Origin of the sequence: Lactobacillus sp. UMNPBX1 (genome assembly GCF_002554085.1) — a bacterium.
In the GTDB taxonomy this organism is placed as follows: Bacteria; Bacillota; Bacilli; order Lactobacillales; family Lactobacillaceae; genus Lactobacillus; species Lactobacillus crispatus.
This window is the reverse complement of the sequence record NZ_PCZI01000015.1, coordinates 1-48029: the sequence shown is the minus strand read 5'-3', so window position 1 is coordinate 48029 and position 48029 is coordinate 1. Positions and strand designations below refer to the sequence as shown.

At 35.1% G+C, this 48029-nt stretch carries 49 protein-coding genes, 1 pseudogene and 1 riboswitch; of the genes and pseudogenes, 8 read left to right on the top strand and 42 right to left on the bottom strand.

Going from position 1 to position 48029, the window contains the following annotated elements; translation table 11 throughout:
* The 13 genes from CP352_RS08290 to CP352_RS08230 all read right to left on the bottom strand — a co-directional run.
* Window positions 1–608, bottom strand: a 608-nt coding sequence (locus CP352_RS08290; RefSeq protein ID WP_098034907.1) for a nucleoside phosphorylase, incomplete at its 3' end; no start/stop codon positions are given.
* Between the two features lie 31 nt (window positions 609–639).
* Window positions 640–1401 carry a nucleoside phosphorylase gene (locus CP352_RS08285; RefSeq protein ID WP_013086307.1) on the bottom strand — a complete coding sequence of 254 codons (762 nt, stop codon included), beginning with the start codon at window positions 1399–1401 and terminating at the stop codon, window positions 640–642.
* 49 nt (window positions 1402–1450) lie between these two features.
* On the bottom strand, window positions 1451–1951 hold the full coding sequence (locus tag CP352_RS08280) for a kinase (protein ID WP_057726938.1): 501 nt from the start codon (window positions 1949–1951) through the stop codon (window positions 1451–1453).
* A gap of 25 nt (window positions 1952–1976) precedes the next feature.
* Window positions 1977–2690 (bottom strand): coenzyme F420-0:L-glutamate ligase, encoded by a 714-nt coding sequence (locus tag CP352_RS08275; RefSeq protein ID WP_089147369.1) that lies wholly within the window; start codon window positions 2688–2690, stop codon window positions 1977–1979.
* Between the two features lie 93 nt (window positions 2691–2783).
* Entirely contained in the window at window positions 2784–3110 is a 327-nt protein-coding gene (locus CP352_RS11370; protein WP_257796885.1) for a hypothetical protein, read from the bottom strand.
* A 178-nt stretch (window positions 3111–3288) separates the two neighbouring features.
* Complete coding sequence (locus CP352_RS11365) at window positions 3289–3873, bottom strand: MFS transporter (RefSeq protein ID WP_233186927.1); 585 nt, start codon at window positions 3871–3873, stop codon at window positions 3289–3291.
* A gap of 25 nt (window positions 3874–3898) precedes the next feature.
* Window positions 3899–4681 carry an alpha/beta fold hydrolase gene (locus tag CP352_RS08260; RefSeq protein ID WP_065990792.1) on the bottom strand — a complete coding sequence of 261 codons (783 nt, stop codon included), beginning with the start codon at window positions 4679–4681 and terminating at the stop codon, window positions 3899–3901.
* Between the two features lie 39 nt (window positions 4682–4720).
* Window positions 4721–5248: a GNAT family N-acetyltransferase gene (locus CP352_RS08255; RefSeq protein WP_089151061.1), complete on the bottom strand. Its 528-nt coding sequence runs from the start codon at window positions 5246–5248 to the stop codon at window positions 4721–4723.
* A 256-nt stretch (window positions 5249–5504) separates the two neighbouring features.
* Window positions 5505–6887, bottom strand: a complete 1383-nt coding sequence (locus tag CP352_RS08250; RefSeq protein ID WP_089145596.1) for a fibronectin type III domain-containing protein — start codon at window positions 6885–6887, stop codon at window positions 5505–5507.
* A 49-nt stretch (window positions 6888–6936) separates the two neighbouring features.
* On the bottom strand, window positions 6937–7761 hold the full coding sequence (locus tag CP352_RS08245; RefSeq protein WP_089143608.1) for a glutaminase: 825 nt from the start codon (window positions 7759–7761) through the stop codon (window positions 6937–6939).
* A gap of 126 nt (window positions 7762–7887) precedes the next feature.
* Window positions 7888–8253 (bottom strand): DUF6176 family protein, encoded by a 366-nt coding sequence (locus CP352_RS08240; protein ID WP_013086298.1) that lies wholly within the window; start codon window positions 8251–8253, stop codon window positions 7888–7890.
* Window positions 8246–8548, bottom strand: a complete 303-nt coding sequence (locus tag CP352_RS08235; RefSeq protein WP_013086297.1) for a MazG-like family protein — start codon at window positions 8546–8548, stop codon at window positions 8246–8248. The genes CP352_RS08240 and CP352_RS08235 overlap by 8 nt, the downstream gene beginning before the upstream one ends.
* A gap of 11 nt (window positions 8549–8559) precedes the next feature.
* The gene (locus CP352_RS08230) at window positions 8560–9369 is read right to left on the bottom strand and encodes a DUF2785 domain-containing protein (RefSeq protein WP_089143607.1); all 810 of its coding nucleotides are present in this window, start codon (window positions 9367–9369) and stop codon (window positions 8560–8562) included.
* Window positions 9370–9526: 157 nt separating this feature from the next.
* Here CP352_RS08230 and CP352_RS08225 point away from each other — a divergent pair, with 157 nt between their 5' ends.
* Together CP352_RS08225 and CP352_RS08220 are read left to right on the top strand one after the other, a co-directional pair.
* Window positions 9527–9985 carry a hypothetical protein gene (locus CP352_RS08225; protein ID WP_013086295.1) on the top strand — a complete coding sequence of 153 codons (459 nt, stop codon included), beginning with the start codon at window positions 9527–9529 and terminating at the stop codon, window positions 9983–9985.
* 3 nt (window positions 9986–9988) lie between these two features.
* Window positions 9989–10528, top strand: coding sequence for a GNAT family N-acetyltransferase (locus tag CP352_RS08220; RefSeq protein ID WP_013086294.1), 540 nt, complete (start codon window positions 9989–9991; stop codon window positions 10526–10528).
* A 52-nt stretch (window positions 10529–10580) separates the two neighbouring features.
* On the opposite strand, the gene CP352_RS08215 is transcribed toward CP352_RS08220, so the two are convergent.
* On the bottom strand, window positions 10581–10916 hold the full coding sequence (locus CP352_RS08215) for a hypothetical protein (protein ID WP_035443707.1): 336 nt from the start codon (window positions 10914–10916) through the stop codon (window positions 10581–10583).
* Between the two features lie 138 nt (window positions 10917–11054).
* Here CP352_RS08215 and CP352_RS08210 point away from each other — a divergent pair, with 138 nt between their 5' ends.
* Both CP352_RS08210 and cls read left to right on the top strand, forming a co-directional pair.
* Window positions 11055–12635 carry an ABC transporter ATP-binding protein gene (locus tag CP352_RS08210; protein ID WP_089143402.1) on the top strand — a complete coding sequence of 527 codons (1581 nt, stop codon included), beginning with the start codon at window positions 11055–11057 and terminating at the stop codon, window positions 12633–12635.
* A gap of 161 nt (window positions 12636–12796) precedes the next feature.
* Entirely contained in the window at window positions 12797–14287 is a 1491-nt protein-coding gene (cls, locus tag CP352_RS08205) for a cardiolipin synthase (RefSeq protein ID WP_013086291.1), read from the top strand.
* Between the two features lie 40 nt (window positions 14288–14327).
* Here the strand turns inward: cls and CP352_RS08200 are convergent, their stop codons facing one another.
* The 16 genes from CP352_RS08200 to CP352_RS08125 all read right to left on the bottom strand — a co-directional run bounded on the left by CP352_RS08200 (window position 14328) and on the right by CP352_RS08125 (window position 31292).
* The gene (locus tag CP352_RS08200; RefSeq protein ID WP_023488845.1) at window positions 14328–15575 is read right to left on the bottom strand and encodes a lipopolysaccharide assembly protein LapB; all 1248 of its coding nucleotides are present in this window, start codon (window positions 15573–15575) and stop codon (window positions 14328–14330) included.
* A gap of 80 nt (window positions 15576–15655) precedes the next feature.
* A complete protein-coding gene (locus CP352_RS08195) occupies window positions 15656–15931 on the bottom strand; it encodes an HU family DNA-binding protein (protein WP_005720183.1) in 276 nt (91 codons plus the stop codon).
* Between the two features lie 158 nt (window positions 15932–16089).
* Window positions 16090–17397 carry a ribosome biogenesis GTPase Der gene (gene der / locus CP352_RS08190; protein WP_005720181.1) on the bottom strand — a complete coding sequence of 436 codons (1308 nt, stop codon included), beginning with the start codon at window positions 17395–17397 and terminating at the stop codon, window positions 16090–16092.
* Between the two features lie 70 nt (window positions 17398–17467).
* Window positions 17468–18676 (bottom strand): 30S ribosomal protein S1, encoded by a 1209-nt coding sequence (gene rpsA / locus CP352_RS08185; protein WP_005720179.1) that lies wholly within the window; start codon window positions 18674–18676, stop codon window positions 17468–17470.
* 72 nt (window positions 18677–18748) lie between these two features.
* A complete protein-coding gene (gene cmk / locus CP352_RS08180; RefSeq protein ID WP_005729574.1) occupies window positions 18749–19420 on the bottom strand; it encodes a (d)CMP kinase in 672 nt (223 codons plus the stop codon).
* A 51-nt stretch (window positions 19421–19471) separates the two neighbouring features.
* Window positions 19472–19933 carry an SAG1386/EF1546 family surface-associated protein gene (locus tag CP352_RS08175; protein WP_005725874.1) on the bottom strand — a complete coding sequence of 154 codons (462 nt, stop codon included), beginning with the start codon at window positions 19931–19933 and terminating at the stop codon, window positions 19472–19474.
* 101 nt (window positions 19934–20034) lie between these two features.
* A complete protein-coding gene (locus tag CP352_RS08170) occupies window positions 20035–20724 on the bottom strand; it encodes an ECF transporter S component (protein WP_005720173.1) in 690 nt (229 codons plus the stop codon).
* Window positions 20725–20800: 76 nt separating this feature from the next.
* Window positions 20801–20913, bottom strand: a riboswitch (FMN riboswitch).
* Window positions 20914–20941: 28 nt separating this feature from the next.
* Window positions 20942–21658: a pseudouridine synthase gene (locus CP352_RS08165; RefSeq protein ID WP_005720172.1), complete on the bottom strand. Its 717-nt coding sequence runs from the start codon at window positions 21656–21658 to the stop codon at window positions 20942–20944.
* 3 nt (window positions 21659–21661) lie between these two features.
* Window positions 21662–22252, bottom strand: a complete 591-nt coding sequence (gene scpB / locus CP352_RS08160; protein WP_005720170.1) for an SMC-Scp complex subunit ScpB — start codon at window positions 22250–22252, stop codon at window positions 21662–21664.
* Window positions 22242–22982: a ScpA family protein gene (locus tag CP352_RS08155; RefSeq protein ID WP_005720168.1), complete on the bottom strand. Its 741-nt coding sequence runs from the start codon at window positions 22980–22982 to the stop codon at window positions 22242–22244. Before CP352_RS08155 ends, scpB begins: the two co-directional genes overlap by 11 nt.
* Entirely contained in the window at window positions 22969–23331 is a 363-nt protein-coding gene (locus tag CP352_RS08150) for a hypothetical protein (protein WP_005720166.1), read from the bottom strand. The genes CP352_RS08155 and CP352_RS08150 overlap by 14 nt, the downstream gene beginning before the upstream one ends.
* Before the next feature lie 8 nt (window positions 23332–23339).
* Window positions 23340–24245 carry a site-specific tyrosine recombinase XerD gene (gene xerD, locus CP352_RS08145; RefSeq protein ID WP_013086287.1) on the bottom strand — a complete coding sequence of 302 codons (906 nt, stop codon included), beginning with the start codon at window positions 24243–24245 and terminating at the stop codon, window positions 23340–23342.
* Window positions 24232–25125, bottom strand: a complete 894-nt coding sequence (locus CP352_RS08140) for a S1 RNA-binding domain-containing protein (protein ID WP_013086286.1) — start codon at window positions 25123–25125, stop codon at window positions 24232–24234. Before CP352_RS08140 ends, xerD begins: the two co-directional genes overlap by 14 nt.
* A 126-nt stretch (window positions 25126–25251) precedes the next feature.
* Window positions 25252–27021 carry a pyruvate kinase gene (gene pyk, locus CP352_RS08135; protein WP_013086285.1) on the bottom strand — a complete coding sequence of 590 codons (1770 nt, stop codon included), beginning with the start codon at window positions 27019–27021 and terminating at the stop codon, window positions 25252–25254.
* Between the two features lie 33 nt (window positions 27022–27054).
* On the bottom strand, window positions 27055–28017 hold the full coding sequence (pfkA, locus tag CP352_RS08130; protein ID WP_005720158.1) for a 6-phosphofructokinase: 963 nt from the start codon (window positions 28015–28017) through the stop codon (window positions 27055–27057).
* Between the two features lie 167 nt (window positions 28018–28184).
* Entirely contained in the window at window positions 28185–31292 is a 3108-nt protein-coding gene (locus tag CP352_RS08125; RefSeq protein WP_089143401.1) for a DNA polymerase III subunit alpha, read from the bottom strand.
* A 115-nt stretch (window positions 31293–31407) separates the two neighbouring features.
* On the opposite strand from CP352_RS08125, the gene CP352_RS08120 reads away from it, so the two are divergent.
* On the top strand, window positions 31408–31626 hold the full coding sequence (locus CP352_RS08120) for a DUF2929 family protein (RefSeq protein WP_005722935.1): 219 nt from the start codon (window positions 31408–31410) through the stop codon (window positions 31624–31626).
* Window positions 31627–31687: 61 nt separating this feature from the next.
* Here CP352_RS08120 and CP352_RS08115 read toward each other — a convergent pair whose 3' ends face one another.
* The 8 genes from CP352_RS08115 to uvrC all read right to left on the bottom strand — a co-directional run bounded on the left by CP352_RS08115 (window position 31688) and on the right by uvrC (window position 40714).
* Complete coding sequence (locus CP352_RS08115) at window positions 31688–33244, bottom strand: bifunctional UDP-sugar hydrolase/5'-nucleotidase (protein ID WP_089143400.1); 1557 nt, start codon at window positions 33242–33244, stop codon at window positions 31688–31690.
* A gap of 59 nt (window positions 33245–33303) precedes the next feature.
* Window positions 33304–33492: a 50S ribosomal protein L32 gene (gene rpmF, locus CP352_RS08110; RefSeq protein WP_005720154.1), complete on the bottom strand. Its 189-nt coding sequence runs from the start codon at window positions 33490–33492 to the stop codon at window positions 33304–33306.
* 102 nt (window positions 33493–33594) lie between these two features.
* Window positions 33595–33843, bottom strand: a complete 249-nt coding sequence (locus CP352_RS08105) for a lipopolysaccharide assembly protein LapA domain-containing protein (RefSeq protein ID WP_005720153.1) — start codon at window positions 33841–33843, stop codon at window positions 33595–33597.
* A gap of 6 nt (window positions 33844–33849) precedes the next feature.
* Window positions 33850–34644 carry an SDR family oxidoreductase gene (locus CP352_RS08100; RefSeq protein WP_013086283.1) on the bottom strand — a complete coding sequence of 265 codons (795 nt, stop codon included), beginning with the start codon at window positions 34642–34644 and terminating at the stop codon, window positions 33850–33852.
* A complete protein-coding gene (rnz, locus tag CP352_RS08095; protein WP_089143399.1) occupies window positions 34641–35579 on the bottom strand; it encodes a ribonuclease Z in 939 nt (312 codons plus the stop codon). The genes CP352_RS08100 and rnz overlap by 4 nt, the downstream gene beginning before the upstream one ends.
* Before the next feature lie 17 nt (window positions 35580–35596).
* On the bottom strand, window positions 35597–37513 hold the full coding sequence (locus CP352_RS08090) for an acyltransferase family protein (RefSeq protein ID WP_089143398.1): 1917 nt from the start codon (window positions 37511–37513) through the stop codon (window positions 35597–35599).
* Window positions 37514–37528: 15 nt separating this feature from the next.
* On the bottom strand, window positions 37529–38833 hold the full coding sequence (gene obgE, locus CP352_RS08085; RefSeq protein WP_005722345.1) for a GTPase ObgE: 1305 nt from the start codon (window positions 38831–38833) through the stop codon (window positions 37529–37531).
* A 78-nt stretch (window positions 38834–38911) separates the two neighbouring features.
* A complete protein-coding gene (uvrC, locus tag CP352_RS08080; RefSeq protein WP_065990905.1) occupies window positions 38912–40714 on the bottom strand; it encodes an excinuclease ABC subunit UvrC in 1803 nt (600 codons plus the stop codon).
* Between the two features lie 139 nt (window positions 40715–40853).
* Between uvrC and CP352_RS08075 the strand changes: the two genes are divergently transcribed.
* Together CP352_RS08075 and CP352_RS08070 are read left to right on the top strand one after the other, a co-directional pair.
* Entirely contained in the window at window positions 40854–41468 is a 615-nt protein-coding gene (locus CP352_RS08075) for a DedA family protein (RefSeq protein ID WP_065990904.1), read from the top strand.
* A 97-nt stretch (window positions 41469–41565) separates the two neighbouring features.
* Entirely contained in the window at window positions 41566–42951 is a 1386-nt protein-coding gene (locus CP352_RS08070) for an APC family permease (protein WP_057726529.1), read from the top strand.
* A 66-nt stretch (window positions 42952–43017) separates the two neighbouring features.
* On the opposite strand, the gene CP352_RS08065 is transcribed toward CP352_RS08070, so the two are convergent.
* From CP352_RS08065 to coaBC, 4 genes and pseudogenes are all read right to left on the bottom strand, one after another.
* Entirely contained in the window at window positions 43018–43983 is a 966-nt protein-coding gene (locus CP352_RS08065) for an NAD(P)-dependent oxidoreductase (protein ID WP_089143397.1), read from the bottom strand.
* A 66-nt stretch (window positions 43984–44049) separates the two neighbouring features.
* Window positions 44050–44862, bottom strand: a complete 813-nt coding sequence (locus CP352_RS08060; RefSeq protein WP_023488616.1) for a Cof-type HAD-IIB family hydrolase — start codon at window positions 44860–44862, stop codon at window positions 44050–44052.
* 48 nt (window positions 44863–44910) lie between these two features.
* Window positions 44911–45746 (bottom strand): annotated as a pseudogene (locus CP352_RS11190) (aldo/keto reductase).
* A 511-nt stretch (window positions 45747–46257) separates the two neighbouring features.
* Entirely contained in the window at window positions 46258–47448 is a 1191-nt protein-coding gene (gene coaBC / locus CP352_RS08045; protein WP_089143590.1) for a bifunctional phosphopantothenoylcysteine decarboxylase/phosphopantothenate--cysteine ligase CoaBC, read from the bottom strand.
* Between the two features lie 102 nt (window positions 47449–47550).
* On the opposite strand from coaBC, the gene CP352_RS08040 reads away from it, so the two are divergent.
* Window positions 47551–47808 carry a hypothetical protein gene (locus CP352_RS08040; RefSeq protein ID WP_089143589.1) on the top strand — a complete coding sequence of 86 codons (258 nt, stop codon included), beginning with the start codon at window positions 47551–47553 and terminating at the stop codon, window positions 47806–47808.
* Window positions 47809–48029: the final 221 nt, after the last annotated feature.

Genomic DNA, 48029 nt, shown 5'->3' with positions numbered 1-48029 from the left:
GGTTTAGGGCACTTTCTCAGAGGACTTGAGTTTGATTGCTCTGGGAAGTTAGCAGCCACTTTTTTAGGCGTTTCTCTAAAGAAACCATCTGTTGTCCAAGTCGTTATCTCGTCATATTCTATATTTAGCTCAACTAAAATCTTTTCTACTTCCTTCAAAAATATAGAATCTAGTTCCACAAGTTGTCCAGGATTCATATAGTGAAAAGATGTCCCTTCATCTCGAATTGCACGTGTTGGAAGTAGCATCGCATTTTCAGGTAAATCTACTAAGGCACCTGCTGTTCCAATGGTTAACACCTTTTCTACTCCATAAGCAATTAGCCATTCAAGCAACTGTACAGCTGCCGGTGCTCCCAAGGGCGCTTGACAAAAAGTGAAAAATTCGTTATTAATTTGAACTTCATAAATTTTAGGATTAAAAGAACATGACTCAAATTCACCTAAAGTACGGTGAAAATGGTGATCTAAAAATGCATTAATTTCTTTTTCCGGCACGAATGCGTAAAGCAATCTTGGATGAAACTGAAATGGCTCTTGATCATGATTTGGTTCAAGAACTGCATGCTTATTTTTGTCAAAGTCTAAAATGAATGGTTGTTTGTTCATATTTTACACTCCATTTTTAGTTGAAATATTATCATAAACTCGCTAATACCTGAGATCCAATATTCAAGCTAACGCTATATGAATCATGGCCCCAGTTACGTTTATCATAGTTATCCATATCAGCTAAACTATCGGCAGTAAACAAAATTTGTGCAAAACTTATATTTCTAAATTCTGCACAAGCAGCTAAAGCTGAGCACTCCATTTCTACAGTTTTTGCACCTAGTTTTTTAGCTTGCAAAACTTGATTAGGTGTTTCTCTAAAAAATCCATCTGTTGTCCAAGTTGTTCCCTTTTCATATTGGAAACCTAAATTTTTTATTTCATTCTCAACTCTTCTTACAAAATTTTTATCTAATGCAATAATCTTACTTGGTTCTTTGTAGTAAAAAGATGTCCCCTCTCCGCGAATCGCTTCTTGAGGGACAAACATCGTGTTTTCAGGTAGATTATCCAAAGCTCCTGCGTTTCCAACAGATAAAACTTGTTTAACTCCGTAGTTAATCAACCAATCCAAAAATTTAGTTGAAGCTGATGCTCCTACTGGAGCTTGACACAAAGTGATTAATTGGTTATTGATTTTCACTTCATATACTTTTGGTCTAAACGAAACAGTTTTAAATTTACCTAAAGTCTTATGAGAGTGTTTATCTAAAAAAGATTTAATCTCATCATCTGGAACAAACGCAAAAAGTAATTTTTCATGAAACTTATACTGTAAATTTTCGACTCCAGGCTCTATTACAGCTTTTTTATTTAAATCAAAGTCTAAAATAAATGGTTCTTCATTCATGTATACCCTCTCCCTTAAATATCCTCATTAAAACAGTCTCGAACCATCGCTAGTCCTCTACTTGAATATCATTCATCACAATTTCAACTTCATCGTCTAAATTCATCTGACTAGTAAAAGCATACTCGGGAATAAAACCAAGATAATCTTTTTCATTCCACCATGAGCGCATTTTTTCTTCACCAAAAGAATGTTCATGACGAGTTTTATGGCGTTTCATTGTTTCTTCAAACGGAATATCAAAATAATAGGCATAAATTTGATCACCAAAAAGCTGCTGAGATTTTTTGAATAAATCAGCATACCATTTCGCATTCAAGATACCTTCTAAAATAGTGTAAGAACAGTGATGATAACCATACTCAAGCAAGTTTTCTAATAATGGCAAAGCAAATGTCTTTTCTCCGTCTTTAACATTCAGCATTTCTCTTCTAACTGTATCTTGTGGAATCAATAGTGTATTGTGTGGCAATCGACGATGAATTTCTTTAGACAGTGTAGTTTTGCCACTGCCAGAGTTTCCTCGAATTATAATTAATTTTGATGTCATCATAGAAATCTTCACTTTCTTAAAACTAGTTCACTGCATCCCTAATTGTTGCAAACTTATCAAATGTATAATCTATACCATGAATTTTAACAATAGGCAGCATTTTCCCTTTTTGCCCCATCAATAATCCTGCAGAGGCGGCTAACATGTCACAGATAGTTTCAACATTAGTTTTATCTTCATGCTGACTTTTTCTTAAACCAGAAATACCATACAATCCAACTGCTACTTGAGTTGCACCTTTTTTATCAATTCTTCCATCGCTATCAGTAATTATAATAGCTACTCTGACTTTTAATTGATCAAAAATATCATCACTAATTCTCTTAGCAATTTCATCACAATTTTTAGGTAAAACTATTGCAGTACCAGCATCAATTTTATCTACACCTGCACTAGTTAAAAACAAACCATTCGGCAGCCACCCGCCAATAAAGTTCTTAGATATCTGCAGCTTCTTACCACTCTTATCACTGGTTTGATCAATGATAATTTGAATTAATCTTGGATCTTTTCGGGGTATTTGCTGATGCAAACGTAAGGCTAATTGACTTGGATTAATAGATTTTAAATCAACAAACAAACCCTCAGATTTAGAAATCAACTTAGAAGCAATACATAAGATATCATTATCGCGTATATTAAATTCTTCATTTTTGATTGTCCTAATTATTTCTGCACTTAAATTGCACTTTTTCTCTATCTTTGGAAAATTATGCAGCGCTTCAATTGTAATCATGACTATAACCTCAAATCAGATGTTAATTTGCCCAAAACAGTAATTTCGTTTCTATCGCAATACTTCAGTGTTTTTATGATCGGTTACCATGATTTATCTGGTATCTTTTTCCTTTATTAATGGTATTGTTAGCAAAACAACACCAAAATACACTGCGGATACAAAGAACATTACTTTCAAGTCTCCAAATACTTTCATAATACTATTGCTTATAAATAATGAAATACTAACCAAGATCTCTGCAATAAATGAAATAGTCGAAAGCATAGTTGACTTATTGCTTTTTCCATAAATAGCCTCATTACTAGTAGCTGAAATTTGTCCCGACATCATTCCCATCAATAGTTCAATTAATAGAAAAAGACAAAACAGTATATATTTATTTTCTAGAGTTCCACTTAATACAAATGCACCAATCATGCACACAGTATTCAATAAAGTAAGATTCTTTGAATTAACAGAAGTAGAAATTTTACTAAATAAAACTGATCCTAGAATTAATGCACACATAAATAACGTGTAAACCAGTGAAAGATTAAAACCTAATTTTTCAACATAAATAATCGACCAATAGATAAGGATAAATTGCGTTCCACAATCATAGCCTACATTTATTAGAAGCTCTATTATCTGAAAAGGATAGGATACTTATCATAAACCAAATAAGAGCTGGATATAACGCAAGTCCAAGCATTGCGAACCATATCGGTGCAGTATCTTTAATTCCAAATAGCCAGTCCCAATATTTCCACCGATTAATGTGGTTAAATTCAAAATAATTACTTGCATCCCCATTAGTTTGCTCCTGTAAGTCAGTTACATAGGCAAGTAAAGTACCTGAATTAAGTGCTAAGCCAATACCATATAAAAGCTCTGCCGTTGAAAAGAAAAAGAAGTTTCTAAATAGAATTAGAATGAAAAAACTCGTGGCAATAACTAAAGATGATAAAGCTAGAACTTTCAGTCTTCCAATTCTATCAGCTAAATATCCTGCTGGAAGAAGACCAAATATAATACCGATATTTTGAAAAGATTTTATTGAACTAATATTTGCATCCGGGATTCCATTTTTAGCATAAAATAATGAAAAAATTCCTGACATTGATGATCGGAAAAGTGTAAAAACTGCTGTAAAAACTAAAAATAAAATTGCAATTTTAAAACTTACACTCTTTAATCTCATGACCATCAACTCCTATTGTTTTTTCTTAAAAATCTATAACCTCTTCAACTATTTCTGCAATTTTCTTTGGATATTCAAAATGAATATAATGTGAATCACCCATAACTACAACTTTAGATTGCGAATTATTTGAAACGTATTCTGACCGCTTATATTCATTTTTACGATACTTCTCTGTAATAACAACACTTGGTGTTCTATCACTTATCCTGGTAGTATTTTTCCAAAACGAATCATTTTCGTAGGCTGCTTGTGCTTTTAAATTATCCTTTTCATCAAATTTCTTCGCATTTTGCTCTGTAGTTGTCCAAAACTTTTTATTTTCTTCTGGAGTAAAAATTTCTCTAAGATCAGCTTCAATTTTTTCTTGAAGTTTTGCCATGTTTTTATTTTTCTCAATATAAGCTGGTTCCTTTGGAGGATTTAACATGATTTCTCTAGTAGTTGGCTCAATTCCTACAAAAGCCTTCAAATTATTGATTTTATCTTTCATTTGCATAGCATACACACCGCCAATGCTATGAGCCAAAATTATAACTTTTTTTGCATTAAAATCGTTAATAATTTTAGCTAATTTAGTAGCTTCGTCTGATACTGTATAGTCCTTTAAAGACTTGCCACTAAAGCCACTATTCAAATAATCTGATGCAAAATAGCCATACTTATTGGGCAAAGCTTCAATTACTTTTGAAAAAGATTGTGCTGTATCAAAACTACCAAAGCCATTCAAAAAAACAACTAATGGATCTCCCTTTCGATAGGCAAAATTAATCTTGCCTAATTCAGTTTCAATATCGCTTCTTTGCATAAATTTCTCCCTTTATTAAAACTTTGAAGTCGTTATATTTTAATTATTTCTTAGCACAAATACCTTATGCCCATTTTCATCATCTTTTAAATACACGAAACTACTTCGCTTAGCTACATTCTGACTAGCGGAATTCTTAGGATGAGTTCTTAAAATCAAATAATCAAGCTTCAACTGTTCAAATGCGTATTTCTTAAGAAATTCGACAGATTCAGTCATAATTCCTAAATGTTGAAAATCATTAGAAAGCCAATATCCTACTTCGCCAGATTCATGATTCAAATTATGTAAGTCAATCATGCCAGCTGGCTGTCCATCAACTAAAATAACTAGGTTGAATGCTGTACCATCAACCATTTTTTGTTGAAACATTTTAATTGAATCGGCTTCTTTTTGAACAGAATCAATTTTGTTGGCCCAAACTAACCACTTAGAAAACTCAGTAAGATTTTTTTGAAGTTGATCAAATAAGTCTTTTGCTTGCCAAGTCTCTGGAAGAACTAATTCGATTTCTTTATTTTTAGTTAGAAATTTATGTAAAACAAAAACAAAAGCAGTATGACACATTTCGAGTATCTCCTTTCCTCCAAAATACGTTGTATTAAATATTACTTAAATAAATTTAATATTTCAAGAGGATATTTATAATATTTTCACACGTAAAAAACCAGGAAGATAGTTTTTCTCCCTGGTTTCTCCAGCATATTCTTAAATTAAATGATTTTCTTTATACCAACTAATAAAATTGGCCAAAAAATAAGCAGAGACCTCTAAAATCTCTGCCTATTAGCCACAAATTTTTCATAGCCAAAAATAATTATACTTAATTACCAGCTGGTGTTACGTTTACCGTTACTGTCTTTATATCAGACCATGGACCAACTATATTACTGTTGAGGCCACGGACACGTATCTCATATGTCTTACCTTTTTCGAAATAGCAAATACTATTTTTATCAGAGCTGGATGTAATTTCATCACCATTACTTGATGATGATAAGAAATTTTGCCATTCACTCTGACCTTTTAAGCGATATTGAACTTCATAACTACTAATATTTTTATTAACCGGCCATTTAATATCGATGTATGGTTCATCACTACCATTATCATCATAATAGCTGACATCAACTGGGATTTTATCTGGCACATTCTTATTATCCGTTACAGCATGATAATCGATCGTCTTTGCATCAGAAAGTTCACCATTAATATCAAATCCGTTCGCACGATTGATAGGTAAAACAGCGACTTGATATGTCTTACCATTAACAAGGCTCTTAGATGGAATTACCGTGCTTAATGATTCACTTGCTTTAATTCTTGGCACAGCAGCAGGAATATAGCCACTGCCACTATTTATATAGATGACATATTCAGTCGCACCTTCAGACTTAGTAAAATCAACTTGCAATCCGTCTTTTACTGGTGTCAACTTTGTAACTTCATTTTTGACTGGTACTTGGTCAGTATTTTCACCTGTTATTTTGAAATTAAATAAACCACGAGTTTGAATGTTTAATTTGTACTCACCTTTTGCGACATACCAAGTTATCTTTTTATTATCTTGTCTACCATTGAACATTGAAGATGGCAGGTAATAACTAAAGCCATTCTTACTTTGCATAGTAATGATTGTTCTATGACCATTGTAATAAACCGGCATCGAGTTCATGCCCATAGTTAATTTTTGTGACTTATCAACTTTTAATGTGTAACTATGATACGTGCTATTTTTATAGCTACTAAACATGTCAGAAAATCCCTTTACCTTTTGTCCTAATGAAATTTCAGGACTATAAGTATAGCTGTTTGTAGTGCGGTAAATTGGATAATCATCTAACTGTTTTCTAAGTTTAGTCAATTTAGTATAACTAATTCTAATTTTTCTTGATCCCGGATTCTTAGCAACTACTTTGTAATTTCCGGATCTAAGATAATACTCTTTAGTATTTTTCTTATCGGTTGAATAAGGAATGGCCTCCCAATCAATACTATTGTAGATTCTGATCTTGGCATTTGTATTAACTGTTACTCTACCAGCTTCTTTTAAATGAAGCTTATAAGTGTTGCCTTTGCGTACATAACTTGTGCCTTGAGTCGGAATTTGGATCGTAGCAGCTTGAACAGTAGAAGAATTTGTATTTAAAAATAGTACAAATGCTCCTGCCAATGAAGTTGCAATCAGATATTTATTAATTTTCATAATTGTTGTCCTTTCATAAGCTATTATAATGCTTTATTGATTTTATACCCTAACTAAAAATATCCCACCTATATTCTTTGCTTACATCCTCGAGCAGACTTAAGCCGGCAATACTATTACCAACTTCATCAAGTGGTGGACTAAAAATGCCAATCCCAGCTTTATTAGGTACTGAAGAAACAAGCCCACCTCCAACACCACTCTTAGTAGGAATACCAATTTTAGCAGAATATATTCCTGACGCATTATATAACCCCGTTGTCATCATCAAGGACTTAGTAAAAGTTGCAGCAGTACTTGAAACAATTCGCTTATTATCCCAAGGTTTAATTCCATCATTGGCTAAAACAGCACCAAAATTAGCTAAGCTACGTGCCGTTACCATCATTGAACATTGTTTGAAGTAAGTAGTTAAACTTTCTTCAACATCGGCTTTCAAAATTTCCTTAGCTTTCATGTAATAAGCTAAAGATCGATTCATATCGCCTGTCTTTTGTTCAGACTTAAAGATCTCTTCATTCAATTTGATTTGGGGATCATTACAAATTTCTCTAGTAAAATTAAGAATTTGTTCAAATGCACTTTTATCTTCAGTATCCTTAATTACTGAAGTCATTAAAATAGCACCAGAGTTAACAAAATCTAAAACCAAAGTTTCAATTGAATAAAGTAATGTAATGACTTTGGAGATGCTTTCAATTGCAAAGTAAGTTTCACTATCACCAGCTACTGAAATTTTTCCATCGTCCAAATTATAAATTGCTATTCCAAGTTGTTCTGGTTCTACTTCCGCCAATGCCGGAATATACGTTGCAACATGACCATTCACTACTTGCGGTAAATTTTTAGTTACTAAGTTTGCTAAATCAGTCATACTCTGCATCCCCTTTCATTCTTATTTTACAAAAAAGACAGATTTCTCCATAAGAATCTGCCTCACGTTCAATATTTAATCTTCAAACTTGTCTAAATTTTAACTCTATATGTTTTTCTTATCACACTAATTTTCTGTATTTTGCCCAATTATTCTTTCAACAGCCGGTGCAATTAAGTTCTCTTCTAGCTTCATGTCAACCGGCTTATATTCGGGATCAATACATTCATCCCAATATTCAATATGTTTCTTATCGATATAACTTTCTGACTCTTCAACGGCATTTCCGCCTTCTCCTTGAACTGAATACCAGTAAAAATATGTATATCCATCTGGATTTTTCTCCTTAAAGACACTTTCCACGTACATCTTTTCACCAGCCATTGTGGCCACAGTATCAGTGTGATGATCATTCAAAAAATCCATCCATTCTTGTGCTTTTTCTTCTTTTCCTTTTTTAATTCTAAAACGCGTTAATTCTACCTTAGTCATCATTGATTATCTTCTTTCCATTAATGTATTTTCGCTTTGCATTAATCACCATTTTCTTAACAATATCTTCTCCCAGATCACTGCCAAGCATTTCAGAGATTCCTAATAGAAAAATGGCTACATCTGCTAATTCTTCATTGATATTTTCTTGGTCTTCTTTTAGCCAAGCTTGAAACAGTTCATTTACTTCACCATACAATAATAGCAGTTCAAACTTCACATCAGTGGTATTAAAATTATGTTTTTTCTTGTTCTCAATAACGGCTTTTTGAAGTTTCTTGGTATCAATAATCATAGTTTCAATCCTCAATATTCACTATTAAACTTTTTCTCTACTATTTCTTTCACATTAAGATCAAGCAATGAAATAGAATTTAATTTTACATATATATCTTGTAATAATGACTTCAAATTATTAAATCGATAGTATTCTAACAATTCATCTGAATAAGGATTAAAAGCAAATGATTTTATCCAATTAACAAAAATATCTGAATTTATCTTATGTGCTTTAAATCCATTTACAAAAACATCGGCTAAACGATATTCTTCCCCGTCAATAAAACGTCTATCAACCTTATTCAACATTTCTTTAGTCGCTAATAAAAAATCGGCTACCATTCTTTGATCAAAATCATCACATAGTATACTATCTGCCAGTGCGTCCGAACAATGCGCAACTGCATGAACCCAACCATATTCCTTGGAAAAGCCAGTAAAATCATGCTCATTGGCTAAATAATGAATTAAGTTTTTAAAAATCTGCTTTTCTTTATTCTTATCTAAGATTTGATAATACTGAGATTTTTTATCATTATTTGTTCGAATAATTAAATCCCACAACAAGCACGTAAAAGACCTTGTTAATGTAGCTTCCCCATTTTCTTGAATTCTATAGAATAAAAGATTTCTTTCTTCAAGTTGATTTATCAAAAATAAAACTTGCTTATTGGTAAATTTTTCTTCGAAAAAGCCAGCACCCAAGCTATTGCATACTAAGTCATCTCGAATTTCACTTTTAGAATTGCCAATATTTTCTAAAAGCCAATTTACTTCTTCATCTAAATATTGAGCGTTAGAATTATTCAATTTTTGTTTTAAGATTTTTAAATCCATTTGCTCACCTTAATTCTTATTGTACCTTGTGCAACACTAAACTATTTATGATTAAAACAAAGTTTTCATATATTCCTATTTACATTAATAAAAATCTTATTTATTATTAATGTACCATAATTTTATAGCTTTTCAATAAACAAATGGAGATGAGCAAATGAAAAAGAAAATCAAATACACTCTTGCACTTATCGCATCCATCAGCTGTGTTGCTTTACTAAGTTTTGCGTCATATTTACAAATTCATGAACATATCTATAAAGGTCTTTTTTGGAATGTTTTATTGATCCTTTTCTTACTTTTTAGTTCATCAATATATCTAAAACAATTAATAAAGGGTCCTAATGATAACCAAGATGATGGTAATGATGCAGAAACAGTTCGTCTTGAGCAAAATGCCAAAGTAAAAACGATGACTATAATAGAAAATATTACTTTTTGGTGTGGCATGATTTTAATGGTTTATGCTTCCAGTCAACTAAAAGAAAATCCACAATTTTCATATGTTCTATTTGCAATTGCTGGCACTTTAACTTTAATTTGGCTATTAAGCTTTGTGATTGAGATTTTTTATATTTGCAAATCTGGAAAGCAACCAGACAAAAGAGAGGATTAAATAATGCTAAATCTGGAAAATTTTAACTCTTCATACTTAAAAGATATTTGGAAAGATGGATTCAAAGCAAACAATCCAGAATGGACTAAATGGAATGCGCCATATTTTAACGATTACATTCCCTATCAGTCTTTTTCTGACTTTAAAGAAAGTCCCATTTCTACCTATCTACTGAGTAAATCATGCAAAGCCATTATTAGTAATGGGCAAGCAATAGGTATGGTGTCGAAAAATTGGATTGATAAAACAACACTTTGGCTTGAAATTGGAATAGTTATTTATAATCCCAATTATTGGCATGGTGGCCTTGGAACAAGAGCTTTAGAAAAATGGATTACTGATATATTTTCTGAATATCCTGATTTAGAACACATTGGTTTAACAACCTGGAGCGGCAATCCAAGAATGATGCATTTAGCTGAAAAAATTGGGCTAAAAAAAGAAGCTCAAATTCGCAGAGTTCGCTATTTTCAAGGCTTTTATTATGACAGCGTAAAATATGGCGTTTTAAGATCTGAGTGGGAAAAATGCAAAAACAAATAAGGATGATATCTTGACAATTTACTGCCAGTTATCATCCTTATTTCAATTTGTATCAAATATTAAAAGTCATTCCTAGCAAAATAAGCAGTACAATTGCCCAAACAAATCCTGCAATCAATCCCAAAATCCAGGCTAACCACCGCTTCATCTTCTTACTCAATATTATTGCAGTCAGAACAAACATCGCGCTTTCAGAGATAATTACTGGATAAGTAACCCAAGATCTTAGATTAAAAATTGGTAAAAGAAAACTAATAATTGTGGCAGTAGCAACTATAATAGCCGGTACCCTTATAGAAATATTTTCATTAAATGAAACTGCAAAGCCAATAACAATTGCAATAAATAATGGTGAGGTATTAATAAACGGCATCATACTTTCTTGCATAAGCATCCCCTCTAAATCTTTTTATTAAAATAATATCTAATACTATTTTAATTTTCAACAAAATATGCTATATTATTTTCATCAAAGAAGAAACGACTTAAATAAAGTCACTTTGATGGGGTCTAGAAAGGTATATTTATGTCACTGAAGTTTGCTAACAAAAAGAAGCTAGCACTTTATGCCCTTTTAGCCTGCATAAGTGCTTGTGGTAATGTCGTTATCGCTTATGTCACGAAGATCATGCTTAATAGCGCCCAATATCATCGTGGCTCATTAAAGCAATTAATTTTTATCGCTGCATTAGGAGCAGCATCACTAATCATTATCATGTTTCTCAACTTTGCTTATAGATACTTGCGCTCCGATATTACGCGTGATATTAACTTGAAGTTAAAAGAGAAAACTATTACTTATTTAATTGCTCAACAAAATGACTCGCAAAAAGATGGTCTAAATTTAATGACCAATGACCTAAAGCAAATTGAAACACTTAAAATTACAAATGAATTAATGATTATTTCCGAATTTTCTGCTTTTACAATCTCAATTTTTGTCGGTTTAATCAATTCTTGGCTTCTAACAATAATCTTCGTTATTGCTACGGTCATCCCGGGATTTATCCAAAAAATTTTCATTAAAGATATTCAAAACAAATCCGCTGTCTGGGAAAAGCAAAACGCTGAATATACTCAAGCTACTGTTGATGCTATTAACGGATCAAAAACTGCTATGCTATATGACGCACAGATTCCCGTTGTTTCTTATGTAATTAATCGGGCAAAAGAAATGGAAGATGCCTTGAGAGCATTAAACTACACCCAAGGTGCGATTTCTACATTAATTATTACCATTGCTGATATTTTCAGCTTTATCATTCCATTCCTAATCGGTGCAATTTTGATGTTCAATGGGCAAATTGGTGCTGGTACTTTAGTAATGATTGTTCAGCTTTCAAATGACTTCATTAATCCAATTACAATGATTTTTGACCAGCTCAATCAAATTCGCTCAACTAAACCAATTTGGGATAAAGTCGAACAAGCTCTTAAGTTTAAAGGATCTCCTACTTCAACTGAATCAGCTTCTACTTTTAATGAATTAAAAGTTAAAGACTTATCATACTCAGTAAACAATAAAAACATTTTAAACAAGGTTAACTTTAACGTTAAAGCTGGTGAAAAAATACTACTGATGGCACCAAGTGGTTTTGGCAAAACTACCCTCTTAAAGCTTTTAGCTGGACAATTATCTCCAAGTACTGGTTCAATTATCATTGACCAAAACAATTTAACTAGCAATTGGCAAAAATCTCATGAATACTTTGGCTACATCAATCAAAAGCCATTCATGTTTGATCGCAGTCTGTTCTTCAATTTAACTCTGGGCCAAAAATATTCCAACAATGAGTTACAAAATGCAATTAAATCAGCTGGATTAGCAGAGCTTGTTAAGGAGAAAGGCCTCGATTATCAAATTGGTCAAAATGGTAATAATCTATCCGGTGGTCAAATTCAAAGAGTTGAAATAGCTCGTGCAATCTTAGCAAAACGTCCAGTTTTACTAGCAGACGAAGCTACAAGTGCTTTAGATAATGATTTATCTTTGCAAATTCACAAAACTCTACTGGAAAACCCTAATTTTGCAGTAATTGAAGTTGCTCATAAAATTTCCAAACAAGAAAGAGCAATGTTTGATCGAATTATTAACTTAGACAACTAAAATTTAAAAATGACATTGACTGCAAATCATCGTCAATGTCATTTTTTATTATCAGTATTACTTTACATAATTTATATTATTGTTTAACTACAAAGATAGTTTTTTCTTTAGTTTACTGTTAAAATTACATTTGCAATAAACAAAAAATAAGAGGAGTTTTTATGATTTTAACCTGGGATATTATTCGCAGAACAATCGAGATTTTATGGATTATCAATATCGCCTTTGCAGTCTGGACTGTTTTTCGCAGTCATCGTAGCGTTGTTTCTACTTGGGCTTGGATGTTAGTATTAACTATTTTGCCCGGCATTGGCTTTATTCTATATCTTTTCTTTGGGCGTCAACTTTCACATGACGAAATTTTTGCTATTCAAAGTGCTCAAAAAGAGACGCGTAATCGTTATCTCAAAAAACAAAAAGCTATGTTGGCAGAACATGATCTTTTACCCGAAAAAGAGCGCAAACCACGTGCCCGCATGTTATCAGAGCTGAATTTAAACAACGATGATGCTATTTTAACTTTTGCCAATAAAGTTAAGGTTTTCACCAGTGGACCCGAGTTGTTTGACCAAATAATTGCTGATCTTAAGCAAGCTAAAACATCAATTAGTTTAGAGTTCTACACTTTTTATAATGATAATCTAGGAAAGCGTGTCTTACGGGCCTTAGAAGAGGCTTCTGCTAAAGGAGTAAAAGTCAGAGTTATTTATGATGTCTCTGGCTCACGTGGTACTAAACCTGCTTTTTTTAATCATTTAAGAGAGCTTGGTGGCGAAGCACAGCCTTTCATTTCTACTTCTAAAAAGCATTGGTTTACTACACCACGACTAAATTATCATTTACACCGCAAATTAATCGTAATCGACCATCATATTGGCTATATTGGTGGCTTTAACATCGGTGATCAGTACGTTAATCAATCTAAAAAATTTGGTCATTGGCGCGATACACATTTACGTGTTGTGGGTCAATCACCTATCCTAATGGAGACACGCTTTGCCATGGATTGGAATACTTCTATCAGACGAACTGCATTACCTAAATTTGATCTAAGCGAATTACATGCTTTTACTGTCGAACGTAAAGATCTTGACAACGATGATAACGTAGCAATGCAAATCGTTTCTTCAGGTCCCGATAACCAACATTATGGCATTCGCCGAGGATATGAGGGCATCATTGCTGGGGCTAAAAACTATATCTATATTCAAACACCCTATTTAATTCCTGAAGAATCCATTTTAGAAGCATTAATTATTGCTGCTAATAGCGGTGTTGATGTACGCATCATGATCCCTTGCATGCCAGATCATCCCTTTGTTTACCGAGCTACCGAATATTATGCAAAATATTTAGTTGCTCATGGCGTTAAAATTTACAAATATAATGATGGCTTCATCCATGCCAAAACAATGGTTTCTGGCTCCAATATCTCATCTGTTGGTTCAGCCAATCAAGACTTCAGAAGTTATACCTTAAACTTCGAGGTTAACGCTTTTAATTACAATCTTCAATTAACTCAAGAACTTAAACAAATTTTTGAAAAGGACCTAGCTAGTTGCAGTCTTCTAACTAATGAATACTTTAATCAGCAATCTAAATGGCTTAAGTTTAAACAATACTTTTCACGTCTGTTGGCACCTATTTTTTAGAAATAATAAAACCACGAAGCAAAAACTTCGTGGTATTTTTTTACAGATTATTATAAAGATCCTGCATTTCATCATCTTCTGGAGCTAACTTAAGATATCTTTCTAGCAGTTGTTTTGTTATTTCATCATTATTTTGTACATTGAAAAAGATTATCATTTGGCGCAAAAAGTCTGGATTATCCTTGAAATCCGGATAAGCTAGTAAAAATTCGCTCTGTGCTTTCTGAATATCATCCAAATCCTCATATGATAATGCCATATTCCAATGTGCCTGTGGCTCCACGCTTTCCTCATCTAAGTTACTAAATAAGGCAATATTCTCCTTAGCCTGGTGTTCATGAACATATAGGTTAGATAGCTGCATACGTAAATCACTATTGTCTGGCGCTACTTTTAACCCCTTTTCAAGTAAGTCACGAGCTGTATCCAATTCATTCAAATTAGCTGCTGCACGTGCTCCCATTGAATAAAGTGTTTCATCCAATTCATTGTACGCTAATCCTGCTTGAGCAGTCCTCAATACTTGTTCATTGTCATGCTGATGATCATAAGCTTGTGCTAATAATGGATACGCATTTACATAGTCAGGACTTTGCTCAATCACTTCATCTAAGAACTTAATTGCCTGCTTATCATCACCTACAGATAAGAGAACTAATCCTGCTTCATACTTAGAATCAATATCTAAAATACTATTTGCATGTTCACGAATAACTTTGGCAGCTTCTTCATAATTACCTAATTTGGCAAAAGTCGCAAATAATCTTTGGTACAGATTTACTTCACTAAAAGTACTTTGACGTTTGATTAAATCTTGATATAACTCAAGTGCTTGTTCATAATTACCACTTAAATATTCAATCTCTGCTAAACCAAATTTAATAGCATCTTCTTCTGGAGCTAATTGTAGTGCTCGTATTAATTTGTCCTTAGCTGTTTCTATTAAGCCGTTAGTTTGGTAATAATCAGCTTGTACTAATAGACTATCCAAATAAGCTGAAGAGCTCTCAGGGACATTATATAAAAGCGACAGACCATCGTCATCATCGCCATCATTTAACATAATCTCTGCCAAGTAAACTTTAAATAAATCTTCTTTAGGAAATTTAGCTATTAAAGCTCGATATATTTCTTTTGCTAAATCTGTAAAACCTAAGCCAGTTAGGTTTTCTGCTAAAGATGACAAGACCTCGGGATCATCATTATCTAAAGCTTCTTTTAAAAGGTGTTTGTTTTGTGAAAAATCATGATTTTGAATTGCATCTAGTAATTGTTCAGAATAACTCATAATACCTCCAATCAAGTTACCATTGTACTAAAAAAAGACGCCGGAACAAAGTCCAACGTCCTATCACATTAGTTAAGCTATTACTTAACGGCATCCTTAAGAGCTTTACCTGGCTTAAATGCAGGTACTTCACTAGCTGGGATTTCGATTTCATCACCAGTTTGTGGGTTACGGCCCTTACGAGCAGCACGGTGACGTACTTCAAAAGTACCAAAACCGATTAATTGTACCTTTTCACCCTTAGCAAGGTTTTCTTGAATTGAATCAAGGATAGCATCAACAGTATTTGCAACTTGCTTCTTAGTTAACTTAGTTTTTGAAGCAACTTCTGAAACTAATTCAGCCTTATTTGCCATGAATAATTCACCTCCTGAATTTGAACCTAATGTTCAAAAAATTTTTCTTTGTTTAAGCTAAACAAGGAAAAATGATCACAACTAATCATGTTCCCTAAAAACAAAAATATCACAAAAACCTTATAACAACAAGGTCTTTGTGATATTTTGCTTATCTTTTATTTACGTTTACGTGGCAAAATCTTGATTGGTGTACCCGTAAAATCAAAGTTTTGTCGTAATTGATTAATCAAAAATCGTTCATATGAGAAGTGCATCAGTTCTGGGTCATTCACAAATACAACAAAAGTCGGTGGATTCGTACTTACTTGGGTCATGTAATAAACACGCAATCTCTTACCCTTCACCATTGGAGTTGGAACTAACTTACTTGCTTCAAGCAACAAGTCATTTAAGACACTAGATTGAATTCTTTGATTTTGATTATCATAGACTTCTTTAACCATATTAGGAATTTGATCTAATCTTTGACCTGTCTTGGCAGAAACAAAAAGAATAGGAGCATAGTCCAAATATTGAAATTCATCTCTAATTTCACGTTCAAATTCTTTAGCGCTTGTACTATTCTTTTTCGGCAAATCCCATTTGTTAACGACAATGATGATTCCACGACCCGCCTCGTGAGCATATCCAGCCACATGCTTGTCTTGTTCCCTAATGCCTGTACTTGCATCGAGGACAAGTAAAACCACGTCTGAGCGCTCAATAGCACTCATAGCGCGCATTACAGAGTACTTTTCTGTCTTCTCATACACTTTGCCTCGTCTTCTGATTCCGGCAGTATCAACGACCTTAAATTTTACACCATCATGGGTAAACGGCGTATCGACAGCATCACGAGTTGTTCCTTCTTCATTAGCAACAATTACCCGATCTTCACCAAGTAATTTGTTAACAATTGAAGACTTACCTACATTTGGTCGACCAATCACGCTAAAAGAAATAACATCATCAGCTTCAGTATCTTTATCGTCAGGAAAATCATTAACAATCTGATCAAGCAAATCACCAATACCAGTACCATGACTACTTGAAACAGGAATCGGATCCCCCAATCCTAAACTATAGAAATCATAAATATCGCTTCGCTGTTCAGGATTATCAGCTTTATTTACAGCTAAAATAACTGGCTTTTTAGTACGGTAAAGAAGATGAGCTATTCTTTCGTCTAAATCTGTCACGTGATTTACCACATTGGTTAACATCACGATAACATCTGCTTCTTCAATTGCAATTTCTGCTTGAGCTCTGATTTCTTCTTCGATCTTGCCACCTTCCCAGGTAATACCACCAGTATCGATCAAATCAAACTTATGCCCCATCCATTCGGCTTGAGCATAATTACGATCTCGGGTAACACCCGGTTTGTCCTCAACAATAGCTAAACGTTGATTAATTATTCTATTGAAAAGTGTTGATTTACCAACATTGGGTTGACCAACAATTGCAACAACTGGTAAAACCATTTCTCGCCCTCCTTTACTAATCTAAACATAAATAAAAAAGCCGACTCAAGTCGGCTTTTTTATAAAATGACTACTTACGGTCCTTTAATTGGTCACCAATGATGTCACCTAATGCAAAGCCGTTGTCGTTATCACTCATGTACTTCTTGTTTACTGAATTTTCGTTACGTGAACGACGTGGACGAGAATTATGATTTTCTGAAGAAGCGTTTGAGTCAGCAGCCTTGATTGAAAGTGAAATTCTCCTATCACTTGGGTCAATGTTCAAAACCTTAACCTTAACACTTTGACCAACCTTTAAAACATCGCTTGGCTTGTCAACATGCTTGTTTGAGATTTCTGAAACGTGTACCAAACCTTGAATACCATCAGCAACTTCAACGAAAGCACCAAAGTTAGTTAATGACTTTACTTCACCTTCAAAAATATCGCCTTCGTTTAAGTCAGCTGTAGCTTGTTCAAATGGAGAAGGTTCAGTTTGCTTAATAGACAGGGAAATACGATGTCTGTCATTGTCGATACCAATGACCTTAACCTTAACATCTTGACCAACCTTTAAAACATCGCTTGGCTTGTCAACGTGCTTGTAAGAAATTTCTGAAATATGAACTAAACCGTCAACACCACCAACATCGATGAATGCACCGAAGTTAGTCAAACGTGAAACCTTACCTTCAACAACGTCACCAACAACTAATTGTGATGCAACCTTGTCAAATGCTTCTTCACGTTCTTCTTCAACTAAATCCTTGTGTGAAAGGATTAAGCGGTTCTTGTTAGGATCAATTTCGGTAATCTTAAGTTTCATAGTCTTACCAATGTAAGGCTTAAGATCTGAAACGTAACGGTTTGAAATTAATGAAGCTGGTAAGAAACCACGTGTACCAACATCAACAATTAAACCACCACGAACTGATGAAGTTACAGTACCTTCGACAGCATTTCCGTCTTCGAAGTCTTTTTGTAACTTGTCGTAGGCTTCTCTTTCCTTTAAGCGGGTAACTGAGAAGAAGAATTCACCATTTTCCTTGTCGCCACCGGCTCTTCTTAATACTAAGGCCTTAAACTTGTCACCAGGCTTAACTAAATCACGTAAGTCTGCGTTACGGTCTGAAGTGTATTCACGACGAGTGATGACACCTTCAACACCAGCGTTTTCAACACCAACATCGATTTGGCCGTCTTCAATGTCTAATACTTCGACATCGACAATATCTCCGACCTCAACTCCTTGCATTTGCTTTAATGCGTCTAAAAATTGATTACTGTTTTCTGACATATGTACCTCCCAATATCATGTCCCATTTTATAGGAAACCGAGATATTTTTCTACTATTTTGTGCTATTTTTTCTAATTTTTTTGTTTTTTTTCGATTTGAGCTAAAATTGCCTCTACAACTTCGTCAATCGACATGTTTGTGGTGTCAATTTCAATTGCATCATCTGCCTTTTTTAGCGGTGAAATTTTGCGGTGAGAATCTTTATAATCTCTTGCTGCAATATCTTTTTCAATTTCATCAACTGTTTGGTCAGATTTAATACCACGCTCTTTAAAATCTAATAAACGACGTTCAGCACGTGATCTTGCTGAAGCAACTAAAAAGATCTTAACTTCAGCGTTAGGTAAAACAGTCGTACCAATATCGCGACCATCCATAATGACATTTGTCTTGCCTGCCATTTCACGTTGCAGACTTACCATTTTTTCTCGTACTTTCGGCAAAGCGGATACTTCCGAAACATTAGCTGAAATTTCAGGCGTTCTAATTTCTTTAGAAACGTCCTTTCCAGCTACATATACTTTTTGCTCACCATTTTCAGATTTCAATTCAATTCCATCTTCATCAATGGCATTCAAGATACCCGCTTCATCACCATAATCTAAGTTATGATTACGAGCAATCACTGTACATGCACGATACATTGCCCCTGTGTCTATATAGACAAAGGATAATTTACTTGCAATGATTTTAGCAACTGTACTTTTACCTGCTGATGCAGGACCATCTACTGCTACTTGCATTCTAATAAAAAAGAGATCTTATCATCGACCCCTTTTATCCTTTCTGAAAGATTATTTCAACTTAAGTGTCTGACCTGCTTCAATATTTGAAGAGTCTTTAAGATTATTTAATCTGGCTAATTCATCAACAGTCAAGCCATTCTTTTCTGCAATTTCATTTAAAGTATCTCCACTTTGGACTAAATAAGTCTTAGGAGTAGCAGAACTACTAGATGAGCTTGAACTAGCCTTTTCAGACTTTTTCTTGCTAAAAGAAGATGATGAGGTTTTCTTAGTCTTAACAGACTTGGATGATTTAGAAGAAACCTTCTTAACTGTTTGAACTTCTTCAGCTTTTTCTGAATGGCTTGAAGCCAAACGATGAACAACTGGGATAAGTGCAATTAAAATAACCGCTAAAATTATAATAACTGCTATCCAACGTGCTGATCCACTAGGCTGACTATCTTGTGAGCTTCGCTTTTCAGTAGGTCGTTCATAGTGCTGATATGGCCCGGTTGACTTTTTATCCATCAAAAATTCCTCCATTCACTTAACGGATTAATTTTAGCATATTTTAGGATGCTTTGAATATGAAAAATCCCATCAACTTAAAAAATTGATGGGATGATAACTTAATTCAAATTAAATCTCTTACGAACGAATGGCTTAATTGTTTTCAAGGTAGCTTCAAACAATAAGTAAACAGCCACAGCGTTAATTAATCCTTTTAACAAGTTAAAGGGCATGATAATACTAAAAATGTAGGTTGACATTGATGGTAAATGCAATAACTGACCCAAGTAAACTTTCTCAGTAAAGCTTAACAAGGCACTATAGCTATTAATAGCAGGCAAGTTTGGTACCGCTGTTACTGCGTAAATAGGAGTCAAAACGAAGGCATTAGCCAATGACATCACTGCTGCCATTGCGATAATCCCAATTACCAAACCACAAATTGGTTTAACTCTGCCCATCATTGTCTTGCGGTTATCCGCACTCACATTTTTACTTAATAAATAAAATGGAACTGCAAATGACATTGAAGCTAAGAATGCTGCTAGATTTCCAACAAGGCTTGGTAATGCAAAACCACTAAAAATTAAACTAAGCAACATTCGAATTAAAGCAATAATAACTCCCGGTACAATGCCAAAAATAAACATTCCAATTGTAATAATGACATCTGAAAAATCAAACTTTAAGAAGGCAACTCCAGGCATGATTGGAAATTCAAATTTCATAACTACAAAAGCAATACAGCCAATTAAAGCATATGCAATCACATTAGTTAAACTACTATTCTTGGATTTAGCTTGATCCATAACTTACTTTCCTTTCCCAAAACAAAAGGTCTATTGCTTCAGCAACAGACCTTAAAAAGTGTAGTAAGTTTTTTTAGCCTGTCTTCTTCCATCTAGACTTTAACTATCGGTATCTAACGATTCAACCACTGACGTGGGTCGCGGACTTTCACCGCCGGTCGGGACTTTCACCCTGCCCTGAAGACAATAACCTTGAATATTTAATTACAGTTATAATTTAGTTCAATTGCATTAATTTGTCAACTTCATGCTTCGATAATTCCCGATATTGTCCTGATGTAAGCGAATCCAGAGTTAAAAAGGCATATTTTTCACGAGCAAGCTTATCAACTAAGTGACCTACTGCTTTAAACATTCGCTTAACTTGATGATAATGTCCCTCATGAATTGTAATTTGGACAATTTGTGTGTCTTTCTTATGATCAGTTTTCAATACTTTGACCTTGGCAGGCGCAGCCTTAAAATGATCCAACTTTACTCCTTGAGTCAAGGTTTTAATTTCATCAGGAGTTAAAATCCCTTTAATCTTGGCTACATAGACCTTAGCCACTTCATTTTTAGGGTGCATCAATAAATTTGCTAATTTGCCATCGTTAGTCATTAGCAATAAACCTGACGTATCATAATCTAATCTTCCTACTGGATACAAACGATATGGTAAATCTTCGAAATAATCAACTACAGTTTTTCTACCACGATCGTCTTCTGCAGTCGAAACAACGCCGCGAGGCTTATAAAACAAATACGTGTGTAGGCTTTCCCGCTCAATTGGTTCATCATCGACTGTAATATTACTAAAAGTATCGACTTTAGTACCTAGCTTAGTAACAACATGCCCATCTACTTTAACTCGACCGGCTACAATCATTTTTTCAGCTTTTCTTCTTGAAGCGATTCCTGCTTCCGCAATTACTTTTTGTAATCGTTCTGCCATTTTCTATCCCTCTTTTTCTAAATGTTTGTCTGCGCTACCTTTTGAATCGAATAAGTCAATCTCCTCACCATCAGTTGTATCCTCAAAGTCTTCGATTAACGGTAAATCAGCCAAACTTTGATAATTAAAATATTGTAAAAAATAATCAGTTGTAACATACAACTTAGGATGACCTGGAGCATCTTTTTTGCCGTCTTGTTTAATTAATCCTCGCCAAATCAATGTCTGTAAAGCTCCTGATGAATTTACTCCACGAATATCATCAATTTCTATTCTAGTAATTGGTTGTCGATAAGCAATAATTGAGAGAATTTCAAGTGCTGATTGACTCAAATTCTTAGTTAAATCTTTTTGAAAATACTTTTCAATTATCTTAGCTGTCTGTTGACTAGTTGTCATCTTATAAGTATTTGCAATATGAATTATTTGCATTCCCGAGTCTGGATCAGCCTTCATTTTTTGCTGCAAACGAGTGACTAACTGACCTAGCTCTTCACCATCAACTTCAAGTAGTTCAATTAGATTTTGCTCCTCAAGCCCATTGTCACCTGCGACATACAAAAGAGCTTCTAAATTTGCTAGTTTACTTGCCATTCGTATCAATTCTTTCTAAATTTAAATCACCGAATTCACGTGCTTGTGTAATCTGAATTAATTGTTTTTTACACAATTCTAGTGTCGCTAAAAATAAGCCAATAACATCTGAGATATTCTGCATTTTGTCCGCGCAAGCAAAGAAACTAACTTGCCTTTTTCGTTTCAATTGTCCATGCAAAAAATCCATCATCTCATTGATCGGCGTTTCTGCTACTCTAATTGAAGCGGTATCTGGTTGCTGCAACTTCAAACGATGTAAGACCATCGTAAAAGTCGTCGCTAATTCTTGTGCAGTTATCTGACCCTTAGGCAGCGGTTGAACTTTAGCAGTGGTTGATACACTAGCTTCTTTAGCAACTGTAATCGGTACTTCTTCGTTACGTTCTTTAAAATAAGCAGATATTTTCTTAAACACAGAATATTGTACCAATTGTTGCACTAATTCGTCTCTTGGATCTTCATCAGGTTGAATATCATCTACAAAATCGTTTTGAGGCAACAAATACTGTGATTTAATTCGCAATAAAGTTGATGACATGACAAAATACTCGCCTGCAATTTGTAAATTTAAGCTTTGCATTTGGCGCAAGTATTCTAAATATTGACTAGTTATTTGGGCAATTGGGATATCATAAATATCAATTTTTTGCGATTGGATCAAATGCAGTAATAAATCAAGTGGTCCTTCAAAATTCGGTAATTCTAAAGTTAAGTTACTTTTGTCCATTATCTTCTTCTACCGTTTTTAATAAATTTGTATATTCTGGTACAGCAGTTATTCGTTTATCTGGATATTCGTGCTTTAGTTCATCAACAATTTTCCGTTCATAACTAATCTCACGAAAACCAGGAGCTAAAGACAAATATCTAATAATTACAAACTGATTAGATACTTGGGTTCCTATTACGCCCACCATATTATTTTGACTATTACGATAAAGATACAAAATAAAGTCATTTTCATCCTGATTAAGCGTGATTTCTTCTTTTAAGTTTTCGATATTTTTAAAATCAGGTAAATAGGATAGTAATCCCATTGCTATCTTCTCATAATCTTTTTTATATTGTATTAGCATTTAATCACCTAAAGACGAGGATGTGTCTTCTGATAAACATTTAAAATTTGCTTTTGTGATAAATTGGTATAGATCTGTGTCGTGCTAATATCAGAATGTCCTAATATTTCTTGCACTACTCGCAAATCTGCGCCGTTTTCTAGCAAATGTGTTGCAAACGTATGACGTAAAGTGTGTGGCGTGACATCTTTAGTAATTGCCGCCATTTGACAATACTTTTTGATCATCTGCCAAATAGCCTGTCGTGTAATCTTTTTTCCTCGATTATTTAAAAAAATATGTTCATCGCTTTTCCCTACTTGTAAAATTAGCGGATCACGAACTTCATTTTCATATTTTTTTATCCAATCAAGAGCAACAGGACTAATTGGAATCAATCGTTCTTTTTCGCCTTTACCAAGAACCCGAACTAAGCCTAAATTGTCATGTAAATCCTGCAACTCCAAATTAATTAATTCGCTTACTCTCATTCCCGTGGCATATAATGTCTCTAAGATAGCACGATCACGTATACCTAACTTTCGTTTAGTATTTGGCTGCTCAAGTAGCCTATTCATTTCAGCTTGAGAGAGAGCTGTCGGCAAACGACGTTCTTTTTTAGGCAAATCGATTTCCAACATTGGATTTAACTTTTGAATATTTTGCCGAGCTAACCATTGATAAAATTTACGCATGCTAGAAATAAGTCGACTAATTGAGCTGGTTGCTTTGTTCAAATCACGCTGCCGAGCTAAAAACGCATCCACATCGCTTGCTTCAGTTGGCCATGAAGCCATACCTTCATTTTCTACAAAAGTTCGAAATTCTTCTAAATCTTGACGATAAGCATTAATTGTATTATCACTTAATCCTCGTTCAACTTGACTGTAGCGTAAATAATCATCAATTTGATCTTTTAAATTATTCTTCTCCATTATCGTTCTCTTCTGGATCCTTAATTAAAGTAATCGTACCTGCTGTTTTATCTTCTTCAATTAATCCAGCCTTGAGCAAATGACCGACCGCACGTTTAAAAGCTGATTTTGAAATACCAAAGTATGATTTAATTTCTTGTGCACCTGATTTGTCATAGAAAGGTAGAGTCTTGGTTTCTCTTCTCCGCAAACTCATCAAAATCATTTGCGCATCATCATCAATTTCTTCAAAAGCACGAGGCAAAGCACTCAAATTCAAACGTCCATATTGACTGACACCGACTACTCTACCCTTGAATTGCTCACCTAGTCTCATAGGACGTGGCATCTGCGATTCATGTACAAAGCCAAGATAATAATCACTAGTTAAAACAAATGCTCCTATCTCTCGTGTAGCATAAACCGTTGCAAAGACATTTTCATTATTCATTCCACGTGGAAAGTTAGCAGCTAATTGGTCAAAAATATTTTCATCTGCTAGCTTAGCCCAAATACGATCTTTTTCGTCAGTTTCTAATCTTACTAAAAGTCGATCATCACGTCGAGGCCATCTTTCTTTTTCTCTAGGAAGATCATCCATTGATAAAACAACGTCTTTATCAGGTAGACCTACATCAACAAAGACGCCTAAGCCTGGACGTACCTCGGTTACTTTTCCCCAACCATATTGATCGGGTTGCGCGAATGGCAAAAATTGTGTCATTTCTCGATCATGACTTTTATTATCATAAATAAAACCTTCGACTTCATCTCCAATTTTAGGAATATCATCTTGCGTAATCTCGATCTTCTTCAATTCATAAGTCAGTCCATCAATTTGAACATAATAAGCTTTATCGTTTTCGTCAGTAATTTTTCCTTTACGAACTGTTCCAAGCATTTAAAAATCTCCTACTTTACATATTCTTACATATAAGTATAAGAGATTTTTATGCAAAATAAAATAGCCAGCACTTAAGCTGGCTATTTTTTGATTAGCTAATCTATCTAAATTATATTCTTAAAATTAAAGGTTTGAGATTTCGCCTTGGTAGATAGCACCACGACGAGCGTCAACAGTAATAGTTGAACCATCAGAAATCTTGTCAGTAGCGTCAGTAGCACCAACAACAACTGGGATACCTAATGATAAACCGATAACTGCGGCATGTGAAGTTAAACCTGAAGCTTCAACAACTAAACCTGAAGCCTTCTTGATAGCTGGGTTGTAGTCTGGGTCAGTAGTCTTAGCAACTAAGATGTCGCCTTCCTTAACCTTGCTGTTTGCTTCTTCAGCTGAGTTAGCTACAACAGCCTTGCCGATAACTGAACCGTTACCAACACCTAAGCCTTGAACTAACTTGTTACCGATGATTTGTAACTTCATTAAGTTAGTTGTACCTGAGTCACCAAGTGGAGTACCTGCAACGATAATTACAAGGTCGCCATCCTTTACGTAACCCTTTTCCTTAGCTACCTTAGCAGCCATTTCAAACATGTCATCAGTTGACTTAGGCTTTTCAGTCAATACTGGTTGTACACCCCAAACGATACCCAATGAGTGTTGAATCTTTTCGTCAAAGGTCATAGCAATAATGTCAGCATTTGGACGGTACTTAGAAATCATACGTGCAGTGTAACCTGAGTTAGTTGCAGTAATGATAGTCTTAACACCTAATTCTTGAGCAGTACGTACAACTGATTCACCGATAGCTTCAGTTACGTTTGAACCCTTGTAGGCTTCGAATCTTTGAAGAGCTAAAGTATTACGCTTAAGCATTTGCTTTTCAGTACGTTCGTCAATTTCAGCCATAGCCTTAACAGCCTTAACTGGGTAAAGACCATTTGCTGATTCACCTGAAAGCATAGTTGCGTCAGTACCATCAAGAACAGCGTTAGCAACGTCTGAAACTTCGGCACGAGTTGGACGTGGGTTTTCTTGCATTGAGTCAAGCATTTGAGTAGCAGTAATAACTGGCTTACCAAGTGCGTTAGCCTTGCGGATTAGGCTCTTTTGTACAAATGGAACTTCCATAAATGGAATTTCAACACCCATGTCACCACGAGCAACCATTAAACCATCTGAAACTTGCAAAATTTCGTCTGCGTTGTCGATACCTTCTTGAGATTCAATCTTTGGGAAGATCTTAACGTAGTCTGCACCTGCTTCTTCACAAAGCTTACGGATGTCTAAGATATCTTGAGCCTTACGTGCAAATGAAGCAGTAATGAAGTTAATACCATAGTTCAAACCAAACTTAATGTCATCAGTATCCTTTTCAGTAATACCTGGAAGGCGAATTTCAACACCAGGAGCGTTAACACCCTTCTTTGAACCGATTACACCAGTGTTTTGAGCTTCACAAACAAGTTCTCTCTTTGAGTCGTCCTTTTCCTTGATCAAAAGGTCAACCAAACCATCATCGATTAATACGTGACCACCAACGTGAGTATCATCGTATAAACCGTCGTAGGTAACGTGGATCATGTCCTTGTTACCCTTCTTAGTGGCATCCATTGATACACGGATCATGTCACCAGTATTAATAGTGAACTTACCACCTTCTTGTTCAGTGGTTCTGATTTCAGCACCCTTAGTGTCAAGGTCGATACCAAGAAGTAAACCAGTATCCTTTTCCACTTGACGAACCATCTTCATACGAGCAAGGTGTTCTGGGTGGTCACCGTGTGAGAAGTTGAAACGGAATACGTTTGCACCAGCCTTAGCTAAAGCAGTAATAGTTTCAATATCGTTTGAAGCTGGCCCTAAAGTACTAACAATCTTAGTTTTCTTCATTATTAAAAAAATCCTCTCCAAAAATCAACTAAATTAATATTTAGTCATTTCTTCATTTACATCCAATAACGCATAATCACCTTGGTGTTTACCGTCAAACAAATCAAGAATGTCGTGGGTATTAAGTTCACCATTCTCCATGCCGACAGCTAAACCGCCCTTCCCATCGAGAAGTAACTTAACAGCATAATTACCCATCTTAGTAGCATTAACTCTATCTGTAACAGTAGGTGAGCCACCACGTTGCATATGCGCAAGGACATTAGCACGAGCATCAAAGTCACCATATTTAAGGAGTTCGTCCTTAAACTTATCAGCAGCCATAACGCCTTCTGCTAAAACAATGATACCATGATCTTTGCCATCTGCAAAACCACGAGTAAGAGTTTCTGCAATTTCCTTAACATCGTATGAACGTTCAGGAATTACAATTGCGTCTGCTCCACTTGCTACACCGACACGCATAGCGATATCACCACATTCACGACCCATTACATTAACAACGAATACGCGGTGGTGACTGCTTGCAGTATCACGAATTTTATCGATAGCATCCATAGCAGTACGACAAGCAGAATCAAAGCCGATCGTGTAGTCAGTATAAGGAATATCATTATCGATAGTTCCTGGCAAACCAACTGAGTTTACGCCGTGGCGAGTCAAGGCTAAAGCACCATGGTATGAACCGTCACCGCCAATTACGATAACCGCATCAATACCATGTTTCTTTAATTGCTCAACACCCTTTTGTTGCACTTCTTCTTGTGCAAATTCAGGGAAACGAGCACTGTACAAGAAAGTACCGCCTTCACTAATCTTGTGGTCAACATTTTCCGTGGTAAGCGGAACAAAGTCACCTGCAACCAAACCAGCGAAACCATAACGAATTCCAAAGACTTCAAGCCCATGATGGATAGCAGTCTTTGTCACAGCTCTAATTGCTGCATTCATACCAGGGGCGTCTCCGCCACTAGTTAAAATACCAATCCGTTTCATGAATTCACCTCATCATGATTATTTTGTGTAATTTCTCACATCACATAAATATTAACATTTTTTAGGCAAAAAAGCTCACAAAAATTGGGCTAATTTATGCTTTCTTTCCGTATTTAAGTTTGTTAGCACTTACACCCATCGTCAAAGATAGCTTTGTAATTTGAACTTTATTCTTTAAAATTAACTTTTCGCAAATTGGTTAAGAAATACTGTTTTTTATTTTGGTCAAATCGATCACCTTGAACCTTGACTCCTAGTAAATAAATATCTCCTTCTTTTAAAATAGAGCCAAATTTTTCATAAGCCGGTGGAAAAATAATAATTTCTTGTTCGCTAGATGTATCAGCAAAACTAGCAAAAGCCATTGTTTTTCCATTTTTGGTCCTAATTTGCTTTAACTTCATTAATTTACCCACGCTAATACCACTATCATTTAACTGAAATTGATTCAATGGTCTAGCGTTAAATTTTTGTGCATATTTTTGTACAGCTATTAGAGGAGTAGTTGTTGTAGTAAAGCCTAAAGCTTTCTCTTCCATTTCTGCTTTTTGGGCAGCAGTCGGTGGCTCAGCAGGCTTAAGTGGTGCATCCCCCAGAATCTCAGATAAAGACATATTTTGTCCCGTTAATTGCACATTAGCAATTACATCTTTGCAGTTAAGCAATAACTCATTGCGATTATCTTCGATTGAGTCAAATGCTCCAGCCATAATCAATGCTTCAATTGCGTCTACTTGTAAGAACTTAGCATCGATTCTACGCAAAAAATCATTAAAAGACTTATACGGTTTAGTATTGGCAGCTATTTCCTTATCAAAATCAAGACGTAATCCTTTAATTGCTTTTAAACCAACTAAAATCTTGCCATCTTGTAAAGTATAGTCTAATTGGCTGTGATTGATATCAGGCGGCAAAATACGAACTCCAGCTTCCTGAGCTTGCATCGAATAGCTTTGCGCTTTAGCAGACGTTGATGAATTGAGCATCGCTGTGTAAAATGCAGCAGGATAATGAACCTTCAAATAAGCTAGCCAAAAGGCAATCTTGGTATATGCCACCGCGTGTGAACGGTTAAAACCATAGTTAGCAAATTGCTCTATATAATGATAAACTCGCTCACCTACTTCTTTAGGATGACCTTTTTTGACTGTACCAGCAATAAATTTTCCACGTTCTTGCTCAATGACATTCTGATTCTTTTTAGACATCGCACGTCGTAAAATATCGGCTTCACCCAATGAAAATCCTGCCAGGATTTGAGCTGTTTGCATGACTTGTTCCTGATAAACCAAAATTCCATAAGTTGATTGTAAAATTTGCTTTAAACTGGGATCAGGATAATGCACAGTAGCCGTACCATTTTTTCTTGCAACAAATGCGTCAATATTTTGCATTGGACCTGGACGGTATAAAGCGTTCACCGCTACTAGGTCCTCAAAATTGTCGGGATGCAATTTACGCAAAACACCACGAATCCCACCAGATTCAAATTGGAAGACTGCATCTGTTTTACCTTGTTGAAACAGTTCCATTGTTTTGGGATCATTTAACGGAATTGTATTAGGATCTAGCTTTACACCTTGCTGCCGCACTAAAGCTAAAATATTGCCTAAAACTGTCAAATTGCGCAATCCCAAAAAGTCGATCTTTAGCAAACCTAATGATTCAACATATTTTTTGGTTTGCTGAGTTACAGGAATGCCGAAAGGACCAGCCTGCAATCCCGAAATGCCAGCAATCGAATCATCACTAATCACCAATCCAGCCGCATGAATAGAATAATGCCTTGGCAATCCCTCAAGTCCTAAAGCAGTCTTAAATAACAATTTATTCTCAGGCGTTGCATCAACCAATAATCTTAGTTCTCTAGACTCTTGATATGCTTTTTTTAATCCCATTTTATCTTTAGAGTACGGGATTGCGTGAGTCCACTTAGTGATTTCTGGTCCTGTTAAGCCAAAAACCCGGCCAGCGTCTCTTAATACTTGTTTAGCAGCCATTGTACCAAAAGTCAAAATTTGAGCAGCATGATCCATGCCATACTTTTGATACATATACTTAATTACTGTATTCCGTTGAATATCAGGAATGTCCAGATCAATATCAGGCATCTCATGACGAGCCGGATTTAAAAAACGCTCAAACAGTAAATTATATTGGATGGGATCAACTTCAGTGATACGCAAAGAGTATGAAACCAGTGAACCACAAGCTGAACCACGTCCTGGACCAGTAGTAATTTTTACTCGGTGACAATAGTTAATTACATCCCATACAATCAAAAAATAATCATCGAACCCCATCTGATTGATGACTCGTAATTCATAATTTAATCTTTTCTGATACTCGGCTGGAATACTTTTTTGACCAAAGCGCGCTTGTAAACCAGTTTGAGCCAAATAACGCAAATATTCTTCTGAAGTCGGAAACTTATCTTGATGATATTTAGGTAAGACCGGTTTTTGAAAGATCACTTCAGCATTACATTTCTGAGCAATTTTCCAAGTATTATTAATTGCATTATCCAAGTCATATTGATGATAACGTTCTAAAACATTTTGTGCAGAATCTAAATAATGCGAACCAGCTTGCTTAGCTAGTGGCAATATATCTTGCAATTTATCTCCCTTAGCAATCGCACGCAAAGTTTTTTGTAAAAATTGCTCACGTGGCCGTAAATATTGACTATCTTCCACTGCAACTAAAGATAATTCAAATTGCTTAGCTAATCCACGGACATAATCAATGTAATCTATACTTGCTTTTGAAGCATATACACCCAAATAAAGATCAGACGTTAACTTCTTTAGTTGGCGAACATAATCACTGCCTAATGCCTGATTTGTATCATGCAGCGCCATTAATTCACTTTTTAGATTAGCTGGTACGATAATCAACAAATCATCTAAATATTTGGTTAATTCATTCAGCGTTAAGACCTTATCGTTTTGCCCATTTTCCGTTAACAAATTTACCGCGCTAGAAAGTCGCAATAAATTATGATAGCCCTTATTTGTTTTGGCAAAAACTAGCAAATCATATTTTTGGGTGCTATCAACCAAACCATTTAAACGCAGTTGCATCCCAAGAAGTGGTTTAATTCCCGCCTTTTTAGCCAACTCATAAAAATTGACCAAACCATAAGTCACGTTCACGTCGGCTAAACCAACCACAGGATAGCCCTTCTCTTTAGCGTCTTTTATCAAATCACTTACCTTGGTTGGACTACTTAAAAGCGTAAAGGAGCTTATGTTTTGAAGTGCTGCTACTTGCATAAATTAACCACCTTTCGTCATTACAAACATTAAATTAAGTATACCAAATTGAACCAATCAGGTTTGAATTTGCGCTTCATTTTTGATAAAATCTTACACGAAAGAAGGAATCATTATGGGTCGTTATATCATCACAACTGTATGGAGCGTAATCTACATGTTAGTTGTAGGCTTTATTGCTGGTCCTTTAACCCGAAGTGCTTCATTCAACGGCACAGATTTAAGAAATTGTGTAATCGTTGGGATCATTTTTGGTATTCTTTTCTCAGCAATTATTGCGACTATTACTGCTCGTTCACACAAAGATAATAGTAAATACAGTAAGTTAAAATAATTATTCAATCTATTCAAAAAAGACGTGAGATGTTTTTATTCTCACGTCTTTTTCGTTTGGTTTAGTAAAACTTATAATTCTTTTTTGTATCTACTTCGACTGGTCCATGAGTCAAATATTCGCTAAACATTTGTACATAGTCCTTATCCAAAGTGGTTTCAATTTTTTCCATACTATATTCAGGATAAAATCCCCCACCCATAGCACGATAGTTGTTAACTGCTAAATGATAAATCTGATCATCTTTGATTGGCTTACCGTGCAAAGTTAGTTTAGTCAGCCGTTCACCTACTGGTCTGGATAAATCCGCTTCATATTCGACTGGATAAAAGACGTCAAAATGATACAACATTGGCTTAGGCTTAATCCATCGATCAATAAAGCCAATGTTTCCTGCTTCATCTTTCTTCAAAAAGCCAGCAGAGTGCTCAATAATATGACGTAATTCTTTACCAGTCAGCTTCACACGACACAACTGATTAGCATACGGATAATTTAACAAAACATCTCTCATAGTAATGGTCTTGTCAAATCCCTTAGCTGTCTCACTCATCACTGCAGTTGCCGAAACATCAGCTTTAGTAAACCATAATTGCATTTGCTGGATCAAATTAATAAATGGCGCGCCTTCTATTCTGCCTTTCATTGCATTTTCAATTCGAGCAGGTTTATCTAAATGTGCAATTGGTTGATCTAGCCATTTTTGTGTTCTTTTATCCAAGTCAGATACAATATCAACAATTACAGGATCAGGATCATAATCTTTAGTGTCAATCAACTTAGTGGACATTGATTTGATTTTCTTAGTATCATCATCAATATCAAGAACCACTTCAGCTACAGCTTCACCGCGATAACCTGGTTGAACAATAGAAGTATCGCGTGTAACCAAATTTAAGCGCCGATGCTGGTGACCTGTCAATAGGACATCAACTTCTGGAATTTTGGTTAAAATCTGATAACCTTCATTTTCACCACGATTAGGTTCAGTCACCTTACCAGTTTCAGGATCACTTTCAAAGCCACCATGATACATCACAGCTAAAATATCAACCTGAGGGCGTAATATTTTGGCATAATGCTTAATTTTTTCGTAAGCAGAGGCAAACTTTAAGCCTTTTACATTTTCTTTAGGTTCCCAATGTGGGATATATTGCGTTGTAATCCCCAATAAACCAATCTTTAAGCCATTTCTCTTGATAATAGTGTATTCTCTACCAAAAAATGGAACTTCTGTTTCTGCATCCAGTACATTATCATTAATGATTGGTGCCTCATTGTTATCAACATAGTAGCTTAAATAATCTAATCCAAAGTTAAAATCATGGTTACCTAAACAGCGAGCATCATACCCCACTGCATTATAAGCTTGCGTAAAAATACGTAAATCACTATAATCACCAGTTGAATGAGCATAGGAAGCAAGTGGTGAGCCTTGCAAACAATCACCTGCATCGGTAACTACAACATTGTTATCACCATACTTTTTCTTTTCAGATTTAATAACTGAGCTAACTCTACTCAAACTAAAAGGAGCATGATAGTCGGTTTTATTTTGGTAATCAGTTGGCAACAAAAATCCATGTGTATCACTAGAATGTAAAAATACTAACTTCATTATTTGTTTTTCCTTTTTCTAGGTATAAAAAAAGACACCATATCAAAGGTGTCCTTTAACTAGTTATTGCTGTTGTCGTTGTTATTTACAACTTGACGACCCTTGTAATAACCCTTTGGTGAAACACGGTGGCTTAAGCGGTATTCACCAGTAGTTGCATCATAGTGCATTGCTGGAACACTCAACTTAATGTGACCACGACGTGAACGTTTCTTTTGTTTAGAAGTATGTCTTGCAGGAACTGCCATTTAATTTGATCTCCTTTATTGTAGTCTTAAGCTTCAGGGTCATATAACCCCGAATCACTCACGTAGTTCAATCATACTATTCAATTGCTAATAAATCAAGATTTATTCTATTTTCTTCTCTTTTTTATTGAAGAAAGTGACCTTGTGATCCGTTTTTTCCTTAGTATCTCGTCCAAAGAACCAAGCAATAATCATCCCGATAATCACCATTACCACTAACACAACAATTAGTGGTAACCTCACCTTAAAAAAGCCAAAATTAATTGCGACAGGTGATGTATTTAAAACAACAAAAATTACTGCAATTAAAGCCACAACTGATCCAATAATTAAATTTCTTTGTTTTTCCATCTTTTTTTACTTTCTAGAAGCAAACTTTAAGGAAATCTCATCACCAATCGATGGAAATAGATTATACAATTTAGCCGCTACAGCTAAACTAAGTGGTAAATTTAATTCACGTTTATCACTGCCAAAGAAGTGAACTACTTGCCAAGCAACATCATCTGGATCCAACATAAATTCTTGAACATTTTTGACATAATTTCCAGTCTTATCTGCTACATTAAGGAAATTAGTATAAACTGGTCCTGGGTTTACAGTCATTACCTTGACACCAAATGGCTTTAATTCTAGCCGTAAGACATTTGAAAATTGAATTACGGCAGCCTTAGATGCACTGTAAGCGGCTGACTTGGTAGTTGGTACCTTGCCAGCAATTGAGCCAAAATTAATAATTTGACCAGTCTTTTGTTCCATCATGACCCTACCTACTAAACGAGTAAAGTACATCAAACCTAAAACATTAACTTGGAACATATTGGTAACGTCTTGCATTTTTTGGTCCATAAATTCTTCGAATTTACCAAAACCAGCACAATTAACTAAAAAGTCAATGTGTTTTACTTGTTTAGTAATTGCATTAAAGGTTTGTTCAATTTCTTCCGGCTTACCCATATCTGTTGGAAAAACATATGCTTCAGCACCGGATAGTTCTTTAGCTTCTGCTGCAATTTCATCTAATTGGTTCTTTCTTCTAGCAATTAAAATTACAGTAGCACCACGACCAGCACTTTCAAGGGCAATGGAACGTCCAATCCCACTTGAAGCACCTGTAATTACAACAACTTTATTTCTTAATGAGTCTTTCATTTTTCTGAGCCTTTCATTGGAATATTAATCTGATCAAAATCATTAACTAATACTGTATTAGAAAATACTTTTTTAGCCTGTTTTTCGAGTTTTTTCGCTTTAGCACCCATATAACGAGCAGAAACATGATTTAGACATAATAATTTAACATTATCTTTCCGAGCAATTTTGGCTGCTTCAACCGAAGTAGAATGATAATAATCATGCGCCAATTTTTGTTCATCCCCTGCAAAAGTTGATTCATGGACTAAAACATCTGCATCTTTAGCCAAACGAGCAATACTTGGCGTGGAACGTGTGTCATAGATGACCGTCACAATTCTTCCCGATTTAGTAGGTCCTAAGAAATTTTTACCATCCAAAACAGTACCATCAGCTAAAGTTACTTTTTCGCCATTTTTTAACTTCCCCAAAAGTGGCCCATTAGGAACATTATACTGTGCTAACTTGTCAATTAATAATTCGCCTGGATGTGAAGCCTCCACTACTCTAAAACCAAAACTAGGTATCCGGTGGTCTAGTTGCTCCGTATACACTCGAAAGCCCTTATCCTCACAGATTAACCCTGATTTAGCTAATTCAACAAACCTTATAGGATATGAAATTTTTGTCCGAGATACCTTAAGAGCTGTTCTAACAAATTCTTCAATACCACTGGGACCATAAATAGTAATAGGACCAACATCACCTTGAAAAGAACGAGTTGACAATAACCCTGGTAACCCAAAAATGTGATCACCGTGATTATGTGATATAAAAATTTTGGTAACTTTTCGTAATTTAATATTTGTTCTTAAAATTTGATGCTGAGTTGCTTCACCTACGTCAAAAAGCCAGATTTCATTCAATTCATCCAGCAACTTAAGTGCAACACTAGAAACATTGCGTTGCTTTGAAGGTTGCCCAGCACCAGTACCTAAAAATTGTAATTCCATGAAAATCCTATTCTAATCTAAAATTTTGAATGCTTAACAATTGTTTTGGTAACTAATGCACTATAGTATTTTGAGCCCTCTAAATTAGGGTGAGTATGATCACCGTAGAACCAGTCAGGATGATTCTTCGAGTATGAATACCAATCAATTATTATAAGATTATGATACCGTTTTGCACCTTGCTTTAGCAAATTATTCACTGAATTTTGCCAATCTCTAGTTGGAACGTGAACATTGATCCAGAAAACTTTTCTCTTAGGCCCAGCCTGATGCATTATTCGATCAAGATCTTCCATTGAGAAAGGTCCATTAGTTCCTAATCCTATTAAGATATTATCTGCTAAAACTCCTTGACTTTGATAACTATCTAATAAGCCAAAAGCAACATTCAATTGTCTTGAAACAGCAGCATCAATTAACGCTTTAGGCATTAATCGTTTTAAATCGTTGCTCGAACCGGCCATTACCGAGTCGCCAATCGCAGTTACTTGAACATGTTGAGCCAATTGCAAATCTAACTGGGAAATACCATATTTAACAAAAGATTTGTTAATAGGATGCTTTTTAGTTTGAAGCTCAGCTTCACGAATAATTTTAGATTTTTTTTCTTTTTTCTTTTTTTCTTTTTTTAACTTTTCAATTAATTTAGCATTATCCGTTTTTTGTTTTTTAGAATTCTGATTAATTCGCTGTGCTAATTGGCTTTTATTAAAGTCTTCTGCTTTTACTCCTGGTGAAATAGCAATAGCTGCTGATCCTAAGATTAAAATCAAAGCTGCTGAGGCTGCTTGACCTTTCTTAAAGTAATCTTTTGTTTCAAAATTAAAAATTCGAGCAAAATATTGTTTCGTTTTATCCCAGGTAATCCTACCCATTGGTCTTTCAATCAAACGATAAGTAATTTCTGTAATCACTAAAATTAAAATCACTTCAATAAGGTGATACAGCATTGGATTATCACCAATATTTACCTTATCTTCAAAAAAGATCATTACTGGAAATTGATACAGATAGATGCCATAGCTTCGTGAGCCAATCCAATCAAATAACTTATTAGTTAGGATTTGATTCCAATGACTACCAGGATGAGCAATTACAGCTACTAAAATACATACATCTAAAGTAAATAACAACATCCCGCCAGAGTAAGTAAAGGCTTGTTGTGGATTCATCCACTTAGAGAAGAACATTGCTAACATTAAAGCAAATGAAGCAAGGCCCACCAAGTCCAGTATCCAGCCTACTTTTCGTTCAACTTGCTGATTTAAACTCTCTATCGGCCAAACAACTGCTAATGCTGCTCCTAATCCTAAAGAAAAGAAACGAGTATCAGTTCCGTAATAAATCCGATTAATATCAGCCTTTAAAAAGTATAGGATTGCCATTTCTAATGCAGAAACAGCTGATAGACCAACTAAAATCCAGAAAATATTTTTTTTCTTTTTAACCAATTTAACTAGTAAATAAATGACAATTGGCCAAACAATATAAAATTGGCCTTCAATTGACATCGTCCATAAATTAGTAAATGGTGATTCATTAACTGCAAAACGCTCAAAATAGCTTTGACCATTATGAATTTGCCAAAAATTAAATACATTTAATAGATTTGCAAGTACAACCTGATTTAATTTAGCCAGTAAATTTCGTTGAAAGATAAAGATATAGGCTGCACTTAACCATAAAACAGTAATTAATTGTGGATATAACTTTTTTATTCGACTCAAATAAAAATGACGATTATTATATGATCCTGTTTTATCATATGAATTAAGCATATGATCTGTCACCAAATATCCTGAGAGCACGAAAAAAATCGGCACTCCCAGATATCCTCCCATAAAGGAATTAGGATCCAAATGATAAAGAATTACTCCGATAACTGCTAAGGCTCTAAGGCCAGAATACCCCGTAATAAACCTATTTTTTTTCATACCCTATCTCTACTCTTATTGTACGAATTCAAAGACAAACTTGCCAATAGCCACATCATCACCATTAACAGCTCCTTTTTCACGTAGTGCGTCATCAACACCTAAACGCTTAAGCTTTCTTGCTAAACGCATAATACCGTCTTGGTGATCCAAGTTGGTCATTTGAACTAATCTTTCTAATTGTTCACCCTTAACGATAAATTCATGTTCGCCAACTTGCTCAACTGTAAATTCATTCTTTTGTGGTGCCTGATACTTATATTCTTTAATCTTTTGTGCTAGCTTAGGTTGTTCTTCAGCCTGTTCTTGTTCAACTTCAGTTACTAAGTTGGCAGTATCTGACATCAACTTATCTACGCCTTTATGAGTTACACTTGAGATTTCATAAATAGGTTCATTATTTCCTTCTGCTTTTAATGCTTTTTTAAACTCAGCTAGTTTTTCCTCAGCACCAGGAATATCCATTTGTGAAGCTACAATCAATTCTCGCTTCTTTGATAAATCTGTTTCGTAATTTTTGAGTTCTTTTTTAATGGTATGGTAATCATCAATTGCCTCACGACCATTATTAGGATCCATTGAAACTAGATGTAGAATTACTTTGGTTCTTTCAACGTGACGTAAAAATTGAATTCCTAAGCCTACGCCTTGACTAGCTCCTTCAATTAATCCTGGCAAATCCGCCATTGAAAAGTCACGACCATCTGGCAAGATAACCATTCCCAAATTAGGAGTTAAAGTCGTGAATTGATAAGCAGCAATTTTGGGCTTGGCCTTAGTTGTTACTGATAACAGTGTTGATTTACCAACTGACGGAAAACCAACTAAGCCGACATCAGCCAATAATTTTAATTCTAAACGCAAAACGCGATCTTCACCTGGTTCACCATTTTCAGCAATTTCTGGTGCAGTATTAACACTAGTTGCAAAATGGATATTACCACGACCGCCGCGACCGCCTTTAGCAACGACTAGTTCTTGGCCCTTTTCAGTTAAATCACCAATCAATTCATTAGTGTCATAATCATATACAGTAGTACCAACTGGAACTTTTAAATAAAGATCCTTAGCTGCACGGCCATATTGTGATTTAATACGACCGTTTTCACCACTATCCGCCTTAAACTTACGCCGATAGCGAAAATCCATCAAAGTTCTTAAGCCGCTGTCAGCAACAAAAATAATACTGCCGCCACGGCCACCATCACCACCGGCTGGACCGCCATTAGGGACGTATTTTTCATGGCGGAAAGCCACCATGCCATCGCCGCCTTTTCCGGCTTGTACTTCGATTTTAGTTTGATCAACAAATGTAGGCATGTATATCTCTTCCTTCCGTCTTAATCTAGCTTTTAATACTATACCACAGAAATACGCATGATATCGCGTTTTCTCGGATTACAATGTTAATTTTACCGTTTGTGCTTGAGTAAGCGTTAATCCTGCTCTACGCAAGTCATCAATTGAAGCTTCTTTAATTTTCTTCAATGAACCAAATTCGCGCAATAATTTGTTACGACTTTTAGGACCAATTCCCTTAATCGAATCTAAACGACTGGACAAAGCATTTTTAGCATGGCGTCTTCTATGAAAAGTAATCGCAAAGCGGTGCACTTCGTCTTGAATGCGCGTCATTAAATAAAAGCCCTCTGATTTGGGATTAAGGGGAATCAGTTTCAAAGGAATACCGTTGATGGGATCGCCAAATAATAAATGGTTTGTTCTGTGCTTATCATCTTTAACCATCCCCGCAACTGGGATATTCAAATTTAATTCATTTCGTAAAACATCTAAACAAGCATCGACCTGAATTTGACCACCATCCATCAAAATCAAATCAGGCATTCTTTTATGCTCGCGCAACAGTCTACCATATCTTCGGCGGACAACTTCCCTCGTGTTGCGTACTTCGTCGCCACCATTTTGATGTTCAACCTCACCTTTTAGCTTATATTTACGATAAGCTGTTTTTTCGGGTTCACCATCTTTAAAAACGACTAAAGCAGAGACTGGGTCAGCACCTTGAATATGGGAGTGATCAAAACTTTCAATAAAGTGTCCATATGGTAAGCCTAAAGCATCAAAAATTTCTTTTTGAGCGCCTTTAGTTTTTCGATTACCTAGTTCTAATAATCTAAACTTATCATCTAGCTTTAACTTAGCATTATCCTTCGCCATGTCTAGCAATGACTTTTTCTGCCCTCGTTGCGGTGTTCTAACAGGTACCTTCAAGACCTCAGCTAAAGTAGCATTATCAAATCCTTCAGGAATCAGAATTTCTTTAGGCAAAACCCTATTTCTTTGCTCATAAAATTGCACAATAAAAGAAGTGAAAGCATCTTCTGGATCTGTGGCATCTGTCAAAGGAAACATTCTAGTTTCTCTACGCAATAACTTTGCTTGCCGTAAAAAGAAGATTTGAACAGAAATCCAAGACTTGTCAACGTAATAATTAAAAATATCACGCTGCGTATTATCATTGGAAATAATTTTTTGTTTTTCAACCGTTTCTTCAATATATTTCAATTGGTCGCGAATTTCGGCTGCTCGTTCAAATTCAAGATTGCTAGCTGCTTGAGCCATTTTTTCGGTCAAACTCTGTTTAACACTAGCAATATCTCCATTCAAAAAGCTCTTGATCTTTTTAATTTGCTCTTCGTATTCTTTTTGTGGCACTTTTTTAAAGCATGCACCTAAGCACTGCCCCATATGATAGTAAAGACAAGGTCTGCCTTGATAACCATGACAGCGCCTTAGTGGAAAAACTTTTTGAATAAACTTCAAAGTGGCCTGGGCAGCATATACATTAGGATAGGGACCAAAATAGTAGCCACCATCCTTATGAACGATACTAGTTAACCGAGTTTGCGGATCGTGTTCACGCGTGATTTCTATGTAAGGATATCCCGTACCCTGCTTTAATTGAACATTATAATAAGGTTGATACTTTTTTATTAATGTAATTTCAAGTAAAAAAGCTTCCTTATCAGTTGATACAGTAATGATGTCATAATCTCGAATTTCACGAACTAATTCAGCACGACGTCCAACCTGTTTACTCTTAAAATATGAGCGAACCCGATTTTTTAAATTTTTAGATTTACCAACATATATAACCGTACCGTTAATATCTTTCATCAAATAACAGCCGGGTTTTTCTGGTAAAAGTTTTAGTTTATTCTCAATTAATTGTGTTGCCATTATCTCATCTCACTGAAAAAATTTGCATTTAATAGTTTAACACAGACTGTTTAAGAAGATCTTAACTTTGCTTATAGAAATAGCTATTCGGTACAAAAGTTGATATATTAAAAGAAATAAAATTTGAGGAGAACTTTTGATGACTAATCTAGTTTTTGACTTAATTAACCAATTTGGCTACCTAGCCATCAGTTTGCTAATTGCAATCGAAAACATCTTTCCCCCTATTCCATCCGAAGTAATTCTATCGTTCGCTGGCTTTGCAACCCATCATTCTCAAATGAATGTCTTCGGTGTAATTATTGCTTCAACAATCGGCGCGGTAGTTGGTGCACTAGTTTTATATTGGATTGGCACTTTACTTAATCCAGATCGATTAGAAAAGTTGTTCGATCATAAGTTATTCAAACTACTTGGCTTTAAAAAGGGTGATGTACAAAAGGCTATCAAATGGTTTGATAAATACGGTACCGGTGCAATCTTCTATGGTCGGTGCATCCCTGTAGTTCGTAGCTTAATTTCAATTCCAGCTGGAATAGCCAAAGTTAAATTACCTAAGTTCCTTATTTACACTAGCTTAGGCAGCTTACTCTGGAATGCTATTCTAGTTGGTCTTGGTTCCTATATGGGTGAAAATTGGGAACAAATTGTGTTAATTTTTGAAGAATACTCATTAATCATTGGAGGACTTATTCTAATTGCTTTAATATATTTCTCCTGTAAATGGTATAAGCAAAAAATTAAAGCTGATTAATTCAAACGCTCTATAAAAAATATAGAGCGTTTTCTTCTTTTAAAAATTAAAAATATCATGTAAAATTAATCTAATCTATAATAAGGGAAGTTTGCGAATGAAATTTAATATTTTTAGGAAACAAAATGTTGAGAGCTATCTCGGTAAAGACATTAAGTTCTCCAAAACAATGAACGCCGTTGATTTAATGTCTCTTGGCGTAGGAGCTGTCATCGGGACCGGTATTTTCATCTTACCCGGAACTGTTGCAGCCACATTAGCTGGACCTAGCGTTAGTTTATCCTTTGTTGTTGCAGCAATTGTTTGTGCTTTAGCTGGAATGTGTTATGCAGAATTTGCTTCAGCGATCCCAGTAGCTGGTTCTGCCTATTCATATGGGAATATCGTTTATGGCGAATTTACAGGCTGGATTATCGGTTGGGCACTGATTTTGGAATACATGCTATCTGTAGCCACTGTGGCAGCAGGTTGGTCATCATACTTCAGTTCTTTCATTGCACCATTTGGTCTAAAAATTCCACACGCTATTTCTGGTCCTATGAATCTTAACAATGGCGTTTATTTTGACTTGGTTTCTGTTTTAATCATTTTACTTATCAGTATCCTGTTGTCACGAGGGATGAAGAACTCAATTAAAATTAATGTCGTAGCTGTTTTTATTAAAATCGCCATTATTTTAATTTTTATTTTTGTAGGCTTACAGTTCATTAAACCTAACAACTATCATCCGTTCTTGCCATATCATTTTTCAGGAGTCATCAAAGGAGCAACCACAGTCTTCTTTGCCTTTCTTGGCTTTGATGTTGTTTCATCATCAGCCGCCGAGGTTAAAAATCCTAAGAAAAATATGCCCCTAGGAATTATTGGCACTTTAGCTATTGCAGCTGTACTTTATTTTGGCGTTTCAATCGTTTTAACGGGTATGGTTAATTATACCAAGCTAAACGTATCTAATCCCGTTGCTTTTGCATTGCAATATGTTCATCAAAACTGGGTAGCAGAGTTATTATCATTTGGTGCTATGCTAGGAATGGCTACCATGATGCTGACAATGATCTATTCAAGCTCTCGCTTAATCTATGCTATGGCACGTGATGGGCTATTGCCTAGTGCATTCAGTAAATTAGATAAAAAACATAACTCTCCTCAAAATGCCTTAGTCGCTGTCACTATTATTATTGCAGCAGGTGCAGCATTCTTCTCCGTTGATCAACTAGCCAATTTGGTCAACTTTGGTACACTTTTTGCCTTTACTCTTGTTTCCTTTGGAATTCTAAAATTAAGAAAAAGAACAGATATTGTTAACGATGGCTTTAAAGTTCCCGGATACCCATATTTGCCAATCATTTCTGGTTTAATTTGTATCTTTATGATTTGCCATTTAAGTTCAGAAGTTTACTTAATGGCAGCTATTTGGTTAATCATCGGTGCTGTAATTTACTTTGTTTATGGCTACCACCATAGTCAGCTTGATCATGATTAACATCAGTAAAAATTATGTAAAGAAAAAGACGATTTGCATGAATCGTCTTTTTTAGCTCTGTTTGAACTAGTTAATTTGATTAATTGCCTGACCATCTTTAAAGAAAGACAAAACATTATTCGCAACTTCTTTAGACAAATTAAATCTAGCAATGTGAGTAGCTGAACCAACGTGAGGCGTCATGATCACATTATCCATTTCAACCAATTCAGGTCTTGGATGCGGTTCGTTTTCGAAAACATCTAAGGCGGCGCCTGCAATTGAACCATTCTTTAACGCAGCAATTAATGCATCCCCGTCAATCAACGATCCACGAGCAACATTAATTAAAAACGCTGTGTCTTTCATTTTCTTTAAAAAGTCTGAATTAACCAGATGATATGTTTCAGCTGTAGCAGGAGTATGTAAACTCACAAAATCAGCTTCTTTTGCCAAAGTATCTAAGTCAACATATTTAGCATCTAATTCTGCTGCAATTTGATCATCTACTTGATGACGATTATGATAAATAATTGTCATACCGAATGCTTTAGCGAACCTAGCAACTTGTTGACCAATTCGACCCATACCTACAATTCCTAAGGTCTTTCCTTCAATAGAGTACCCTTGGTTGTCGTACTCATCGGCATTTAAAAAGACGCCTTCACGCAAAGCATGGTCATAATAATGCAATCTACGAGCTGATGCCATAATCATTGTCCAGGCAAGTTCCGCCGTTGGACGCAACACACTCTTAGGGCAATTTGAAACAACTATTCCTTTTTCTTTAGCGTATTCAACATCAACGTGGTCAAAGCCAACGCCATAAGTTGAAATTATTTTTAAATTTTTCGCAGCATCAATCATTTCTCGATCAAAAGCCATCTTTGCTACGATCACACCATCATATTCTGCAATATGATCAAGCACCCACTCACGATCATCTTCTGGTCGATGCCCTACTGGACCGATATCAACTTGACAAATATTTTTTAAATCAGTTAAGGCATCATCTCTTATGCCACCTAAAACTAAAACTTTTGCTTTATTCATTATTTTTAGACCTCTATTCAATTTTCATCTTAAAGTAAAAATACCACTATTTGAAAGAGAAAACATCTACTTTAATATTTTATTGATTGCAACTGCAACACCGTCGTGGTCACAATCAGCCGTAACTTCGTCAGCATGTTGCTTTGTATATTCAACAGCATTTCCCATTGCGATACCTAATCCAGCATAAGTTAACATCGGCATGTCGTTTGCTTGATCGCCTAGGGCCATCACATTACTTCGATCTATTTTTAAGTAGTCACATAGTCTTTTCAGGCCAGTCCCCTTATCGACACCGGCAGCGGTTGCTTCATAATAAAAAGGCTCAGTCTTTGAAAATACAACTCGATCTTTCATCATTTCAAATAAAGGAGATTCTATTTTCTCATCTAAATAGTCTGGATCATCAACATACATACATTTGATGATTGGTATCTGCTTCATTTCTTCTTGTGTACGATATGAGACTTCTAATTTTACGACCCGTGAATTATAAATTGTATAATGTCCCAAATCACGGTTAGCTGTATAAATTCGATCTAACGATACGCTATGAAAATGTAAGTTTAGCTTTCGCGCAATTGTCTCTAAATCTACATAATCTTCATATTTTAGCCCCTGTTTGAAAATAACCTGCCCCGCGGTTGATTCTACAACTGCACCATTAAAACTAACTACATACTGATTTTCTTGGCCATTAAGCCCTAATTCATCTAAATAACGTTGAGCACCTGACAAAGGCCGACCTGTGCAAATTACGATTTGCTTGCCTTGTTTTTGAGCAGTCAAAATCGCTTTTTTAACTGCTGGTGTAATCTCCTTCTTAGAATTAACTAAGGTTCCATCAATATCTATCGCGATTAGTTTAATTTCTTCCATTACCTTTTCCCTTAAAACAAAGAAAGCACCGCTTATGCGATGCTCCTATTAAACAGCCATGGTCTGCGTATTTTCTTTTAACTTGACCAAATCAGCCATATCATCAGCACTGATTTCAAAATCGATGTTCAAGTTTTCCTGCATTTCTTTAACATTATCACTCTTCGGCAAAACAATACAACCTAGCTGTAAGTCAAATGCTAACATTAATTAAGCTGGACTAACATGATACTTTTCAGCGTAAGTCCTGATTCTTGGATCCTTTAACAAACGACCATGTGCAAGTGGAGAATATGCTTCAATCTGAATTCCTAAATTTTTACAGTATTTCATCAAATCAGTTGGCACATTTCCTATATGAACTTCGATTTGATTAACTACTGGCTTAATTGAGCTGTTATTAACAATGTTAGCTACGTCTTCTTGTAAAAAATTTGAAACACCAATTGATCTAACTTTACCGGCTTTAAGTGCTTCTTCCATTGCTCTCCAGTTTTCCAGATTGCCTTCAAAGTGACGATCATTAATTCTATTCACTTCAATCCAAGGTTGTGGTGAATGAATTAACAACATATCAATATATTCCAAACTAAATTGATCTAAAGCGTCATCAATTGCTTTTTTGTACCTTCATAGTCTTTAATCGAAGTTGGTAATTTAGTTGTTAAAAAAATATCACTACGCTCAACATCAGAGTTCCAAATACCTTTTCCCACACCACTTTCATTGCCATAGTCTTTAGCAGTATCGAAAGCGCGGTAACCAACATTAATCGCTTGACGAATTACTTTTCGTACATCATCGTTATTAATTAGCCAAGTTCCTAGTTGAATTCGAGGAACCTCTACTCCGTTATTGAGCATTAAAGTTTTATCAGAGTACATATATACACTTCTACATTTTACTAATATGTCTCTGTTTCTTAATTCCTGTATTTGTATAGCTAATAACAATTATTAAACAATAATTTTTTTCAGCCATCTGTTAATAGCATACAACAAAATTGTTGCAAATCCTATACATACATTTTATTTTTTGTGGTTCTGTTATATTTTCTAATTAAAATAGTAGCATCAATCAATGCTGCTGGGTTTATAAAGATTATCAAATAATTTATTTTATTATTCTATACAAAATTAATATTTTCGTATAAAAAAAGAAAGGGCTGATGATGTCCTATCAACTCTTTCTCTTCAGTCTCTTAATTCCCAACACCTATAATACCAGCATTTATCATTTAAACAAGGATAAAAAACATCTTTTACTTACTAAATATTATTTTTAGTTTTCACATTATAGTTTTCATCACATTTTTAAAAAGCCTAGATGTTATATTACAAAATGATTACAAGAGCAATATAAATCATATAGTTCACTATTAGCTATATGCAAATACTATATTTTTTGAGCAATAAGCTGCAACAATTTTTGAGCAATCTTTTGCTTACTCATTTTAGGCCATTTCTTAGTTGACTTATTTTTTTGTAAAATCGTTACCTGGTCTTCATCATTGCCAAAAACATTTTTAGAAACGTCATTTGCTACAATCATATCGGCACCTTTTGAAGATAGCTTTTTTGCAGCATTTTGTAGCAAATTATTCGTTTCTGCCGCAAAGCCGACAACTATCTGCCCTCGCTGCTTGTGGCTAGCAACTTCGCGTAAAATATCTGTCGTTTTAACTAAAGTTAGAGTCAAAGTTTGTTGATCAGCTTGCTTTTTTAATTTATGATCTGCAACTTGTTTCATGCGCCAATCCGCTACTGCAGCAGCCATAATTAAAACGTTACTATGCTTAAATTCTTTTTTGACTGCAACTAACATTTCTTCGCTACTAGAAACATGAATTAATGTAATCCTAGGATTTTGTGGCAAAGGCATACTTACATTACCATATATTAGCTTTACTTTTGCTCCCATCGCTGCTGCTTCTGTAGCTAAGGAAATGCCCATTTTCCCACTAGAGCGGTTACCAATAAAGCGGACGGGATCGATTGCTTCTTCAGTACCACCAGCAGTAATAACAATATTTTTTCCTTGCAAAACGTTCTGTTGTTCAGTGAAATTTTTGATCCACGCCACAATTGCTCCTGGCTCTGGCATTCGTCCTTTAGCAGCATAGCCTTCTGCCAGCATCCCTACTGCAGGCTCCATTATTTCTACACCATGTTCTTTCAGAAAAGCTATATTTCGCTGTGTAGCTGGATTATTCCACATTTGGTCATTCATGGCTGGTACAACCAATTTAGGTGCACTTGTAGCTAAAATTGTAGTGCTAGCTGCATCGTCAGCAATTCCTGTTGCCATTTTAGCAATAAAATTTGCAGTCGCTGGTAAAACCAGAGCTAACTCTGTCCAACGTGCTAGATGAACATGTGGTATACTAGCCTCATTTTCCTTGCTCCATAAATCATCCAAAACAGGATACTTTGTTAAAGCAGCCAGTGTATTAGTAGTTACAAAATGCTCTGCATTTTTAGTCATTACTATTCGAACTTGATGACCCGCTTTTTCTAAATCGCGGATAACGTTAACCGCCTTATAATCAGCGATTCCACCTGTCATATAAATTGTTATTCGACTCATTTTACCATTCCTCGTCATCTAAACTTATTTTTATTTTATCATTGTCCACTTAAATAGTAGAATATTGTGTTGGGAGTTATATTTGGAAAAAAATTGAAAAATATGCAAAAACTACTTTTACTAACTATATTCTTACTTAGCTTATCGGCCTGCACTAAACCACAATCATCCTCTGTACCACGTGATAAAAGTGCCACTACAATCAAGATTGTTGATAGGAAGCTTGAGTTGCATCAGCCCACTAAAAGGCCACTTCAACCTTTAAATGGAATTTTGCATCATTGGCTGCAAATGCCAGATAAATCTCAGCCTAAGCCAGCAATTTATACTAATTTGAATACTGTTCTTAAAAACAAATAGGGAAATGATTAGTTTCATCTTCCCTATTTTTTGTTCAATTTACAAGTTGCTTTAAAAATGAGACTGTAAAATAGTTTGTGTAAGGATGAATGATTCCTTAAATTTATTTCTTTAAACATTAGAAAAAGGAGTTCCTTTCTCGTATGATTGGTTTGAACAAAAAAACACATACAGAAAGAAGAACTCCTTCATGAATGATTTTACCAAAGATTTTGCTCAAG

Coding starts and splice junctions, on each gene's coding strand:
- CP352_RS08200 (WP_023488845.1), bottom strand. CDS start 15,575: ATGAGTTATTCTGAACAATTACTAGATGCAATTCAAAATCATGATTTT.
- cmk (WP_005729574.1), bottom strand. CDS start 19,420: ATGCAAGTAGCAGTAGATGGTCCTGCATCAGCAGGTAAAAGTACAGTT.
- CP352_RS08285 (WP_013086307.1), bottom strand. CDS start 1,401: ATGAATGAAGAACCATTTATTTTAGACTTTGATTTAAATAAAAAAGCT.
- rnz (WP_089143399.1), bottom strand. CDS start 35,579: ATGGAATTACAATTTTTAGGTACTGGTGCTGGGCAACCTTCAAAGCAA.
- CP352_RS08275 (WP_089147369.1), bottom strand. CDS start 2,690: ATGATTACAATTGAAGCGCTGCATAATTTTCCAAAGATAGAGAAAAAG.
- CP352_RS08155 (WP_005720168.1), bottom strand. CDS start 22,982: ATGGACAAAAGTAACTTAACTTTAGAATTACCGAATTTTGAAGGACCA.
- CP352_RS08240 (WP_013086298.1), bottom strand. CDS start 8,253: ATGACTAAGGTAGAATTAACGCGTTTTAGAATTAAAAAAGGAAAAGAA.
- CP352_RS08120 (WP_005722935.1), top strand. CDS start 31,408: ATGGGTCGTTATATCATCACAACTGTATGGAGCGTAATCTACATGTTA.
- uvrC (WP_065990905.1), bottom strand. CDS start 40,714: ATGGCAACACAATTAATTGAGAATAAACTAAAACTTTTACCAGAAAAA.
- CP352_RS08255 (WP_089151061.1), bottom strand. CDS start 5,248: ATGTGTCATACTGCTTTTGTTTTTGTTTTACATAAATTTCTAACTAAA.
- CP352_RS11365 (WP_233186927.1), bottom strand. CDS start 3,873: ATGAGATTAAAGAGTGTAAGTTTTAAAATTGCAATTTTATTTTTAGTT.
- CP352_RS08115 (WP_089143400.1), bottom strand. CDS start 33,244: ATGAAGTTAGTATTTTTACATTCTAGTGATACACATGGATTTTTGTTG.
- CP352_RS08210 (WP_089143402.1), top strand. CDS start 11,055: ATGTCACTGAAGTTTGCTAACAAAAAGAAGCTAGCACTTTATGCCCTT.
- CP352_RS08065 (WP_089143397.1), bottom strand. CDS start 43,983: ATGAATAAAGCAAAAGTTTTAGTTTTAGGTGGCATAAGAGATGATGCC.
- coaBC (WP_089143590.1), bottom strand. CDS start 47,448: ATGAGTCGAATAACAATTTATATGACAGGTGGAATCGCTGATTATAAG.
- cls (WP_013086291.1), top strand. CDS start 12,797: ATGATTTTAACCTGGGATATTATTCGCAGAACAATCGAGATTTTATGG.
- CP352_RS11370 (WP_257796885.1), bottom strand. CDS start 3,110: ATGATTGGTGCATTTGTATTAAGTGGAACTCTAGAAAATAAATATATA.
- CP352_RS08220 (WP_013086294.1), top strand. CDS start 9,989: ATGCTAAATCTGGAAAATTTTAACTCTTCATACTTAAAAGATATTTGG.
- pfkA (WP_005720158.1), bottom strand. CDS start 28,017: ATGAAACGGATTGGTATTTTAACTAGTGGCGGAGACGCCCCTGGTATG.
- scpB (WP_005720170.1), bottom strand. CDS start 22,252: ATGGCAAGTAAACTAGCAAATTTAGAAGCTCTTTTGTATGTCGCAGGT.
- CP352_RS08165 (WP_005720172.1), bottom strand. CDS start 21,658: ATGGCAGAACGATTACAAAAAGTAATTGCGGAAGCAGGAATCGCTTCA.
- CP352_RS08175 (WP_005725874.1), bottom strand. CDS start 19,933: ATGGATAAAAAGTCAACCGGGCCATATCAGCACTATGAACGACCTACT.
- CP352_RS08195 (WP_005720183.1), bottom strand. CDS start 15,931: ATGGCAAATAAGGCTGAATTAGTTTCAGAAGTTGCTTCAAAAACTAAG.
- CP352_RS08260 (WP_065990792.1), bottom strand. CDS start 4,681: ATGCAAAGAAGCGATATTGAAACTGAATTAGGCAAGATTAATTTTGCC.
- CP352_RS08235 (WP_013086297.1), bottom strand. CDS start 8,548: ATGATTATTGATACCAAGAAACTTCAAAAAGCCGTTATTGAGAACAAG.
- CP352_RS08125 (WP_089143401.1), bottom strand. CDS start 31,292: ATGCAAGTAGCAGCACTTCAAAACATAAGCTCCTTTACGCTTTTAAGT.
- xerD (WP_013086287.1), bottom strand. CDS start 24,245: ATGGAGAAGAATAATTTAAAAGATCAAATTGATGATTATTTACGCTAC.
- CP352_RS08040 (WP_089143589.1), top strand. CDS start 47,551: ATGCAAAAACTACTTTTACTAACTATATTCTTACTTAGCTTATCGGCC.
- CP352_RS08250 (WP_089145596.1), bottom strand. CDS start 6,887: ATGAAAATTAATAAATATCTGATTGCAACTTCATTGGCAGGAGCATTT.
- CP352_RS08230 (WP_089143607.1), bottom strand. CDS start 9,369: ATGGATTTAAAAATCTTAAAACAAAAATTGAATAATTCTAACGCTCAA.
- rpmF (WP_005720154.1), bottom strand. CDS start 33,492: ATGGCAGTTCCTGCAAGACATACTTCTAAACAAAAGAAACGTTCACGT.
- rpsA (WP_005720179.1), bottom strand. CDS start 18,676: ATGTCAGAAAACAGTAATCAATTTTTAGACGCATTAAAGCAAATGCAA.
- CP352_RS08140 (WP_013086286.1), bottom strand. CDS start 25,125: ATGCTTGGAACAGTTCGTAAAGGAAAAATTACTGACGAAAACGATAAA.
- CP352_RS08100 (WP_013086283.1), bottom strand. CDS start 34,644: ATGAAAGACTCATTAAGAAATAAAGTTGTTGTAATTACAGGTGCTTCA.
- CP352_RS08245 (WP_089143608.1), bottom strand. CDS start 7,761: ATGACTGATTTAGCAAACTTAGTAACTAAAAATTTACCGCAAGTAGTG.
- der (WP_005720181.1), bottom strand. CDS start 17,397: ATGGTTTTACCAGTTGTTGCAATTGTTGGTCAACCCAATGTTGGTAAA.
- CP352_RS08105 (WP_005720153.1), bottom strand. CDS start 33,843: ATGGAAAAACAAAGAAATTTAATTATTGGATCAGTTGTGGCTTTAATT.
- CP352_RS08280 (WP_057726938.1), bottom strand. CDS start 1,951: ATGACATCAAAATTAATTATAATTCGAGGAAACTCTGGCAGTGGCAAA.
- CP352_RS08070 (WP_057726529.1), top strand. CDS start 41,566: ATGAAATTTAATATTTTTAGGAAACAAAATGTTGAGAGCTATCTCGGT.
- CP352_RS08225 (WP_013086295.1), top strand. CDS start 9,527: ATGAAAAAGAAAATCAAATACACTCTTGCACTTATCGCATCCATCAGC.
- CP352_RS08215 (WP_035443707.1), bottom strand. CDS start 10,916: ATGCAAGAAAGTATGATGCCGTTTATTAATACCTCACCATTATTTATT.
- pyk (WP_013086285.1), bottom strand. CDS start 27,021: ATGAAGAAAACTAAGATTGTTAGTACTTTAGGGCCAGCTTCAAACGAT.
- CP352_RS08170 (WP_005720173.1), bottom strand. CDS start 20,724: ATGGATCAAGCTAAATCCAAGAATAGTAGTTTAACTAATGTGATTGCA.
- obgE (WP_005722345.1), bottom strand. CDS start 38,833: ATGCCTACATTTGTTGATCAAACTAAAATCGAAGTACAAGCCGGAAAA.
- CP352_RS08150 (WP_005720166.1), bottom strand. CDS start 23,331: ATGCTAATACAATATAAAAAAGATTATGAGAAGATAGCAATGGGATTA.
- CP352_RS08060 (WP_023488616.1), bottom strand. CDS start 44,862: ATGGAAGAAATTAAACTAATCGCGATAGATATTGATGGAACCTTAGTT.
- CP352_RS08075 (WP_065990904.1), top strand. CDS start 40,854: ATGACTAATCTAGTTTTTGACTTAATTAACCAATTTGGCTACCTAGCC.
- CP352_RS08090 (WP_089143398.1), bottom strand. CDS start 37,513: ATGAAAAAAAATAGGTTTATTACGGGGTATTCTGGCCTTAGAGCCTTA.